Raw genomic sequence first — 57,671 nt, 5'->3', positions numbered from 1 at the left:
TTGTATCAGCCACATAATAATATAATTCATTACCACCAATATTTGGAATACTGGCATATGGAACTAGAATAGATGGTATATCCAACTGACTCAGATCAGTAATGACAGCGGACGCACTTGGCGTTTCATCATTATCTTCCCTGATCATTAAGAAAATTTTATCTTTAGGTCTAGCATCCTCATAGAACGGGATACTCACATGAAAACCTGTACTGCTATATCCTGTTGATGGCGTTAATCTATCACCGTCCAGCTCTTCTATATCTGGCATCACAAGCGTTGGAGCAATGTCTTCTGTAATAAACAGAATATTTGATGAAGGTTTCCTTGAAAAACCCTGCAATTCAGTGAACATATTAACTGCATAGTTCCCATCTTCCTCCTGACTGGGAAAAATCTTTAAGGCAACAAAACCTTTATCATCTGTATTAATATAGTATTTATTATTATTTAGTTCTTGAATAAAAGGAAATATTTCTTCCGTAATTTGTTCCCTATAATACCCAAAAATACGTACTAATTTATCCGTTACCAAGGGAATTTGAAAATAGGGTAATGGATCATTTGTTTTACTCAACGCATATAGATTAACGAAGAGGTTGCCATTAAACTCAGAAGGCTCCTCATTATCTGCTGCCGGAGATAAATCTTTTATCAGCGAATCACCAATAATGATAGGTTCAAATGCTGCATGTGAAAAACCATTTTTATCAATAGAATGAAATGAAATTTCTAATTTAGCATCAGGGTCCGTAGCCTTATCCACTGAAAATTCTATGGTAAAATCACCAGTGTCAGAATTAGCAGTAACAACAAATTTCGCAGTGCAGGTATTTTTCTCAACATCTCTTGAAATACGAGGAATTTTATCAAAATAGGTATTTTTGGGGGTACTGTGCACTATGCCAGTCGTTTCCGTTACTTTATGAGCATCATCACCTGAATAAGTCACTGTGATAACAACTGGGCACGCTTCTAAAACCGTTATTCCTGAAACTATATCTGCTGTAAGTGTCGACATATAAAACCTCATATTAAAGTTAAACACCAATCAGTAACAAACACTTAATTTTCTATCAAAATAATGCGTTTATACAACGATGCTTACTCTCTATTACCTCCTTCCTGTTTGTCACACAAATAAATTATTCACTTTAGCCATTACTGTAATAGCAATGTATTCTTTATCCAAAAGATATCGTAAAATAGGATACGGTGCTTCCTCCTCACATTCAAAAAACTAAGTCAGAAACCATCAGCATATGAGTCCACATATGAAAAAAGCGACTGACCAAGCTGAATAACACTTATTCTAACCTCCATATCTTCCTTGATTCATGTATGAGAATCAATAGTAATAAATACTTAATCTGACTCCTCTCCCACAATACCATCAGCGTAAACACTTACATCAATAACACCATCTACATGGATTGCAACTTCCGGCCCTACAACATAAGCATCCAAGTCCCTTTCTTGAATAATCAAATAATTGATTTTCCCTCGCTGTCCAAGTTCTAAATGACCTTGGTGAGTAAAAATTCCAGCTACAGCTAATGCACGAGAAACCTCGGTGATCGCTCATTAGGGACTGAATCGGTTAAAATAACGAGAAGATGACATAACTACGTTTTCACTATAATTCACAGTGATAGCAACTGGGCATTCTCCTAAAATCGTCATTCCTGAAATTATATCTGCTGTAAGTGTTAACATATTAAACCTAATATTAAAATTAAACACCAATAAGTAACAAACACCTAATTTTCTATCAAAATAATGCGCTTCAACAATAATGCTCACTACCTATTATTTCCTCCCTACTCCTCACATAAAACTACATAAGCCCCTGAGTCTGATATTTTCTTATTCAACAAATGAGCCTGAATACTATTGTCTACATACAACCCGCCCATTGTTATTTTGTTATTAACTAGCCCTGTAGTTGGATTACCTAACAAACCTTTTTTCAGAAGATTTAAATTCAAATCATTAACCAGATAATCAATTGAGCTACCAAGATCACTCTCCTTTATCCTATTTCCTCTTGTACAACGAGGTAAAGGTTTACTCGTGTCAATACGATCCTCCGAGTAAGCGTAACCAATCCCCGGTCCTGTCGAGCTAGAATCAACAATTACAAAGTGATCAATTTTCACATCGGGAATAATATATTTTAAATACCGGCCAGATTTTGGGTGTGTAAACGTCGTAGTTAATGTAGCCGTTCCTGCTTTTTTAACTTGAAAATACTTTCTGTCTACATCAATTATGTTTCTATTACTTGAATCATATACTCCTGTATAACCAGCTATAGTTAATTTTCCAGGCAAATACTCGGGGTTAAACCTCATTTTTGGCCAAGCAAAATTCATTCTTTCTTTTGGAACCGAAGACCCGATCGGTTTTCCATCTGTAGTGTCATAATCCATTATAAAGAAGCCAGTAACATCCTGCTCATTAGCCTTAATTTCCACCGTTTTATTCTTAGAACCAACAGATGAATCATTCACTTTGGCTGTTACCATAACAGCAACAAACCCGCCACTTTTACTATATACCTGATATTGCGCTTTCCCATCAGCATCTGTTTTACCATCACCCACTACCTGAGTAACCAAGTTTTCATCAGCAATAGTAACTCCCTCACTATTTGTTACACTCCAAGCTACCGTAGCACCACTTTTCGCCTGCCCAGAAAAATCTTTTACTGTGGCAGTAAAGGTATAAGTATGCCCCTCGCCTTCTCCTTCTGTTACGTGATCGGGGCTAACAGTAAGAGAAGCAAGCTCATCAGGGCTAATAAAACTGACTTTTTTATCCGCATTCATTGGCGTCTGCTGAGTAGCTGTTTTTGCGGACACTTGTACATCAATCGCTACCACCGTACTGCTTAACGTCGCAGTGACCTGTCCCTGCGAGTTACTCACCGAATCGCTCTGTTTCGTCAGTTTTAATCCGTCAACTTTTGCGTCGGTCTGCCAGTCAATGTCGATCGGTTTATCCACCACCAGATTGCCGTGCCCGTCCTTCACCGTCGCCGTGAAGGTATAACTGTCAATGCCATTGTTGTAGTGCTCTTTGTCTTTATCCACTTCCACCGTCACGCCGGTGACCCGATAACTGTGACTCAGCTCCTCAAAGCTGACCTTTTGATCAGCATCGACCCACGACGGGTTCGCCGCCGTTTTCGCCGATACCTGCACATCCTTCACCGCCACCGTGCTGGTTAAGGTCGCCGTGACCTGCCCCTGCGCGTTACTCACCGAATCGCTCTGTTTCGTCAGTGTTAATCCGTCAACCTTTGCGTCGGTCTGCCAGTCAATGTCGATCGCTTTATCCGCTACCGGCTTGCCATGCCCATCCACCACCGTCGCCGTGAAGGTATAACTATCACTGCCGTTGTTGTAGTGCTCTTTGTCTTTATCCACTTCCACCGTCACGCTGGCGACCCGATAACTGTGACTCAGCTCCTCAAAGCTGACCTTTTGATCAGCATCGACCCACGACGGGTTCGCCGCCGCCTTCGCCGATACCTGCACATCCTTCACCGCCGCCGTGCTGGCTAAGGTCGCCGTCACCTGTCCCAGCGCGTTACTCACCGAATTGCTCTGTTTCGTCAGTGTTAACCCGTCAACTTTTGCGTCAGTCTGCCAGTCAATGTCGACCGGCTTACCCACCACCAGATTGCCGTGCCCGTCCTTCACCGTCGCCGTGAAGGTATAACTGTCACTGCCGTTGTTGTAATGCGCCTTGTCTTTATCATCCGCATCTACCGTCACGCTGGCGACATAATAGCTGGCGCTGTATTCCGTAAAACTGACTTTTCCGTTCGCGTTCTCCGCCGTCTGCTGGGTAGCCGTTTTCGCCGATACCTGCACATCCTTCACCGCCGCCGTGCTGGTTAAGGTCGCCGTCACCTGCCCCTGCGCATTACTCACCGAATCGCTCTGTTTTGTCAGGGTTAACCCGTCAACCGTTGAATTGGTCTGCCAGTCAATGTCGACCGGCTTACCCACCACCAGATTGCCGTGCCCGTCCTTCACCGTCGCCGTGAAGGTATAACTGTCACTGCCGTTGTTGTAATGCGCCTTGTCTTTATCATCCGCATCTACCGTTACGCTAGTGACCCGATAACTGTGGCTCAGCTCCTCAAAGCTGACCTTTTGATCAGCATCTACCCACGACGGGTTCGCCGCCGCCTTCGCCGATATCTGCACATCAGATACCCTCACCGTGCTGGTTAAGGTCGCCGTCACCTGTCCCTGCGCGTTACTCACCGAATCGCTCTGTTTCGTCAGTTTTAACCCGTCAACTTTTGAATCAGTCTGCCAGTCAATATCGACCGGTTTACCCACCACCAGATTGCCGTGTCCGTCCTTCACCGTCGCCGTGAAGGTATAACTGTCCGTGCCGTTGTTGTAGCGCTTCTTGTCTTTATCCACTTCCACCGTCACGCTGGCGACATAATAGCTGGCGCTGTACTCCGTAAAACTGACTTTTCCATTCGCGTTTTCCGCCGTCTGCTGGGTAGCCGTTTTCGCCGATACCTGCACATCCTTCACCGCCACCGTGCTGGTTAAGGTCGCCGTCACCTGCCCCTGCGCGTTACTCACCGAATTGTTCTGTTTTGTCAGGGTTAACCCATCAACTTTTGAATTGGTCTGCCAGTCAATGTCGATCGCTTTATCCGCTACCGGCTTGCCATGCCCATCCACCACCGTCGCCGTGAAGGTATAACTGTCCCTGCCGTTGTTGTAGTGCGCCTTGTCTTGATCCGCATCCACCGTCACGCTGGCGACATAATAGCTGGCGCTGTATTCCGTAAAGCTGACTTTTCCATTCGCGTTCTCCGCCGTCTGCTGGGTAACCGTTTTCGCCGATACCTGCACATCAGATACCGCCACCGTACTGCTTAACGTCGCCGTCACCTGCCCCTGCGCGTTACTCACCGCATTGCTCTGTTTCGTCAGTTTTAGCCCGTCAGTCTTTGGATCTGTCTGCCAGTCAATATCGACCGGCTTACCCACCACCAGATTACCGTGCCCATCCTTCACCGTCGCCGTGAAGGTATAACTGTCACTGCCGTTGTTGTAATGCGCCTTGTCTTTATCCACATCCACCGTCACGCTGGCGACATAATAGCTGGCGCTGTACTCCGTAAAACTGACTTTTCCATTCGCGTTTTCCGCCGTCTGCTGGGTAGCCGTTTTCGCCGACACCTGCACATCAGATACCACCGCCGTGCTGGTTAAGGTCGCGGTAACTTGTCCCTGCGCGTTACTCACCGCATTGCTCTGTTTCGTCAGTTTTAGTCCGTCAACCGTTGGATTGGTCTGCCAGTCAATGTCGACCGGCTTACCCACCACCAGATTACCGTGCCCGTCCTTCACTGTCGCCGTGAAGGTATAGCTGTCAGTGCCGTTGTTGTAGTGTTCCTTGTCTTTATCCGCATCCACCGTCACGCCGGTGACCCGATAACTGTGACTCAGCTCCTCAAAGCTGACCTTTTGATCAGCGTCAACCCACGACGGGTTCGCCGCCGCCTTCGCCGATACCTGCACATCCCTCACCGCCGCCGTGCTGGTTAACGTCGCCGTCACCTGTCCCTGCGCGTTACTCACCGCATTGCTTTGTTTCGTCAGGGTTAACCCATCAGCCTTTGGGTTTGTCTGCCAGTCAATGTCGATTGGCTTATCCGCTACCGGCTTGCCATGCGCATCCACTACCGTCGCCGTGAAGGTATAACTGTCGGTACCGTTGTTATAGCGCTTCTCGTCTTTATCCACTTCCACCGTCACGCCGGTGACCCGATAACTGTGACTCAGCTCCTCAAAGCTGACCTTTTGATCAGCGTCAACCCACGACGGGTTCGCCGCCGCCTTCGCCGATACCTGCACATCCCTCACCGCCGCCGTGCTGGTTAACGTCGCCGTCACCTGTCCCTGCGCGTTACTCACCGCATTGCTTTGTTTCGTCAGGGTTAACCCATCAGCCTTTGGGTTTGTCTGCCAGTCAATGTCGATTGGCTTATCCGCTACCGGCTTGCCATGCGCATCCACTACCGTCGCCGTGAAGGTATAACTGTCGGTACCGTTGTTATAGCGCTTCTCGTCTTTATCCACTTCCACCGTCACGCCGGTGACCCGATAACTGTGACTCAGCTCCTCAAAGCTGACCTTTTGATCAGCGTCAACCCACGACGGGTTCGCCGCCGCCTTCGCCGATACCTGCACATCCCTCACCGCCGCCGTGCTGGTTAACGTCGCCGTCACCTGTCCCTGCGCGTTACTCACCGAGTTGTTCTGTTTCGTCAGGGTTAACCCCTCAACCGTTGGATCTGTCTGCCAGTCAATCTCAATCGGTTTATCCGCTACCGGCTTGCCATGCGCGTCCACCACCGTCGCCATGAAGGTATAACTGTCCTTGCCGTTGTTATAGCGCTTCTTGTCTTTATCCACTTCCACCGTCACGCCGGTGACTTGATAACTGCTACTCAGCTCCTCAAAGCTCACCGGGCTATCGGCCTTGACCCATGATGGGTTCGCCGTCGCTTTCGCCGATACCTGCACATCCTTCACCGCCGCCGTGCTGGTTAACGTCGCCGTCACCTGTCCCTGCGCGTTACTCACCGAATCGCTCTGTTTCGTCAGTTTTAACCCGTCAGCTTTTGAATCGGTCTGCCAGTCAATGTCGACCGGCTTACCCACCACCAGATTGCCGTGCCCGTCCTTCACCGTCGCCGTGAAGGTATAACTGTCACTGCCGTTGTTGTAATGCGCCTTGTCTTTATCATCCGCATCCACCGTCACGCTGGCGACATAATAGCTGGCGCTGTATTCCGTAAAGCTGACTTTTCCATTCGCGTTCTCCGCCGTCTGCTGGGTAACCGTTTTCGCCGATACCTGCACATCAGATACCGCCACCGTACTGCTTAACGTCGCCGTCACCTGCCCCTGCGCGTTACTCACCGCATTGCTCTGTTTCGTCAGTTTTAGCCCGTCAGTCTTTGGATCTGTCTGCCAGTCAATGTCGACCGGTTTACCCACCACCAGATTGCCGTGCCCGTCCTTCACCGTCGCCGTGAAGGTATAACTGTCACTGCCGTTGTTGTAGTGTTCCTTGTCTTTATCCGCATCCACCGTCACGCTGGCGACATAATAGCTGGCGCTGTACTCCGTAAAACTGACTTTTCCATTCGCGTTCTCCGCCGTCTGCTGGGCAGCCGTTTTCGCCGATACCTGCACATCAGATACCGCCACCGTACTGCTTAACGTCGCCGTCACCTGCCCCTGCGCGTTACTTACCGGGCTGCTCTGTTTCGTCAGTTTTAACCCGGCCACCGCTTTATCTGTCTGCCAGTCAATGTCGACCGGTTTACCCACCACCAGATTGCCGTGCCCGTCCTTCACCGTCGCCGTGAAGGTATAACTGTCAGCGCCGTTGTTGTAGCGCACCTTGTCTTTATCATCCGCATCCACCGTCACGCTGGCGACATAATAGCTGGCGCTGTACTCCGTAAAACTGACTTTTCTATTAGCATTCACCGCCGTCTGCTGGGTAGCCGTTTTCGCCGATACCTGTACATCCTTCACCGCCGCCGTGCTGGTTAAGGTTGCCGTGACCTGCCCCTGCGCGTTACTCACCGCATTGCTCTGTTTCGTTAGTTTTAACCCGTCAGTCTTTGGATTGGTCTGCCAGTCAATGTCGATCGGTTTATCCGCTACCGGCTTGCCATGCGCGTCCACCACCATCGCCGTGAAGGTATAAGTGTCACTGCCGTTGTTGTAGCGCACCTGGTCTTTATCCACTTCCACCGTCACGCTAGAGACTCGGTAGCTGTTGCTGGACTCAGTAAAGCTGACTTTTTTATCCGTCGTAACACGTTCGCCATTAATACTGACGCTGACTTGTATATCGGATAATGGTGTTGTACTGGTTAATGTTGCAGTCTGTTGTCCATTTTTATCTGTTGCCTCTGAATCAGGCTTTAATTTCAATCCAGGATCTTTTTTATCCGTATCCCAAATCAATTTAGCATTTTCGATCGGTGTTTTTTTGTCAGCGCCAAGCAGAGTAGCTGTGTAGACATATTTCGCATTGCCATCAGCAATTAAAGGATCGGTTGTATTAACACTCAAAGAAATATTACGTTGTAATACATGGGTTTGTATCTGTACTCCCTGCTGCCCATCTTTACTTGTACCTGTTATGGTATAGTCATTTTTTCCATCAGGCTGATATTCCGGTAACTGAATAGTATAACCATGAGTACTTTCTATGTTTATAATCCCGCCATGCTTCTGGAATAATTCAGGCATTTCCCAGGTAATATCTTTTAATGAAGTATCAGATTGAATTTGTATTGGTTTAATTTCACCACCGTAACCACTAATTTCTAATACAGGAACCAGTAACCTAAAACGTTGTGGTTTTTTCAGATAATTCAAAATAATATTATTATTTCTTTCCACTAAGTCATAACGATTTCCAGCCAAGCTTCGTAGTGAAGAAACATTTTCAGGTGAGAGTTGTTCTGATAACGGAACACCAAATCGGTAGTTCACATTAAACGAAAATATGCCATCACTCTTTCCATCTTTCCCTAATTTATAGTCAACTCCCGCAGTGATCAGTGGAATCGGGGTATAATTTACCCCAATAGTTGCTGCATAGGGATCTTTTTGCCTATTGTCCTTTCCGAATAACGCAACATTATCACCAAAATATTGTTCATATTTTATTTTGGCGCCGAGTGACGGCATTGCAGGTAAATACATGTCGGCAATAAGGTCATAACCATTTGCAGGGCGCTCATAATAATTGGTTAAATCACGAGAGTTATGCCAATCACTCAAGCGAAAATATGCATTAGCAGACATTTTTAGGTAGTTAGTCCACAATTCACCGCCCAGACTAAATCGGCTGTTATTACCGGTTAAATCATTATCGTAAAAAGTGTTCGCCCCATACATCCAATTGTTTATGAATAAACGGGTTCCAATGCCTAAATTCACAGTGTCACGGCTATCTTTATGACGATATCCATATTGGCTATAAACAAGCCAGTGGTCTTTATCATCATAGAAAGGCACGAGTAAGTCTACGGAACTTTCATCCAGGCGCCCATGATGATCAACATTTAAATTAATTTTAGCTGTGCCAAACTGGGATAACCACTTCTGGGTATTACTTGTTATCTGATTATTTAATTTATTGACAATATAATCCTGAGCTAATTTTTTTGGATCTGAATTTAATAACCCTAAAAGTTCAGTGCCACGAGATAAGATTAAAGGAGGGGTATTTTGATTATCATCTTTAGGAGCATTTTCATGTAACTGGGGTATTTTTGGTTTTTCACCGCTATCGTTTTTTCCTATTACGCTTTTCTTTGATAAAAATTTACCGCACCGCCTCTGCTCTGATCGCTTTTTCTCTTTATGAGTAACGTTTTCGTGTAATTTCTTACTAACCTGATTTTGCTTCATGGCGGATTTTGGGTAATCCTGACAATTTTCAACACCAATCAAAGAGTTTCCTAATTCAGGTAACGCAGTATAACTTTTCAGTGGCATAAACGCGGCAAATAAAAAACAGGCCATGAGTACACGCTTATTTACTTTATAACTTATTACGTTACGAAAAATACGATTGATGTTCATCAGTATTACCATAAAGTTTCCGCCGTTATATTCATTTATAGCTACTGAGCACATTAAATGACTTTTTATAGCTTTGTATAATGAAAATAAATTATCAGCCAATAACCATTAGTAATCACTTAGCAAAACCATCGTAAATTCTTACCCAATGCGACATTAAGTACCTACGCAATTTTCAGAAAAAACCCGTTGTGCAAATAGTTCAACGGGTTTTCTGCTTATTGGTGATTATGAGTTAGCACTTAATTATTATGATTTTTCAGGCCGTTGAACTCTAACATTAATCACTCGGCCATCGGGGATATCACATAGTTCACCATCATGGTAATAAACGACTTCCCCGCCATCGCTAATACTCTTAACACGTTTATTTTGAGCAAATATCGGCGCATCTCTATTTTGACGATGATAACATTCAATGGTTATATTTCCACTAGGCATATCTACTGATTCATTAACCCAAATCAGATTTAACCCGTTACTGTCTGCCGGAACAATGGTACCACCATGAATTCCCCATGCCCCATCTTTAGCAAAACCGTCGCAGCCGCTGATGCGATATTTCCCTGTCTCTATCCGCTCGACAGTCATACCCTCCGCTTCACGAGTTAGCTCATAAGTTCCGTCTGGATAAATACTTACTACGGGGCTGGATACTTTGAGATTGCCGTTAGTGTCAGCGATACAGTTATTATTCAGGATGGCAATAGGATTACCGTTATATTGCAATTTATCGCCGCCGATTGTCAATCTGCCGTATCTTTTTTCATTGCAAATATCAAAATCCGATGAGCCGTCACCTGGAACTCCAATGTAGGCGGTTCTTTTTCCCCCCTCAAAAAACTGAAAATATGCGTGTCTACCCGTGTCATATACTATATTAAAAACATCCCCGACCCCCCTTAAATTTGCCGACCCGGCATCAATCCGACCCACCGGAGAAACAGAGAAAACCCGATTGTTATTAATATATGCGGCCAACTCTCCACCGATTGTCAATTTGCTAGATTTTTTTTCATTACAAATATCAAAATCCGGTGACCCGTCACCTGGAAATCCAACGTAGGCCGTTCTTTTTGCTCCCTCAATAAACTGAAAATAGGCATGTTTACCGGTGTCATGTATTACATTAAAAACACCCGCGTTCCCCCTTATATTCGCTGACGCTGCTTCAATTAAACCCGCAGGAGAAACAGAGAAAACCCGTCTACCATTAATATCTATAGAATATCCATAGGTATCTACACTACCACCACGCACAATACCGGCTTTAGCATAATTGTCATACCAATTGTAAAGTGTATACGAGACTATTGTACCCGCCGGTCTTCCACCAGATTCAGAAGCTAACACAACCGCATTACGTTCGTTTGGAATTGTCTCGACTTGTTTAAACCTAGCGTTCCCATTTATATTCGCTGACGCAGCTTCAATCTGACCCGCAGGAGAAACAGAAAAAACCCGTTTGCCATTAATATCTATCGTATATCCGTAGGTATCGACGCTACCGCCACGCACAATCCCCGTTTTAATATAATTGTCATACCAATTGTAAAGTGTAAACCCAACTATCTCATTTGCCGGTCTAGCCCCCTGTAAAGAAACTAACATCGTCGCATTACGTTCAGTGGGAAGCGTTTCAACCTGTTTAAATCTAAAATACTGTGGATAATTCCCCCCGTTGGCCGATACTGCATTTTTCGCCAATTCCACGGTTTCCGATAAGCCGAGGTTTTTCACAAATACGTTTTTATCAGGAATATCTGCGCCATTTTGATTTTTTGCCAATCGGTTATTAGCATTATCATTTACATCAGAAACTAGCTTCTGAGTGACGGCGAGAGTATTACTATTACCTATTTTATCTGTGAGCTGAGTAACACCTTTTTGTGTTAATGAAGCATTTGGTACTTGTATTGCGATTTTTTGCTCTAACGCTTTATTTAATTGGACAATCAGTTTAGCTATATCCCCATCATCCAGAACATCATTGTCAGAATATGTCGCAATAAAATCAGCCACAACAGAGGCTATTGTCGACGACTGACGTAATACCTTGTTGAGTAAATGAGTGGTAATATTTTCCGGGGGAAATCCTGTTTTTAAACTCGGGCTATCTTCATATCCTTCTTGACTGACTACATTGGCATTATTACTAATGGAAAAAGCTTTAAAATCATTCTTGAGTTTCATATATTCTCCTCAAATTAAATAATATCAATTTATAATCAATAAGTTATTTCAATTATATTCTAGCTTAGAATCAGAATAATGAAACATTCTTAAAACTTAGGTTGACAACTATTTTTTATAATTATTCCTTACAATTTCACATCCTAAAAATAACTTATTGTTCGATAACCATCAGTAATCACTTAAAGGAAAGAATAATCAAACTGAACTTTGTACTCGTCGCACCCGGCAGGTACACTAGCCTTCTTTTTGTTTTATGCCAAAAGTGAAGAAAAATAGTGAGTAACATAAAATTAATCGTCGGTCTGGCTAATCCTGGTGCTGAATATGCCCAAACCAGACACAATGCCGGAGCCTGGTATGTTGACCTGCTCGCTCAAAGCCACAATCAGTCACTAAAAGAAGAGAGTAAATTTTTTGGTTACACCGCCCGGATCAATATCTGCGGTCACGATGTTCGTCTGTTAGTTCCGACGACATTTATGAATCTCAGTGGTAAATCTGTCGCTGCCCTCGCCTCTTTCTACCGTATCCAACCGGATGAAATTCTGGTGGCCCATGATGAACTCGATTTACCGCCAGGAGTGGCAAAAATGAAACTGGGTGGCAGTCATGGCGGTCATAATGGCTTGAAAGATATTCAGAATAAATTTGGCAATAATCCTAACTTTCACCGCTTACGTATCGGTATCGGCCATCCCGGCGACAAAAATAAAGTGATTGGCTTTGTGCTAGGCAAACCACCAGCCAGTGAACAAAAGCTGATCGATGACGCAATTGATGAAGCGCTGCGTTGTACTGATATCCTGATGAAACAAGATATGAATAAGGCAATCAATCGTTTACATAGCTTCAAAGCCGGCGCTTAATGACATGGAATCGATAAATCTTGTCTGTAAGATCGTGATAGCCCGCCATTCCGTGTATAATGGCGCCAATTTTTTTGACTCATCAAACAGGCTAACACAGCCTTTTGATTTATAAGTAATTTAAGGTGAAAATCATGGGATTCAAATGCGGTATCGTCGGCCTGCCTAACGTCGGAAAATCAACATTATTCAATGCGCTGACTAAAGCAGGTATCGAAGCAGCAAACTTCCCGTTCTGCACTATTGAACCCAATACTGGTGTCGTCCCTATGCCAGATCCACGGCTTGAACAACTGGCGGAAATTGTGAAACCTCAGCGAATCCTACCGACCACAATGGAATTCGTCGATATCGCGGGTCTGGTAAAAGGCGCGTCAAAAGGTGAAGGTTTGGGCAACCAGTTTCTGACCAACATTCGTGAAACAGAAGCTATCGGCCATGTTGTGCGCTGTTTCGTCAACGACAACATCATTCACGTTTCCGGTCAAGTTGATCCTGCTGCTGATATTGAGATCATCAATACCGAACTGGCCCTTTCCGATCTGGACACCTGCGAACGAGCCATTCATCGTGTCCAGAAAAGAGCCAAAGGCGGCGATAAAGATGCCAAAGCAGAATTGACAGTACTGGAAAAATGTCTGCCTCATCTGGAACAAGCGGGTATGTTGCGGGCGTTGGATCTTAGCACCGAAGAGAAAGCGGCTATCCGTTATCTGAGTTTCCTGACACTGAAACCCACCATGTACATCGCTAACGTCAACGAAGAGGGTTTTGAAAATAACCCACATTTGGATGCTGTTCGTGCGATCGCAGAAAAAGAAGGTTCGGTGGTCGTTCCGGTTTGTGCCGCGGTAGAAGCGGATATCGCGGAGCTGGAAGATGATGAACGCGAAGAGTTTATGGCTGAACTTGGCCTGGAAGAACCCGGTTTAAATCGCGTTATCCGCGCTGGTTATCAGTTACTGAATCTGCAAACTTACTTCACTGCCGGCGTGAAAGAGGTTCGGGCATGGACTATCCCAGTTGGCGCAACCGCGCCACAAGCAGCCGGGAAGATCCATACTGATTTCGAAAAAGGTTTTATCCGTGCACAAACCATCTCTTTTGAAGATTTCATCGCTTACAAAGGTGAACAAGGTGCAAAAGAGGCCGGTAAAATGCGTTCAGAGGGTAAGGATTATGTCGTTAAAGATGGCGATGTGATGAACTTCTTGTTTAACGTCTAATTGACTTTTCATCTCTGACAACATCGCAAGATATCTCTGAGACTGATTAAAACTCTTAAAATCCACGCGGTTGCGTGGATTTTTGTTTTTAATGGAAGCCAGTTTTGGTGTAGAAACAGCTAATCCGAGCCATTTTGTTTTTAATGGTTATAATTACTTTATGTGACTATTTACATGCTTTTCTATTAGGCGTAGTATGTTTTTACTGATGGCTTTCTATACGATAGTTATCCGGTGTGAGTCCGTTTAGTCACTTATCCTATTAAATTACGTTGTTTTGGGTGGTTCTTCTCTATCTAGTCAAAGTTCAAACAAGCCGATGAACAATCATTTTTAATTTACCTAATAAAGGAGTCCAGAAATACTTAAATCTTTATAAAACAATCTTTTAGTTCCTTTAGTACTAACAAAGAGGAAAGACCATGAAAAGTCACAAGAGGTTATCGTTATTCACGCTTCTACTGCTTACTGCCAGCCCGGTAGCGCTTGCGGTGCAAAACAATTGGCCCGGCACCAAAGTAGATCAACCAGCACCTAAAATCAAAGGGATGCCCAAAGCTCTGGAAAGAAATTTGGCTAACTTTGACGATCTTGATTTCCGTGTCTATACAGACCAAAGATGGTGGGATCTACATAAGAGCCATGCCATGAACATTATTGTTCACTACCCTGATGGTCATACTACTAAGGGTATTCGACAGCATCTTGACGATCTGAAGTATATGTGGACATTTGCTCCTGATAACCGAATCACAGAGCACCCGGTACGGTTTGGTACCGCTGATGCGGAATGGACCGCTGTTACGGGATTTACAGATGGAACATTTACGAAACCTATGGTTCTCCCAGATGGTAAGGTTATTAAACCTACAGGTAAGGCGTATCACCTCCCTATGGCGACACTCGGACACTGGAACAAACAAGGGGTTATGGATGAAGAGTATCTCTTCTGGGACGATTCTGTGCTTATGAAACAGATAGGTGTTAGTAATTGATTCAACAACTTCGTACGGACTTGCTTAAGAGCGAGTCCGTAAATGTTGCAATGTTATATGTTTGGGTCTGCCCCAATAGTGGTGGGGAGCATGATAACTTGTATGCGCAATTCTTTACAAAACCGGCTAGTCAGAAAAAACCGCCTATTTCCAATTGCATTATTCCTGTGGTTTTTCCGGCAGTTGCACTCGAACATTAATTACTCGACCATCAGGAATATCGCATAACTCACCATCATGGTAATAAACGGCTTTCCCGTCATCATTAATACGCTTGACTCGCTTATTTTGAGCAAATATTGGCGCATCTCTATTTTGACGATGATAACATTCGATGGTTATATCACCACTAGATGGGTCTACCGATTCACAAACCCAAATCAGATTTAACCCGTTGCTGTCTGCCGGAACAATGGTACCACCATGAATTCCCCACTCTCCATCTTTAGCAAAACCATTGCAGCCGCAGATACGATATTTCCCTGTCTCTATCCGCTCGACCGTCACCCCTTCCGCTTCGCGAGTTAACTGGTAAGTCCCATCTGGATGAATATCTACCACTGGACTAGAGACTTTTAAGTTGCCATTAGTATCCGGCTTGGCATTGCTTGTTGACCAGACTTTGTACCACGGATTCCATTTATTGATGTTACCGTCACCATTGTGCGTTCTATAGTATAATTCGCTCTTCGGCAAGTATGAGGAGTGAATCATCAGCTCATAAGCCTTAAAGGTCCCATACCCTCCTGAAAATCTCATTCCTGGCCCATGTATACCTGGGCCATTTAGTCCTACTGGATAGCCAAAATATGTCGAATTCTGAGGAATGTTATCAAAATTATCGATTGTAGAAGCTGTATTAGTCCCAACAACAACCGGCTTTGTACTAATAACTTCTAAATTGAGATTTTCCACAAATGCTTTCTTATCAGGAATATCTGCGCCATTTTGGTCTTTCGCCAACCGGTTATTAGCATTATCATTTACATCAGAAACGAGCTTCTGCGTTACCGCAAGGGTATTACTATTGCCGGTTTTATCTGTGAGCTGAGTAACACCTTTTTGTGTTAATGAGGCATTTGGTACTTCGGTTGCAATTTTTTGTTCTAACGCGCTATTTAATTGGGCGGCGAGTTTAACGATATCCCCATCATCCAAAACATCATTGCCGGAATATGTTTCGATAAAATTAGCCACAACAGAGGCTATTGTCGACGACTGACGTAATACCTTATTGAGCAAATGAACAGTAATATTATCCGGTGGGAATCCAGTCTTTAAATTTGGACTTTGTTCATATTCTCCTTGACTCACTACATTAGCATTATTACCAATAGAAAAAGATTTAAAATCATTTCTGGGACTCATACATCCTCCAAAATAAAATAATATTATTTTATAAATAACATATTAAACTACTGTAAACCACTCTCAAAAACTCACTTCAATCATAGTCTAGCCTAGAAAAATAATAATGGAACATTCTTACAACTTAAATTGATAACTATTTTTATAATTGATGGCAATGAAAAACAAAACCACCTAAAACCAGACATATATTAAAACCATTTTCATCTAATATATGAAAGTAACTCTTTTCATCCATTTCATCTCGAAAATATTTTTAATAACATTTACTTCACCATAATAAAAACAATAATTATCCACATAATAAACCCATATTATATTATTAGGTATATGCTCTTCACGGTAGAATAGATAAGATGAACATACAACAAAAATATTTTAACCAATAAGTTAATATAATTGAACGTAATCTTTAATTGTAACTATTCATTTTCTTACATTCACATAATAAATGCAAATAATTTTACCTATACTATAAAATAATTTGCTTTATTTAAAAATAACTCATTAGGTGTTTTATACCCCAGTGTCTCACGTTGGCAATTATTTAGTTTATTCATACGAATCTTATTTCCTGTTCTATCACCGATGAAAAATCTGTGCTCTTTGGAAGATACTGACAAATCAATCCATTTGTGTTTTTATTCACTCTGCGTTCCCAAGAAGCATAAGGATGTGCAAAATAAACTTGCGTTCCTATCGTAGGATTTTCACCAGTTCATACCTTTGCTTAGCTTCTAATTCATACCATCATTGAGTATATTAAAGGATTATGAAACATTTCTTATGGACGATATGACATGGTTTCCGTTTATATGGATAAACAAGACAAAACCAAGCAGATAGCTGACTGGAAAATTTGGTATAACGACAAGAACAATGAACTGATGCTTACCAGCTATTTTGCTTCCGGAAAAAAATATACTCTGCCAATGACAAGATGTGCGGTCATCCCCACAAAAGCCACGAAAGGAAATCTTCTAATAATAAATGGTCAATCCATTATCACGGCTATTGAAAGTGCAGAAACCTACGGCAATAGGTTTACCGTCATCTATTATCCCGGAAGTAACAAACCTTATGTCATGAAAACGGATAAGATTGAGATTATTTCCGCAACGAACATCATGAATGAAGCGGTTTTTGACTATTTTATCGCTGTGGCAAAAGCACGTATCAACCATACCAAAGGAAATGACAAGCTCATTGCTGAGAACGTGCTACGCCAAATGGAAAAAATCACTCCCCATCCTGATACGGCGCTACATGCTTATTGTTTTGGTAAAAATCAAACTCGGAAGCCGACTCAACATTTTATTTATCCCTTTGGAGTAAATGAAAGTCAGTTAAAAGCTGTTGAACACGCATTTTCCTCCCAGATCAGCATTATTGAGGGACCACCGGGAACAGGGAAAACGCAAACCATATTAAACATCATTGCCAATATTTTGTTAAATCAAAAGACAGTGGCTATATTGTCCAATAACAACTCTGCGGTAGAGAATGTATATGAAAAATTATCCAAAGTGGGACTAGGTTATCTGGTTGCCAAATTAGGGAGTTCCGATAATAGAAATCTGTTCTTTGAAACCGGGCAATCCTCCCTTACAGAACAAATTGAGCATACCACTGATATTCAGGCTATTAATTCAACACTAAACAAATTAAAATTGCATCTCAAAGCTCAAAATCAGGTAGCACTTCTACAGGCACAGATCGATGAATTATCCATCGAAAAACAATATCTAAAGCAGTGGCAAAATGAAAATTTAACAACAAAGCCAAAAATATTAGAGAAATATAAGTTACCACCACAAAAAACAACCGACCTACTTGCTTATTTAAACTATCTTGCAATGCGGCGTATTTCTTTTGCAAACAGAATTCAGCTCTTACTTAACTTCAGAATAGTACGTACCAAATTTCTAAATGATTGGGAGAAACGTAAGGAGTTCATTTATTCTCTACAATTCTCCTATTATGAAAATATGTTGCATCAAAAAACAAAGCTACTAGATAAGTATAAGCAAGAGCTACGGAACCACAATTTTAAACAATTGTTGAACAATCTAACAGATAGTTCGATGAAGTATCTTAAAAACCATCTACGTCAGCACATTCACCACCAGTCTACTTTCAGTGCACAAGATTATCGTAAAAGATTTAGTGAATTTACACGACGCTTTCCTATTATTAACAGCAGTACGCACTCTATCATTAATTCTATCGCCAGAGGCGCTTTGCTCGACTATGTAATTATGGATGAAGCTTCACAACAGGACATTATTCCAGGTATTCTAGGTCTCGGCTGTGCTAGAAATATCATTATTGTCGGGGATAGAAAACAATTACCACATGTCCCAGTGAAACTCCAAATTACGCCACCAGATGAATTTTACGACTGCGTAAAATATAGCCTTCTGGACTCTTTTATCGGGATTTTTCAGAATAATATCCCCATCAATTTACTCAAAGAGCACTACCGATGCCATCCAAAAATCATTCAATTCTGCAACAAACAGTTTTATGATAATCAACTCATCCCGATGACACATGACAACGGTGAAAAGGCATTATCACTAATTACCACCGCCAAAGGAAATCACACCAGAAACTTATCTAACCTGCGAGAGTTGGAGTCGCTAAATAAAATCGGATGGGAAGCAAACCATGATATAGGCTATATTGCTCCTTATAATAATCAGATCAACCTTTCTCAGGAGCACCTGCCGGAAGGTATGATTAAGGCCACAACACATAAATTCCAAGGGCGAGAGTGTAATGAGATTATTTTCTCCACTGTTTTAGACAAGAAGTGGGATAGCCAAAAGAAAATTTCTTTCGTTGATGATCCGCATCTAATCAATGTGGCTGTATCCCGTGCCAAAAACAAATTTACGCTGGTGACCGGGGATAATGTATTTACCAAGAACAACCAAAGTATTGCTGCTTTGATTCGCTATATCAGATATTATGCAGATACCAAACAACTTCATGATAGCCCTGTCATTTCTGCCTTTGATCTGCTTTATGACGAATATGACAAATCATTAGAAAAACTAAATGCCAAGTTGCGTACAAGTGATTCCAGATTCAAATCGGAACAAATTGTTGCCCAACTGCTACGCGAAACCCTAGCTCAGGAAAGGTTCAATTCAATTAAATATCATCAGCAGATTGACCTGATTCAACTGGTTTCACTGAAAAACAACACATTTATTCCGCATGAATTGGAATTTATGAGAAATAGAGCCAGCTGTGATTTTGTTCTCTACTTCAAAATGGGGAAATCTCCTTTGGGAGTCATTGAGGTGGATGGTTATTATCATGATACTGCTCAACAGTCTGAACGTGACAATGTAAAAAATGCCATTCTGATAAAAGCAGGCATTCCTTTATTAAGATTAAAAACCATCGATAGCGATATTCAATGTAAAATAGCTGCTTTTATAACTGGAATCCTCGACAACTCCTTCATAACAACCGATTGAATGCAAATATTGCTTACTAAGTGGAGAAAACATCCGCAGTATCCAGATACATTTTTGAACTCATCCAAATTTAATTTAAAACCTTCTGTTGATTCAGAAGGTTATTAAAATTATCGATAAAATTGGAGTTGTTTTTATTTATCACCGACTCCCATTAATTAATATAATATCTTAATGTTTTATCATTACCATATATTTCACCAAGATATGCTGATATTAAATATAAGTTCAACAGTGACAACTCGCATAAATAATAAAATCATTCCAAAAAACATAACCGATAATTACCCACACAATAAATCCACATTATATTCTTTATGTAATGCCATTCATCGAGCAATAAAATAAATAAGATGAACTATACAACAACAAAAATTCCAACCAATAAGTTAATATATTTGATCGTAATTTTCACTTGTAATTATTTTCACCTAATAAATATGAATCAAAACAAATCGACAAATAATTAATAATAAAATGCATTATTATAAAATAAAAAATAAATAGCAGAATAGTATAATGTAAGATTATTCAATAAAAACCGCACAAATTTTATTGAAATAGACTTTACATATTACATTTTTACACTATTATTAAAAGATTGTTATTGATATAAAATAAACTATCGTTTCTGAATCTGGAAATTATGTTGAGTAAGAAATAAAAATCAATTACTTATCTAATAAATCCATATAAGGAAAACAACTATGAGAGATATATTCACAAATTTTGATCATAAATTTAAAGATGTTCAAGAGTGGATAGAATACATTAAACACAGAGGAGAAAAATATTCTAAAACACAGCCACATTCAGATAATATTTTTACTCACTTCTCCGAAATTGAGAATCTTTCTGATATACAAAGTCCAGCCAGTGTAGCAACGACAAATGCATACACACTGTTCGCGAAAAAATCAGCTACATCAAATAAATACCCAGTCAGTGTCACTGAGGGGCTGCAAACTATCATCAATTTATGTCGAGTCGCATCAGGCTATGACCCATTGGAACCAGAAAGTGATGGCAATGCTCAGAAATTCATAGCATTCACCGAAGAAATAGAAAAGGTTCCCTTTCTCTCTTTACTATGGGCAGACAAAAGTACGATTACTCAACAAAGCCATGACACAGATGTCTTGATCGATTCTTTTATTAAAGTCTTCCAAGGATTATCTCCTCAAGATAAAATTACCATTAAGATTTATTTGAAAAAGTTGATTGATACCGCTTTATCATATGCCGATCAGAAGGAAAAAAAATCCAATCTAGTACAATATGCTCTGGCTAAAACCCCAAATGGAGTGTCACTTTTACTCTATTCTTTTGTATTGACAATAAAGAAAGTAGATAACAAAGGTACGATTAAATTTACATCTCATTATAATCTTTGCCAGGCAGAATATAATCTCAGCCAGAAAATATGGGAAATGACAAGATCGGTATTGGAGAAAGAAGATAAGATAACCATAGAATATTTAATCGATTGTATGACAACCAAAACGAAAGCATAAAATGACAACTTTCTATAAGCAGATTAATTGATTTATATCAATGACATCATTACCAATATATTCTGGGATTATTCTCATTATAGTTATTCAATAAAATTATTAAGCTCAACAAAAATACAATATATGAAAATATCACATAAACAACCATTTATCCGTGAGGAATAAGTTAAATTACATACCCTTAATATTTGATAGTGAAAAATATCCATTTATGGATATACTTAGTTTGCGAAAAATATATTTAACATTCGTTAACAAAAATTTAAAGTAAAATTACCAAGTTAAAAAAGCAGTAATATTAAGTACATGATTATCGATTTATCTCACTGTTAATAATAGGGTTAAACATTGTTCCCTATTTTCAACAGTACCCTAACATTCAATCCCTAACTTAATAAATCTATTAAGGATAAAAATCATGGAAAATACCTTAAACAATCCTGATTATGCAGTTAAAAAAGCCCAAGAATGGATAGAACATATTGAAAAAGGAGGAACAAGGCTCCTTAACGATTGGGAACGCTCAGGCAATATTATTATGGATTCTCCTGATGCTGGCGATTATTCTGATGTACAGAGTCCGGCTAATGGCGCAGCTACAGGAGATTATATACAGCTTGCAAAAGACTCTTCCACATCATCTAGAAATCCACTCAGCATTGCCGAAGGCTTGCAAACTGTTATTAATATGTGCCGTGCGGTCTCCGGCTATAATCCTTTAGATCCTGAAGGCCAAGGTAATAAAAAGAATTTCTTCTCATTTACATCAGAATTATCCGGCGTTCCATTCCTTTCTTTACTGTCAAGCAGCGTACAAAATGTTATTCAAAAAAGCCATGACGCAGATGTTTTGATCAACTCTTTCCTGGAAAACTTCTTAGGATTATCTAGTCAAGAGAAAGAGCAGATGAAAACCCCGCTGAGACAATTAGCTATCGCAGCATTATCCTATGCAGGTAGAAGACAAACTCAATCCAATTTCGTACAAAGTGTTCTTGCTACATCACCAAGAGGCGGAGTGTCATTCTTCTTATATTGGTCTGAGTTTTCAATCGTCGCTTACGAAGATGATAAAGGTCTTATCGAATTCAAATCTCATTACTTCCTGCCACAAGCAGAATATAACCTAAGATACGAATCATGGGTAAATGTAAGACCCGCGTTCGAGAAAGCACAGAAGGTATCATTAGAAGATTGGATTGACAGTATGACCACTCGAAGAAAGAAAGGAAGTAATGTAAGAGCGCTTTGTATAGAATAATATGGTGAAATAACCCCAAAATGGTGTCTGCAAAAGCGTCGTGGACACCATAAAGTTCATTGAATCCGCGATAAACCACAGTAATTATTTTTCGTTGACCCGGTATCAAGCATAGTATCTCAGTATCAGAATCCCTCACGTTCTTGCACTGGAAGCTGGTCACGTTCTATCAAGAAATCTGCCGTAACACCAAGACCATCAAACCAACTATCCCAAGATTCACCAACCACATCAACCTGTTTCACATCTTCGGGAAAACCACAACTTTGGAAGGTCGGACTACTTACTTGAGAACGGTTACTTTTAAATACCGTTGCTTTCTCCACGAGATTCTCCTTGGTAGAGATTAATATCAGCCTGAGATCAGACTATTTCAGCCAATAATGTATGACAAATATTGCCTAAAGTCTGCATAGCATGTTCCATTTTCTGATCCCAATCAAAAGAGGCATTCAGACGAAAAGCATGATTAAACTGTTCGCTGGTACAAAACATACTGCCCGGAGCAATGCTGATCCCTTCCGCCAGTGCCAGTTGATAAAGCCGCTGCGCACTGAACGGCGGCTCAAATTCCAACCAGAGAAAATAGCCGCCTTTAGGGCAATTTACTTTTACTGACGCAGGCATATAGTCACCAATCGCTCGTAACATCAGGTGTTGACGTTGCTCCAATGTGCGACGAAGGCGGCGTAAGTGGTTGTCATATCCCCCTTCCGCAAGATAATCAGCAATTGCCAATTGCGTCGGCATGCTAGCAGAAACGGTACTCATCATTTGTAGCTGTTGGATTTTCCTGGCATGTTTTCCTGCCGCAACCCAACCTACCCGAAATCCCGGCGCCAGACATTTAGAAAACGAGGAGCAATGCATAAAGTTATTTTCGCTGTCCAACCCTTTCGCCGGTACAGGCCGTTGCTGCTCGAAATAGAGTTCACCATAAACATCATCTTCAATCAGCGCCACCTGATTACGGTTCAGAATATTCACCAGCCGTAATTTACTGTCAGCGGACATCGTTCCCCCTAGCGGGTTCTGAAAGTGAGTCATTAACCAACAAGCTTTTATCGGGTATTTCTGAATCACCTCCTCCAGCGCATCCAAATCAATACCGTTTTGTGGATCAGTTTTGATGGCTACCGCTTTCAAACGCAAACGTTCAATGGCCTGCAAAGCGCCGTAAAAAGCCGGTGATTCAATCACCACCCAATCACCCGGCTCCGTCACCGACTGTAAACTGAAACTCAGTGATTCCATCGCACCAGCGGTAATGACAATTTCATCAGGAGAGACATGAATACCATGCATGGCATAACGGCGCGATATATTACGGCGTAACTTATCATTGCCCGGCGGTAAATTGGCTAAAGCGCTATGTGGCGCTATTCGCCTGGCAGCGGCCGCTAACGCTTTGGAAAGTTTAGGTTGAATCAATAAGGATGGGTCCGGGAATGCTGAACCAAACGGAATAATCGCAGGATCTTTACACGCCTGTAATACATCAAAAATAGAAGCGCTTATTTCCACGCTTTCACTTAAATGTAATCGCTTTCCCCCTTTTGCGGCGGCAAAGGGTTGCAAACGTTTAGCAACGTAATAACCCGATTGAGGACGAGAAACGATCCATCCCTGACTCTCTAATAATTGATAAGATTGAACAACGGTCATCAAACTCAAACCTGATAACTTCACTGACTCTCTCAGCGAAGGTAATCTATCTCCCACCAGCCAGGTACCATCTTCGATATGTTGAAGAATTTGCCTGGCAAATTGTTCATAACGCTTCATCAATTCAGACCTCTCCGCAAACTGTTATAGTTAATATACAGAAAACTGTCACTATTATAGTTATTTTTTTCATGCTTTACTTACCCGTATACATTTCCTGCCTTTATTCAAACTAAAAATAAGAGGTCACCATGTTTGGTTTAAGCGCCTTGGAACTGGCCAGAATTCAATTCGCGTTTACCGTCTCGTTTCACATTATCTTTCCGGCGATTACCATCGGGTTGGCAAGCTTTTTAGCCGTACTGGAAGGATTATGGCTGAAAACGCGGAATACCGATTACAAAGTGCTATATCATTTCTGGTCGAAAATTTTTGCCGTTAACTTCGGAATGGGCGTGGTTTCTGGTCTGGTTATGGCTTACCAATTCGGCACCAACTGGAGTTTTTTCTCTGATTTTGCTGGTTCGATCACCGGCCCGTTACTGACTTACGAAGTACTGACCGCATTCTTTCTTGAAGCGGGCTTTCTCGGCGTGATGTTATTTGGCTGGAATCGTGTAGGTGAAAAATTACATTTCTTCGCCACCCTTATGGTTGCGCTAGGTACTTTGATCTCCACTTTTTGGATACTGGCCTCCAATAGTTGGATGCAAACCCCACAAGGTCACGAAATTGTCAATAATCAGGTCGTCCCCGTCGATTGGCTGGCCGTGATATTTAATCCCTCCTTTCCATATCGCCTGGCTCATATGTCTACTGCGGCCTTCCTCGCCTCGGCATTCTTTGTTGCAGCTTCAGCGGCATGGCATTTATTAAAAGGCAATGACTCGACAGCAATGAAAAAAATGCTATCCATGTCGATGTGGATGATCCTGATTATTGCGCCTTTACAGGCATTGATTGGGGATGCTCACGGTCTTAACACACTCAAGCATCAACCCGCCAAAGTCGCGGCAATGGAAGGCCACTGGGAAAATCTTCCCGGCGAAGCGACTCCGCTGATCCTGTTTGGTATCCCGGATATGGAACGGGAAGAGACGCGTTATGCCGTCGAAATTCCTTATCTCGCCAGTCTGATTCTGACTCACAGTATAGATAAGCAGGTTCCTGCTCTTAAGGAGTTTCCACCGGAAGACAGACCAAACGCGCTTATGGTTTTCTGGTCATTCAGAGTGATGGTCGGCCTCGGTATGTTGATGATAGTTGCTGGCTTTTGGGGGCTTTGGTTGCGCTATAAAAAACGACTTTATCAGTCAAAAGCCTTCCTGCGTTTTATATTCTTGATGGCGCCTTCCGGCCTGATCGCCATTCTTGCCGGTTGGTTTACTACCGAAATCGGCCGTCAACCGTGGGTCGTTTATGGTCTGCTACGCACCAAAGATGCGGTATCCGCACACGGTGAAATCCATATGAGCATCAGTTTGTTGCTTTTCATCGCGGTTTACAGCTCGGTATTTGGTGTGGGTTACGCCTATATGATGAAACTTATCCGCAAAGGTCCCAAAAAGGAGTTAAACAATGGGTATTGATCTACCGTTAATCTGGTTCATCATCATTGTGTTCAGCATCATGATGTACATTGTCATGGATGGTTTTGATCTTGGCATTGGGTTGCTCTATCCCACGATTAAAAGCGATAGGGATCGTGATTTAATGATGAACAGCGTCGCGCCGGTGTGGGATGGCAACGAAACCTGGCTGGTGCTTGGAGGCGCGGGTTTATTCGGTGCTTTCCCTTTGGCTTATGCCGTTATACTTGATGCGTTAACCATCCCCCTGACATTAATGTTATTCGGTCTGATCTTTCGTGGCGTCGCCTTTGAATTTCGTTTCAAAAGCGCGCCTGAGCATCGTCATATCTGGGATAAAGCTTTTATCGGCGGCTCGGTGATGGCGACATTTGTTCAAGGTGTGGTGGTGGGCGCCTTTATTCAAGGATTCCCGGTGGAAAACCGAGCTTATGCCGGCGGCTATTTTGATTGGTTCTCACCCTTCCCCCTATTTTGTGGTTTTGGGCTGGTAGTTGCTTACGCCTTGTTAGGCTGCGGCTGGCTAATTATGAAAACCGAAGGTCACTTACAACAAGAGATGTACCGTATCGCCCGTCCGCTCATTTTTATGATGCTGACAGTTATCGCCATTGTCAGCTTATGGACGCCATTCATTCATCCAACAATCGCTGAACGTTGGTTCAGTCTGCCTAACCTGTTGTTCTTCCTCCCTGTGCCACTATTAGTGGTCTGGGCGGGCTGGAAACTACTACATTCAATCAAACGCCAGACTCATTACACACCGTTTCTATCAGCGCTATTGTTAATTTTCCTGGGCTACAGTGGATTAGGCATCAGTATCTGGCCTAACTTGATCCCACCCGCAATTAGCTATGAAGCTGCGGCGGCGCCACAACAAAGTTTAGGTTTTATGCTGGTCGGCGCTTTACTTATCATCCCAGTGATCCTGGTTTACACCTATTGGAGCTACTACGTTTTTCGAGGGAAAGTTAATCATGAACAAGGCTACCATTAATCAAAACACGCCACGCCCTTCTGTATGGAAACGAATAGGCTGGATGGCAATGATCTGGTTATGCGGTGTGATGGCTCTTTTTGCTGTTTCCACACTATTTCGCCTGTTAATGACAGCAGCCGGTATGAAATTGAAGTAATTATTAACACTATTTAATAAATTGAGCTAAAGTTTTCATCAGTATTGCAGAACGGAATCTTAGCCTGATGAAAACAAGTTCAAATAACACCATCTTCAAAAATCAAAAACTGTTTGTAATCAACTCTATTATAAATTTATTTTTACTTTTTATACTATTGTTGATTAATAAACCGTCGATTCCAGATTTGATTTTACCGTTATTGATAATGTTAAGTATTACAAATGTCTACTTCCTGATAAAAGTGGTACATAACTCTGTTCCTGTTAAAGAATGGCAACATGCAAGATACAAAGCAGAAATTAACGCCCTGAAACAAAAAAATGGCTATTTGGATTTTCTCTGTCAAAGCCATTTCAAACTACAAAATTGTAAGCTGCTACCTGAAAAGCTACAGGAGATTTTTTCCCACCTCAATCGCCTGATCCCTTTCTGTGAAGCCAAAATCATCTTTTACCCATCACAACAAGAATATTCCTTCCGTAATCCTCATCAATGCCCCTATTTTGACGTGCCGCTTATTACGAGATGGAATTTAGATGACAATATTGATAACTATGGAACACTCTGGATAAAAACACACAGAAATAGTGATCTTACTCCCGATGAAAAAAGTCTGGTTCAGGATGTGGTAACTTTAATGACAAATAAACTATTACGGGAAAATCAGCTCCAATGCCAACATCAGAGTGTGCTGGCCGCAGAAAGAGCCGCTATTTCCCGTGAACTCCACGATTCCATTGCTCAATCCCTCTCTTTCCTTAAGATTCAAGTTAATTGCCTATATATCGGCAGTGATAATTTACCCAAGCAAAGTTTAACCTCGCTGAATATGATTAAAGATGAGTTGAATATTGCCTATCGACAGCTAAGAGAATTACTGGCAACTTTCAGGAATGAACAACCTCAATGTAATCTACAAGAATCTTTACAGGACTTGATTAATGAATTTAACCACCGTCTAGGCTTCAACATTGAATTCAATTATCGCCTGACACATCAGCACATTCCTGACAGTTACAGCAAACATTTGATACAAATCATTAGGGAATGTTTAAACAACTGTTATAAGCATGCCGACGCCAATTGGATCAGTGTCCGCATTTACCCTATTGATGACAAAATTATTACAGTTGTTAGTGATAACGGTCAGGGTATCAATTTGGACTCCGCTAATAAAAACAAATTCGGCATGGCTATTATGCAAGATAGAGTTTCTATCCTGGGTGGACAATTACAGATAAAGAATCGTAAACATGGCGGTACAGAGGTAGAAATTCAATTTTCACTGGATTGAAAAAGGCGGATAAATTCCATTATCGACAGCAACGCAATTTGTTGAATGATAATAATTATCATTTTCTCTAATTACTGTTACACTAACTTTGGCTTTATCAGACAATAACCTTCGGTAAATTTTCCAGAGGAATTTTACGTGACTAATAGCACAATTGAAGAAAAAAATATTTACCGTCCTGCACCACCGAGGCTTGTTCAGGTAAAAAATATTTTCGACGTAACACCTAATATGCGCAGCATTACTTTTACCAGCGAGTGTCTGGATAGTTATCCCACTGAATGTGAAGGCGGGCACCTAAAGATATTCTTACCGCTTCCGGGGCAGACCAAACCGGTATTACCGACTTTATCCCCAGAAGGCCCAATATGGCCACCGAGCGGGCTGCGCCCCATTGTCCGTACTTACTCGGTTCGCGCCATCCGCACCGAACAAAAAGAGATCGATATTGAGTTTGCATTACACCACAATGGCGGCCCGGCAGTGGAATTTGCTTATAGCGCTAAAATCGGTGACTGGATCGGTATCACTAACCCCGGCGGCCCAGATCCATTACTACCAAAAGTCAGCCACTACTATATGGCTGGCGACCCAAGTTCCCTGCCTGCTATTGCCGCGCTCTTAGAAACAGTAAAACCAGACGCGACCGGGCAGATCATTATTCGTATCGAAAGTGAGCAAGATATTCAGGAATTAAAAAAACCGGCTGGAATAGCGGTTCACTGGATCACCGGTGATGTTGAAATAACTGACAAAATCGTATCTGAATTCAAATCCTGGTCATTACCAACAGAAGATGTCACTTTCTGGCTTGCCGGTGAAGATAAGCTGGTAAAAGAAATTCGTCGCTATATTCGCCGAGAAAAAGGCTATGAACGCCACCAGCTATATGCCATTCCTTACTGGAGACATGGCTTTGATGAGGAAGGTTATCATGTCCTGCGTCATGAAGTAATGGATAGCGACGATTAAGAACCTTGTATATTTATATTCGCTTGATCCCCTCTCCTACTAAAATTCGTGGGTGAGGGAATCAACGATACGGATATTATCCGCAACATCACTTAAAACGAAGTTTTTAAAATCGAAGAAATGCGATTGACGATAATTCAATTTCTCTTGAGTTTGTAACATTTTGTTACAAATTTTCATTTTTTCGTGAATTAAAAAAATGAAAATTTTCCTTGCTATTTACTGATGATTTAATAATCAATCTGAGCTTCGCTTAAGAGAAGGGAACCTCAGGTTAAATAGGACCGAGTTGCTTTACCCGATCAGATCCTCTGACGATCTCAGTATAACTGAAATCCTTTGGAGCCTTTTTGAGTTGGGTGATCCAGTGCAAGCCCTCTATATCATCAGACAACAAAATGTACTGTCTTTCAGTGGGTATGAATCCCACCCGGAACTAAAGAAGTCTCTCCTGATAGCTGCTTACTTATCAGAGGCGGACCACCTCCTCGAGCAGCACCTTCTCTTCTGTCAGCAAACGGGCATGTTCACCCACGATTTCACGCAGTACCGCCAATTCAGCTTCCAGTCAAGCCACGCGGTCAACTGCTGCGGGGAATAAAATATAAAAATTCATGATGGATGCTTGATGAGATGTAACTTATAAGAGACAATAAGTATAAGTCATTGTGATGAGGGCAGCTGAATGCCTTATACAACACTACGTTATCAGGACGGTAACAAAAAAGTTCCTTATACTGAATGGATAAGAAAACTTAGAAAAAAAGATCCCCGCGCTGCCGCTAAGGTTGACACTCAAGTATCCCGCGCATGTGCCGGAAATTTCGGGGATCACAAATTTGAAAGGGATGGTGTCTGGGCATTACGAATTGATTACGGGCAAGGCTACCGCGTTTATTATTCGATGGAAGCTGGACAAATAATCCTCTTACTCATCGGAGGCAACAAAGGCTCACAACAAACGGATATAGACAAAGCCGTTAATTACCTTAAAGATTTTCATGTGAGGATAAAAAATGACAGATAAAATCAAAATGAAAGTAGCCTGCGAAGCAGGTGACTCTAATATCCCAGCTTCAATCGATCACGATACTGCAATGATTGAAGAGTTGCGCGCCGATCCTGCATACGCTGAAATCTATTTACAGACGGCGTTAGAAGACATTTACGAGCCGGGTGGCGTTGGTGCGTTCCTTATTGCATTACGCCAGATCATTGAGGCTCGTGGCGGCGTTGGTGAGATAGCCAAAAAATCCGGTCTTGCCCGACAGCATATTTACCGCGCGTTATCCGCTAATGGCAACCCGACATTGAGCACTATTACTGAAATAACACGTGCAGCGGGAGTTAGATTAACCCCGGTCCACTATTCCTAATATGGTGCTGGTTTATTAGCGCCGATTTGTGGGGGGTTCATTCCTCAGCCCCACAAATCGGCCTAGTACTACAGCCGTAGATGTTGTGTAATAATACGCCAAGTTTTCACGCCAACATAGCGAAAGATTCGATGCAAATACCGTTGACCCTGTGGACACAGGAGCTGCATACATTACACGCCCGTTTAGCTCCCCTGTTTAAGCGCTCCGAACCACATTACTGGAAAATAAAGTAGCGCCACTAAGGTCATATCACCAGTTTATCCATATCCAGAATTAAACAATAAAGGTAAAGGATTTAAAATAGGCGGAATAATCAAGGATTACGCCGTGAGGCGCTGTTACAAAAGCCCTCAACGGCGTATTTCCACAATTTATTCACAATAAGCCAATAACGTTTTCTGGCACAGTTGAGAACGAACGCAATCCTCTTGATTAAAATGGATAACACTGACGATTTCATCATCTGAAAATCTTTTCAGTGCGTCACGCAATCCTGATACGACTCCAACCGGTAAATCACATTGACTTATATCACCATTTACAATCACAGTAACATTTTCCCCAAGCCGGGTCAGAAACACTTTCATTTGATTAACAGTGACATTCTGGGCTTCATCCAGAATCACAAATGCGTTTTCAAATGTTCTACCCCGCATATAGGCAAAAGGCGCAATTTCCACTTTGCCAATTTCAGGCCGTAAGCAATATTGCAGAAATGATGCTCCCATGCGTTTTAATAAAACGTCATAAACTGGTCGGAAATAGGGCGCAAATTTTTCAGCCATATCTCCGGGCAAAAAACCGAGATCTTCATCCGCCTGTAATACAGGGCGGGTGACGATGATTCTATCAATTTCCTTATTAATCAACGCATCCGCAGCCATTGCGGCACTGATAAACGTCTTACCGCAGCCCGCCTCCCCACTGGCAATAATCAATTTTTTATAGTTTATTGCGCGCATATAACGCCATTGCGTTTCAGTCCGTGGCAAAATTTCCGAAATATCCCGGTTATCACGTGCCATACCAATAGCTTCTACGCCACCGAGTTGTACCAGAGAGGTTACATTATCATCCTGATAACATTGATGATGACGCAAATCCCTTTTCATCATCCGTTTTGCCTCTCGACGTGATTTAATCACTGCTTTCTGTCTACTCATAGCAGTATCACCTTATCGTTGTTTTCACCCATCCGGTGTCATATCACCGATATAATAACTACGTTATTTCAAACAGATAGGCGCCTCCTGTCCGCTTATTCAGCCCCATAGAAAAACAATGGTAGAACCGTCACATATATTAATGACTTTGATACTCCCACAGGTTCGCATATCATCGGAATATCAATCATTAACGTTACTCACCATTATTTCTATCTAGTGAAAACTAACGAATCATTATGACAGTATAATGACAATTTCTAAGTTATGGCAAACAAGCCAGGAACTCTTGATTAAAAATCATCGACAGTATCGCTTATTTATTTTTGCGATAAATTTAATTCATTGAATAATATGACTTAATATTTAAAATGATAAGTATTCATTAATATAAGCTAATTACTTAACATCATAGTAGCCATTATTAATTTGGCTACTATTGTATTGATACATTCAGTTACCATCCGACAAAGAAGTCACTATCTAAAAGCGCTCTTCCCCACCAGATGGCAACAATATTATTATTGATGACAACAGAGTAAATAGTTAATTATCTGTTTTGTTAAGTACCCTTACAGTTTCCAGCCAATCGAAAACCCGCATTTTTTGCTTCAGTTTCTGTTTTAAAATAGACAGTATTCTTCTCCTGAATCACCTTATAACCTGAACAATGAAAGAAATGATAGATTTTGCTGTTGTTATTTCCTTTAATTAATCCTGTAGAGGATGCATCAGGTAATACCCGTTGTCTCTGGATATCTGCCTGACTATTTCTCTGCCCTGTTCTCTGCTCAGTTTTTGGAATGCCTGCGGCGGAGTTTTTATGCCACAATTGCCATTTCTGTTCACCGGTAACAAAAGGGTTATGATGCCCCATAACACTGGCAATTCGATTATCTCTCTCCCGTTCCCATTTACTCGGTGGATATTGACGATCCCAAGCGATAAATAATTGCTGTTGTTGACGGGACATAGAAAGATTGTAACGATCATGCATATAAAAATTGATCCGCGCAACCTGCCCTTTTACTTCATTTCTAGGCTCGAATGTACGAGATTTAAAATCGACTTTACTGGTACAACGACCATAATCATTCGGCATATTTTTCGGTAACATTCCATAACCAAAATTACTACGATCGCCATTAACCTCGCCAATTGATGGGGCCAAATTATGCATATCGGATTCCATTGCCCTGAAAACCGGATCGGAAGAGACACAATTCTTCCTCCCTCCATTTTGCCAACATTGTCGCTGATGACCAAAAACCCAGGCAGGAACAATATGTTCCCATTCAATTCGTTCAGCTCGATTCTGTTGTGACCTGACTTGATAACCACACGAGGAAAGAATTGCGCGTCCACCGCTCTTACCTGTCCATTGCCAATCGCAACCACAATAAAATGTCCCTTCCCCTGACTTAAATTGATCATGGTAAATGCGTTTACGCAATTCAACTTTAGCTTGTTCAAAGGTGGTCGGAGCGGCAAAAGAAGATAAAGGAGCAATTAAGCTGAAACACCCAATATGAATTGCCAAAAAAATAACTTTACGTTTCAATGATAAACCCTACTTATGCAAAAATATCATTCTGATTTTACACTTTTATGTTGCCTCATAATCGACCTATAAGACAAATATTGTTTCTTTGCATTTCATCTTAGCATCTCTTTTAAAAAGAAAGGCTACTCAATGAACAGATTGAGATATCACAAGAGGATAGTCATCCCATTATTGCGGAATGATTAATCGGGTATGATGAGATCGATATATAAACCATATGCTTTAAAAACGAGCGGTTATATCACTCACTACTGGCATGAAAAAATAGGGAATGGCGCTCAACGTCAGCTTCCAATATTGAAGTCCAAATAAAGTACAGGGCCGATACACGGCCCATTCTTACTGCAATTTACTACCAGAATCATTTATTACCAGAAGCGCTGGTACTCTCCATTTCTTCCTGTAACTTCTTTCGTTTCAAGTTCCAGAGTGAATCTTCTGGCATTTGGACCCGAATATCTAAGCGGCAGGAATCGGGAATATCACAAGGCTCTCCATCTTGATAGAAGATCTTGTTGCCATTGTCATCAATAGATTTGAGTCGCCAATTTTGAAATCTCTCCGGTAAATGCGCATGTTGACGATGGAAAGTCTCAATGATAATAGAGCCGTCAGGTTGAACGTGATCATCAACAAAAATCAGTTCGAGATTATTGTTGTCGCGGGGAACGGAAATGCCCCCATTCACCCCCCAACCACCATCAGCGTTATAGCCCAGAATATTTAATACATGATATATGCCGGTTCCCTCTTTTATTACTTCTGCACCTTCGGATTCGTCATTAGTCGAGAATATGCCATCAGGGTAGATTTCTATTATCGGGGAGGCTACCTTGAGGTTTCCATTGGCGTCTGGTTTAGCGTTCTTATCGTCCCAAAACTTACGTGTAACTTGTCTTTTGCTATCGCTATTTATGCTATCTGTACGATATGTACTGCCTTCATGCATGAAAACCAGCCTGTGGCTCCATACACCATCTACGCCTTCACTTGATAAACCATTTACATTACTAAATCTTAACTGAACGCCATACCAATCAGATGGCAGCCCATATTTAGTAAGAAATGGCGAATTAGGCCCATACCCGGCACAACCATCGTATAGATTTTCCGATCCATACAAACGAGCAAAACCCATTGAATGCATTGCATCATTAATTGATACTGCGCCTACATCCCCCGCAGTCAAATTAATATCTCCAGTCAACGCCTTGCCGTTTATTTTCCGGCTATCAGGTACCTTAGTATTAATACTTCCCAGTAATGAATTAACTACTTCCTTAATCAACTTTTGCGTCACTGCCAATGTATCACTATCACCAATTACATCGGTAAGTTGAACAATACCTTTTTGTGTTAGTGAAGCATTGGGAATTCCTGTTATAGCTTTATGTTCTAGAGCTTTATTTAACTGTGCGGTGAGTTTAGCTACATTACCATCATCTAAAACATCCTCACCAGATTGTGTCGCAATAAAATCAGCTACAACCGATGTTATTGTTGACGCTTGACGTAATATCTTATTTAATATGTGATTATCAATGTACTGCCTGTCTGGAAACCCACGCGGTAAATTCGGATTTATTTCATAGTCTTGTTGACTGGGCACATTAGCGCCATTACCAATAGCAAAAGCTTTAAAATCATTTTTACTCATATACCTTCCCCAAATTAAATAATGTTCGCTTATAGTCAAAATGGAAACATAATTTCCCATCAGAAAAACATATTCAGACCTCTTATATTAAACTTCTGAAAATATTCTTTCTGACCTGCCCTCCTTCAACTTTTATCGAAAATAAATTTAAAATCGACAATTAAATCAATTTTACAAATCAGAGTTCATAGTTATATGGACTTTTATACGAACTTCCTTAATCAAAGCACTGATTAAAAACCAGTGCTTTGTTAATATCTAAGGGCTATAAGACTTTAATGATATTATTCTTGCGGCTGTTCAGGCCAATTAATGTCTGGTGCCGATGAAACATCAACCCGACGCAGTAACACCAAATACTTTTTCCAATCTAACAATAGCGCATTTTCCGCTTCCGATGCCATTTCAGTTTCAACCGCATATTGCAATACAGTGATGGCTTCATCGGCTTGCCGACGGAAAATAGCACGTTGTTGTTCTGCCTGTTCAATTTGACTGACTTTTTGAGCTTCAAAGTCCGTTACCCATTTTTCACCATCCCATTGATCAAAATTGGTGGACGGTTGCTCGAATGTTAATATCTCTGGTAATTCACCCAGTGCCGTCACTTCTTCCTGTGCACCCGCTTGCGTGTTGTAAGCTATTTTTCCACGGTGGTCAGGAACAATTTCCCAATAACTTCCGTCCTCACTGCGACGCACAGCCATATCATCAGAATCGGGCAGGTCTGGTGCGTCTAAATAAGAGTGCGCTGACACACCTACACCTTCCGCAACATATTCGAAATCAGAGCCAGAGAATTCTCTCGAATAGGGATTAACATGATAAACTTTTATCCAGCCGGCTTGAATTGCTAATCCGTCTTCACCTAATACAGCGGTTTCAGTATCTAAGATATTTTCTTGTGTCATTATTATTCTGCCTTTACAATATTATTCTGCTTTTACGATATAGTTAAATGCGATATTGCGGGGGCGGGTTTCATAGCCGCTTGTATTGTTAGCAATAGATGTAGCCGTAGCGCTATCAAGTACATCACGCCCCAACGGGAACTGGTATTTATCGAAAGGGCCTTGATAACTAGAAAGAAATCTATCATCAGGAAGACCTTTCGTTAGTTGTATTCTTTTTGTGTTGTCAGTCTGCGCACTTAAAATAACACGACCGCTATCAACACCACGCCCATCATCCCAACCACGAATAAACTCGCCTCTTAAATCAGGTAATCTACCGTCAGGATAAGCTTCTGCTAACTTCGGATATTGTGACCGACTAAAAGCGGAGCCATTACAAGTGAAATAACCGGAAGGTGGATGAGGCAACGGCCAGGGAATAGGCGAGCCAACGGGGGGGCTGGAAATACTTGAAACTTTTTGCTCTAAAGCTTTATCTAAAGCCCTATTAAATCGCACAGTAAGTTTAGCTATATCACCATCATCCAAAACATCCTCACCAGATTGTGTCGCAATAAAATTAGCCACGACAGATGCTATTGTTGAGGATTGACGTAATACCTTATTCAATACATGAGTAGAAACATTCTCGGGAGGAAATCCCGTCTTTAAATTCTGACTTTCTTCATATTTTTCTTGGCTGACTACATTAGCATTATCACTAACAGAAAAGGCTTTAAAATCATTTTTCTGGCTCATATACTCCTCTTAAATTCAATAATATCACTCAGTAATCAATATATTAAATAATCGTACAGATAGCCTCTATCAATTGACGCTAATTATAGTCTAGTTCAGGAAAAGAATAATGAAATTTATTTTATAACTTATAGGGTTAATTATTTTTATATAATTGGCAGTAATAAATCATCCAACACTCCAACACATTGCAATAAAATACATCCAGATTTATTTGCATTTGTCATCTGTTACCTTATCTTTGCCATTTATAACTGCAAATTTTCATGATAATGTTTCCTGCCTTTATTAAAACAGACGAAAAAATAACAATGACAAAAAAGACCACACTACAGCGTGGCCTTAAGCAAGGTAACTCACCAGTAAAAATTATTGTTTTTCAGCAAACAGTAACCTGTAGATTCCTCCACCAATAATTCCACCAATAATCGGCATCACCCAGAAGAACCATAACTGCTCTAAAGCCCAGGTATTCTGGAATATAGCAACAGCTGTGCTTCGTGCTGGATTGACTGATGTGTTGGTAATAGGAATGCTAATCAAATTAATTAAAACCAGCGCCAAGCCGATTGCTAATGGCGCAAAACCCGGAGGTGCTCGTCTATCTGTCACGCCAATAATGACAATTAAGAAAATAGCCGTTAAAACAATTTCGGCCACAATAGCAGATTGTAGTGAAAATCCACCCGGTGAATGCTCACCAAAACCATTTGATGCAAAGCCACTCGCGGTCGCATCAAAACCCGCCTGCCCACTGGCAATAACATATAATACTGCCGCGGCAAGAATACCACCGATAACTTGAGAAATAATGTAAGGAATAATTTCTACTGCCTTGAAACGACCACCAGCCCAAAGACCAATTGTTACAGCGGGGTTAAAATGCCCGCCAGAAATATGCCCAACAGCATATATCATCGTTAATACGGTTAAACCAAATGCCAAAGATACACCGACAAAACCAATCCCTAATTCAGGAAACGCAGCAGAGAATACAACACTACCACATCCCCCAAAAACCAGAACAAAAGTTCCAAGCAATTCAGCCGCTAATTTTCTTAACATGTTTTGTCCTCATCCAGTTATCAAAACGAGTCACCTTGCTGAAATTAACTATAGCCAATAAATTAAAATCATGCTTATTTTTACTATAACCGTATAAGCCACTGATTCTTGTGATATCTTTGCCTGATATTCACTTCAAACCGTGATTTAAAGCAACATCTATCCTGTACAGATCAACTTTTCGGTGAAAAATGGATAACTTAAAATCAATTATCGCCAAAATAAGTTCAATATTCTGTTTTAACAATAGAAAAATCCGATGCAAAATACCTGCACCGGATTATCACGTCAGTATTGAATAACATAATACCTATTAAGCAATGAGTACTATGTGAAAACTGTTTTTCTCACTGCTGAACAAGTCATTCATCTGACTACCAAAACTGAAATATTTGCATATCCGACAATCCCTGAAGCGTTTGAACCTAATAAATGGGTGGAAATATTAGGTCGCCGGGAACCAATAACAATTAAATCTGCTTTAATCTCATCTGCCGTCGATAATACTTTATCCCTCGGTGATCCAAAGGCTACGGAGAAAGAGACTCGCTCTTTTGGCAAGTCTATTTTCTCAGCCACTTTTGCCAATTCCTCTTCTGATCTTGCAATAGATTTCTTGGCAAAAGAGTTGAGCAAATCATATTGGTAACTATAACTAATTGAAAATCTTGATATATCAGGAACGGCATGGAAAAGATGTATATTAGCATCAGATAACTTCGCCAAATACTCTGCATGTGCAATCGCTTTATCGGTCAATTCATCTTCTGAAATATCCACCGGTACTAAAATCGTTTTGTACATATGCACTCCTATATTTATATACCAAACCTAACTACTTCAATGAGTATATACCCGTCATCTTTCAAGTTGCCTCTTTGTTGGCTGCACTCGCTCACCTCGGTCACATAGTTACCTATGCTCCCGGGGATTCACTCCTTTGCCGTCGCGATACATCTTGAAATCCATAGGGTATAAAATATTCCATTATTTGTTGTGAGTTGTTTAACTAAATCAAATAAATTACAGTATAGCTCTATTTTCAATCACTCAGAGTCAAGATGCCACTTATGCAATATTCGATGAATGAAAGGCGTTACAACAAGTCCCAAGGTAATAAAGAACACACTTTCCAAAAATACCCCATACATCGCAATAAAATATTTACCGGATAAGTTATCTAGCAAGCCATCCGAAGATGGCTAGCCAATCTCTCCCATTACGTTTTAATCACCTTACCTAATAACCAAAACAGATGTTGTCGAATATTTAACAACACCAGATGCATTAGATCCTAGCAAATGCGTTGTAATATTGGGCCTTCTAGAGCCAATAACAATAAGATCAGCATTAATTTCTGTCGCTGCCGCTGTTATTTCATCTCTTGGCGACCCAAATGCAATGGAATAGGATAACCTGTCATCAGGAAAATCGATGGTATCAAGCAGCGTTCTCAAATCATCTTCGGCTTTAATTGTCGCTTTATCCTTAATTTCATCATATCCCAACGAATATGCATTAACAATTGCTGATGAAATTGGCAGTACATGAAGAATATGAAGCCTCGCACCTGTTTTTTTCGCCAAAGACAGTGCATGCTTAACAGCTTTACTCGTTAGTTCATCTTCTGAAATATCTACCGGTACTAAAATAGTTTTGTACATACGCACGCTCCTATATTTACATACCAAACCAGACTACTACATTATTTAGTATACTCTATATCCTGTTAATTACTATGAGTTATTCAACTATATAAACACAATGATAAAAATCAAGAAAATCACTTATATTTCATATTGATATAAAGATATTACTAATACCACTCATATAGAATTAACATTTATAAAAGTAAAAACCCATCATTGCCATAATAATGAATCTACTACTGTTTGTCATCAATGTTGATTACATTACCTATTTGCAAAAGAAAAAGTTAACTGATACCTTTTTTCAATATATCATTCTGTATATAACGATAAAGCAAAAATTATAAATTAAAGATTTTTTACAAATTATTTTCCTTTCCTCACTTTTCTCTATAACCAGAGAATTAATGTCGCTTTTAATTTATTCACCTTACATCTTTAGTTTCATACACTTATGATCATTTAATGCATATAATAATATATTTTTCCAAAAAAATATTATGAAATAACGTTGGTCATTTCAACACGTAGCAAAAGTGGAGAGTACAGGGGTAATAACATTAACCCCTGAGACCTACCTCACTGCCGATATAACGCTTTTATTTGCTGAACCGTATTTTCAAATATCTTAGCCTGTTTTTCATCTCCCATTTCTGCAATAACATGTTCCAAATTCAGTACAACTTTTCCTGCATGGGCTTGCCCCATAGTTTTAAGAATAGAAGCCAACAGAACTTTCAAACATGTCACCTCTGTTGCCAAAGTTTCAGTATCGGATGAAGAAATTAAAGCGATTTTATTCATAGTCGTTACTCGTTTACGTATTAATTACGTTATGAAAATAATAATTATATCACATAATTCATCCCCTATTTTTATACATTTTCCAAATAGATCTACGTCAAAAAGCGTTAAATTATTGTTAAAACCATTTATTTTATAAATATTTATTTAGTTATTAATTTCATCATAATCAGAATACACAGAATGTTCCTATTACAAATAAACAGTACTTATCATCGTATAAAATAATTCTCTTTTGTCTTTGGAAGAGATAAGTATAATCTTCACATTCCTGATGAACTTTTATGATAATTTATCTATTCTATTGTTTTATATAATCTTTACTAAAAGTCAAAAAATAGACAATTGAAGTTAACTCTTTTGAAACAAATTCAACACACAAGCAATGTCAATGAAGCTCATGTATGAGCATAGAGCCAGTTGGAGATACTTTTTTGATAAATGTTTTGTTAGTCGATGATCACGAGCTGATCAGGGTTGGTGTAAAGCGTATTCTTGATGACGTAAAAGGGATAACAGTAACAGGAGAAGCTAACTGTGGTGAAGAAGCGATAAAGTGGTGCCGGGCTAATAAAGTAGATATCGTGTTAATGGATATGAACATGCCAGGCATGGGCGGCCTGGAGGCAACAAAAAGAATCCTACGTTATTGTCCCGATGTCCGAGTCATCATGTTGACTATCTATACTGAAAATCCTTTGCCAATGAAGGTGATGCAGGCCGGCGCCAGAGGATATCTCAGTAAGGCTTCCACCCCTCAGGACATGATTAATGCAATCCGCGCGGTTAACGCCGGCCAGCGCTATATCGCTCCCGATATTGCTCAACAAATGGCCCTTAGCCAAATTAGTCCACAGCAAGACAATCCATTAAGTTGTCTGTCTGATCGTGAATTACAGATTATGTTGATGATCACGAAAGGACAAAAAGTGAGTGATATCTCCGAACAACTTAATCTTAGCCCAAAAACCGTCAATAGCTATCGCTACCGAATGTTTAGTAAACTCAATATCAGCGGTGATGTAGAATTAACGCATATGGCAATACGTTATGGGCTATTCGACACAGAGAGTCTATTAAATAGTGACGGAACAATTTGATTCAAAAACATTTTTACAAACAGTAACCAGTCAGCCTGGTGTTTATCGTATGTATGACGCCTCAGGCACGGTTATTTATGTTGGTAAAGCCAAAGATTTAAAAAAAAGGCTTGCCAGTTACTTTCGTGCGCAGGTCGCCAGTCGTAAAACCGAATCTCTGGTTAAAAATATTGTTCAAATAGATGTCACTGTCACGCATACCGAAACAGAAGCACTGCTATTGGAGCATAATTACATTAAGCTCTATCAGCCCCGCTATAACGTTTTACTGCGAGATGACAAATCCTACCCTTACATTTTTCTCAGCGCGGATAAACACCCACGGCTGGCAATGCATCGGGGAGCTAAACATTCTAAAGGTGAATATTTCGGCCCGTTTCCAAATACTCATGCAGTACGAGAATCATTAATCTTACTGCAAAAACTTTTTCCTATCCGACAATGTGAGGATAGTGTCTACCGCAATCGCTCGCGGCCATGCCTGCAATATCAAATTGGCCGCTGCCTTGGGCCTTGCGTTAACGGGCTGGTAAGTGAAGAAGAGTATCAGCAACAAGTTGATTATATTCGTCTGTTCCTTTCAGGCAAAGATCAGCAAGTTTTAACCAGATTAATTAACCGAATGGAACAAGCCAGCCAGCAACTGAAATTTGAAGATGCTGCGAGATACCGTGATCAAATCCAGGCCGTTCGTCAGGTCACTGAAAGACAATTTGTTTCAGGAACAGACGATGACCTGGATGTTATCAGTGTTGCCTTTGAAGCGGGTATGGCTTGTCTACACGTACTGTTTATACGTCAAGGCAAAGTACTGGGCAGCCGGAGTTATTACCCTAAAGTCCCGACAGGGACAAAGCTTGATGAGATTGTACAAACATTCCTTGGCCAATTTTATTTACAGGGCAGCCAGAATCGGACTTTGCCCTCAGAAATTTTGCTGGATTTTACTCTGCCGGAAAAAGATATTTTGTCTGATTCTTTATCTGAAATATCCGGGCGGAAAATTCATATTCAAACCCGCCCTCGTGGAGACAAAGCCCGTTATCTGAAACTTGCTCGCACAAATGCAACCACCGCCCTAACTACCCGCTTATCGCAACAATCAACCATTCATCAAAGATTAGACTCTCTCGCCAAATTGGTTAAGCTGGCAAAAATTCAGAGAATGGAATGTTTTGATATTAGTCACACTATGGGGGAACAAACTGTTGCATCCTGTGTCGTTTTTGATAGCAATGGCCCACTACGTTCTGAATATCGGCGCTATAATATCAGTGGTATCACTCCCGGTGATGATTACGCCGCCATGAATCAAGTATTACGCCGTCGATATGGAAAGGCATTAGATGAGTCAAAAATTCCCGACATTATTTTCATCGATGGAGGTAAAGGGCAATTAGCTCAGGCAATAGATGTCTTTCAATCTCTTGATGTTGGATGGGATAAAACGCGCCCTCAATTGATAGGCGTTGCCAAAGGCAGTGATCGCAAAGCTGGGCTTGAAACACTATTTTTCGCGACGGAGGATAAAGGTGTCGCATTACCGCCGGACTCTCCCGCCCTGCATGTAATTCAACATATTCGTGACGAATCACATAATCATGCAATAACCGGGCACCGCCAGCGCAGAGCTAAAGTTAGAAACACCAGTACACTGGAATCTATTGAAGGAGTCGGCCCCAAACGCCGACAAATGTTACTGAAATATATGGGAGGTTTGCAGCCTTTACGCAACGCAAGTGTCGAAGAGATCGCAAAAGTACCGACTATTTCCTATGCATTAGCAGAAAAAATTTATAATGCATTGAAACACTAAGTACATTGATGCACCATACTTATAAATTCCACTATAGCCAGATAGTTAAGAAGCACTATGCAATTAAATATACCAACATGGCTCACTCTATTCCGTATCGTCCTGATCCCATTTTTTGTCCTGGCATTCTATTTGCCATTCACATGGGCGCCGATGGTTTGTGCCATAATTTTTATTGTCGCTGCGGCGACAGACTGGTTTGACGGTTTTCTCGCCCGCCTTTGGAAACAGACAACTCGCTTTGGCGCATTTCTTGATCCTGTCGCGGACAAAATCATGGTTGCTGCCGCATTAGTCTTAGTTTCCGAGCATTATCACACATGGTGGATAACCCTCCCCGCAGCAACCATGATAGCGCGTGAAATTATCATCTCTTCTCTCAGAGAATGGATGGCTGAATTAGGCAAACGCAGTAGTATTGCCGTTTCCTGGATGGGTAAGTTAAAAACGACAGCGCAGATGGCGGCGTTAGTCGCTTTATTATGGCGCCCTAATTTTGAATTCGAATTGGGCGGATTCATATTACTTTATGTTGCTACGGTGATGACATTTTGGTCAATGTTTCAATATGTAAACGCCGCCAGGTCTGACTTGCGCGAAGCTTGATCGAAATGACGTAAAAACCATCGAACAAACACAGCGTAACAATAATTGTGTTGACTCGATACGTGAAGTAAGTAGAATGCAACGCATCGAACGGCACATGAGATTTACGAAAACAAATAAGTAAATCAGCCAGTTCAAAGCGGCGCGGGAATAGCTCAGTTGGTAGAGCACAACCTTGCCAAGGTTGGGGTCGCGAGTTCGAGTCTCGTTTCCCGCTCCAAGTTACTAGTCAAGATTATGGCAAGTGACTAAAGCAAGTAACTAAAGATAGAAAGGCGCGTTGGCAGAGTGGCCATGCAGCGGATTGCAAATCCGTCAACCTCGGTTCGACTCCGGGACGCGCCTCCAGATTCAGCCCAGGTGGTGAAATCGGTAGACACAAGGGATTTAAAATCCCTCGGCTGTAAGGCTGTGCGGGTTCAAGTCCCGCCCTGGGCACCAAATAAAAACTTGCTGTAAAACAGTGAGTTAGGGAAAAGAAAAGGCCACCGCAAGGTGGCTTTTTTGTTTTGCGCGATGGCCTGAGAATGGTGAAGTGGCGGCAAAATGGCGGCACTGTATAAATCAACACTATCTATTTCAGACAATCTCTTCCCCCTCAAAACATCATCAGAAAAATATTTTTCACATAAAAAAAGCACACCTGAACGAATCATGACATGCTTTTTATGATCATTTATTCATCAAATCTAATCAATAAAGGCATAACGGTTTCTGATCATTAGTAGGATGCAGATATTCATTCACGATACCCTTTCACTATATTTTTTACCTCGGCTGTTCTGGCCATTCAATATCGGAAACCAGAGAAATATTTACTCTATTGAGCATTATCCTGTATTTTTTCCATTCCAACAGAGCAACTTTCTCTGCTTCGGTAGCGATATCTAAATCAACAGCATCTTGCAGTAATGCAATGAATTCATTCGCGTGTCGCAACAAAGTCATACGCTGCCGCTCCGCTTGTTCAATCTGATCTGCTTTTAGAGCGACATTATCAGTGACCCATTGTGTGCCATCCCACTTATCAAAATCAGTGGTAGGTTGCTTAAAGGTCAGAGTTTCAGGTAATTCACCCAATTCAGTGATTTCCTGTTGAGTTAGTGTTAACGTGTCGTAAGCGATTTTTCCGCGATAGTCAGGCACTATTTCCCAACGCTTACCATCCTCACTACGGCAAACAGCCAGGTCATCAGAATCAGGAAAGTCTGGTGCATCTAAATAAGAATTCGCTGACAAACTGACGCCGAGCATAACATATTCAATATCAGCGCTAGTAAATTCTCTTGTTATTTGATTCGCGTGATAAACTTTCATCCAACCGGCTTGAATCGCTAACCCGTCTTCGCCGAATACGGCTGTTTCGTGTTCTAAGGAGTATTTTTGTTCTGCCGTTATGCTGTATGCCGCTGCTCTCACTATATAGTTAAATGCTATGTTGCGAGGCCTTGATACCCCTATAAATGCAGAATTCGCAATCCAGTCTGCCTGAGCTTTATAATATACAGCCCTTACCGAAATATTGTTATTTTGGGGAATATCCCACTGCAATTTTTTACGCTCATTGAGTGAAGGGGTAATAATAAAATGACTGGCCCGATCAGCATTCTGTATCAAATAAGCCCCTTCCTGCCACGACAATATTGAACGGGATGGATCCACATTTCTACCACTATCCCAGCCACGGATAAATTCTCCCCTTAAATCGGGTAATCGACCGTCAGGATAAACTTCTGCTAACTTTGGGTACTGCAATTTATTAAAAAATGCACCGTTACAAACGAGATAGTTGATAGGTGGATAGGGTAACGGCCACGGAATGGGAGAACCCACTGGTATATTAATTTCTTCACGTAACGAACTTATTATTTCCTGAGCAAGCTTTTGTGTAACAGCCAATGTATTACTATTGCCAATCACATTTGTAAGCTGAACAATACCTTTTTGTGTTAATGAAGCATCGGGAACCTTTGTTGTCATTTTTTGTTCCAGCGCTCCATTTAATTGGGCGTTGAGTTTCTCTATATTTCCATCATCCAGAACATCATTGCCAGAGTGTGTGGCAATAAAATTAGCGACTACAGAGGATATTGTGGAAGACTGACGTAATGCCTTATTTAGCATATCAGTAGTAATACCATCTTGTGGAAACCCAGTCTGCAAATTCTGATTTTCTTCATATCTTTCTTGGCTAATCACATTAGCATTATTGCCAATAGAAAAAGCCTTAAAATCATTTTTCTGACTCATGTACTTCCTCCTTAATAAAAATAATATTTTTTATAATCAACATATTTAATTACTATAAAAACAATCCGACTGTAATTTATTAAAATTAAAGTCTAGTTCAGGAAAGAAGAGTAATACAGCATTCCTATTTATTAGGAGATTGACTATTTTTATATCATTAGCAGCAATAAGAAACTCAATATCTTAAAATAGGAAATATATCCAAACCATTTATATTTAATATCTGGAAACTGTTTTTTCCTATTCTTTCTATCTCTTCCTGCAACTCATTCTTTTTTAAATTCCAAACTGAATATTCCTGCATTTGGACACGAACACCTAAACGACTGTGTTGACTCTGTTGACCATATTTCTGCTCGGAAAAACTGTTAATACAATACCTCAATTCTATAACGCATTGCTTAATCATTGGCAGTTCTTAATAACATTTTAGATTACTTCTAATATATTATTACTCTTGCTAACTATTATCACTGTTATTTTATTTTTTAGGAAATCAAAGAAAGCCTCTCGCTTATGTGTATTATTCTACCTAACAAATACCATCATCCAAGGTATTACTTTTTTCTTAATAGTTAATGTACTGTCATTACCGATAATCTATGACAAAATATCACCCGCGCTACGGGCTATAGCTACTACTGCTATATAGGTATCTTATTTCATGGTGTCAGTCAGAGTTAAAAGAATTTTTGTGAGCTAATCAACTCTATCCCCTATCCTTGCAATCACGGAATCATTTGTTCTGAGGTTGCAATTTATTCTCTTCTATTTGCCGTATTGCCTTCTTAACGGTGATATATACCTTTTTTGTTCCACTGGTGAACCATTCGATTCCGAATACTTAGCATTTTGGTTAACGCTGGTATGCCGGCAACCTTTTTTATTGCTATATCCAGTATGCTCATAAAGGTTTTATTTTCTTACTAGCAACAAACAAAATACAATAAACACTTTAAAAATAAAGTTTTGCTTGCTATAAAAATAAAAGCCTCGCTTGTATATTTAAGGCATGAAAACAATGCACGAAAGAATCAAGCAAGCACGGCTTGCAAAAAAACTAACTCAAGCTGAACTAGCAGATATGCTTGGGGTTACGCCACAGTCTGTACAACAGTGGGAATCAAGCACAGAACCAAGAAAATCAAGACTAACAACATTAGCATCTATCCTTGACACTGATGTGAACTGGCTTTTATTTGGCGAAACCCTCAAAAAGGGTGCGAACCAAGCTCCACCTGAGAGCGAATGGACAACTATTACGCAATGGGACAGTAACATGCCACTAGATGGCAATGAGGTAAAGGTACCGTTCTTAAAGGATATTGAATTCGTGCGCAGCAATGGTGGATGTATTGATGCAGATTATAACAGCTTTAAGTTAAGATTTTCTAAAACAACATTAAACAGAATTGGCGCACCAACTGACGGCTCCACAATTGTTTGCTTTCCTGCTAAAGGCGACAGTATGGAGCCAGTTATCCCAGATGGAACAGCAATAGCAGTAGATATCTCTAATAAGAAAATTATTGATGGAAAAGTGTATGCAATTGAACAGGATGGGTTAAAGCGTCTTAAATGTCTTTACAGGCGCCCGAGAGGGAAATTACTTATCAGAAGTTATAACCGTGATGAATACGAAGATGAATTTGCAGATGAAGATCAAGTGAACATCATCGGGAAAATGTTCTGGTATTCCGTTTTAGATTACTAAGGTTATGGAATGGATAATTTTAAGATAAAAATAAAACATCATGTTGACCACGTTAAGAACGCAGGCCAACACTGCACCACCGAAGAAACAACTAAGCAAGCATTAATATTGCCTTTTTTAGATATTCTTGGGTTCAGTCCGTATGACCCTCAAAAAGTTAAAGCCGAGTACGGAGCGGATTTCCCCGGATTAAAAGCAAATGAGCGGGTTGATTATGCTTTATTTTGCCAAGGTGTTCCAGTTATGTTTATCGAGGCAAAAGGATACAGCGAAAAGCTAGATAACCACTGCCCTCAGTTATCCAGATACTTTAATTCCACTCCAGAAGTGACTATTTCAGCAATTACAAATGGATTAGAATGGCGTTTCTTTACTGATTTAAAACAAAAAAACGTAATGGATCCTACCCCATTCTTACGTATCAAAATGGATGAAGTTAGCGATGCAGATGTAAGCCAACTCTATCGATTTAGACACGATAAATTCAAACCGGAAGCACTAAGGACACTTGCAGAGGAAAGTGTTTACTTATCCGCTTTTACTAAAACCATCAGTACTAGCTTGAGAGATGTTGATAGTGAATTTGTGAGATATGTCGCCAATAGATCTAATGTCGAACGCCAACTAAATCAGCGCTTTATTGAATCTATCACCCCGTTGGTAAAACAAGCTGTTGAGAAATCTGTCAGCGCAATGGTGGTTTCCGGTCTTTCAAATAAACATGTTCCGATTGATGGAATTCAAGACGAGATAGAACTCCAAGAAAATTCGAAAGAACCAGATGAAATAGTGGATCTAGATAACCCTAATATTGTCACCACCAAAAACGAATTAGCTTTATATGAAAAAGCAAAATCAATAGTCGGGGATTCTGTTGACTTGCAATACAAAGATACAGAATCTTACTTTGGAATTCTTTATCAAGGAAAATCAAACAGATGGATAATAAGATACTTTGACAAGAAGAATAAACCTTACATCCAGATACCTATTGAACTAACTGATATATTAGCCAACGAAGTTAATAGGGCTGGATTATCTGCTAATCACTCAAAAATATTTATAGAAACTCCAGAAGATATATTGCGGATAACAGGTATTATCCTTGATGCTTTTGAGTTCGTTAAAAACGACGATAACTTTAGAAAGAAAGCACAATAATTATACCAGCCACCACTCGGTGGCTTTTCTACTCTATATCCTCCACTATCATCTAAGAATGTGTAAGCAGTCACATTTCCAACAATCAGTAAAAATAAACCCACCTTAAAAACAAGTATTACTTGTTTTCATAAACCAATACTTGTATACCCCTAGTTATCTTAATATGACTCGCTACCGTCTAGAAGAACATATCTGCAAATCTGAGGAAAACAACGTAACGCTGTCTTTCTAAGCTGCCTGTGCGGCAGTACACATAGAATGGCCACATTATCAGAGGCTGTAGAATTTCTAAGCTGCCTGTGCGGCAGTACACATGCAATGAACTGATAAATAATTTATCAATTTTTTCTAAGCTGCCTGTGCGGCAGTACACCTATATATAACATATACATACGTTGGGGGCGTTTTCTAAGCTGCCTGTGCGGCAGTACACTCAGTTCAGACAACTGTTTAATGGCTGCCTTGTTTCTAAGCTGCCTGTGCGGCAGTACACTCCCAGAGCGAGCGTTTGCATTACGCATCGATTTTCTAAGCTGCCTGTGCGGCAGTACACTGTTGCATATTAACCCCAATCTACTGAATGTTAAAGAATAATCATTATAAAAAAATAAAAAACCCTTTTTTACGGGGTAAATAATATTTACTTAAAAATCAATAAATTAAAATTTTCCGTTAAAAAAGGGTCAAAATTTCTTCCATTCAAGTAGAACAGCCTCTCTTCTATATTCTAGCTATAAAAGAGTATTTTTATTCAACCATTATGCTGCTCTCACTATGTAATTAAATGCTATATTGCGGGGGCGGTTCTCTGAGGCCACAGGAACAACACTTGATGCGGCGAACCCAAAACCGTATGCAGTGTATACAGCATCCCGGGTAAAATGATCCACTGATTTAGGATTACCATCTACACCCATTCCAAGAGTTTCACTAGCATAAAAAGCCCCTTTTGTTGCCAGATGATAGTTTGATGCTATTGCCCCAGGAAATGAGCCCTCAATATTTCTGATAGCATCCCCTTGGTGAGTTAAAACTCCACGGCCACTATCAATACCTCGACCATCATCCCATCCACGGATAAATTCGCCTCTTAAATCAGGTAATCTACCATCAGGATAAGCTTCCGCTAACTTCGGATACTGTAATCTATTAAATGCTGAACCATTACAAGTGAAATAACCGAATGGTGGGTGAGGTAACGGCCACGGAATAGGAGAACCGACAGGAATTTCATTGGCTGTTTTAATCCGGTTATCTATCTCTTCACGGGTATATTTATGTAATGAATTTATTACTTCCTGAACAAGCTTTTGTGTAACCGCCAATGTATCGCTATTTCCAACCACATTTGTAAGCTGGACAATACCTTTTTGAGTTAATGAGGCGCTGGGAATGTCCGCTGTAATTTTCTGTTCTAACGCTTTATTTAATTGAACGGTGAGTTTGGCTATATTTCCATCATCCAGAACATCATTGCCAGATCCTGCTGCAATAAAATCAGCCACGACAGATGATACCGTTGATGCCTGACGTAATACCTTATTTAACAAGTGAGTGGGAACATTATCTGGTGAAAATCCAGTCTGCAAACTCTGATTTATCTCATATTTATCTTGACTGACTACATTCGCATTATCACTAATAGAAAAAGCCTTAAAATCATTCTTGTGACTCATACACCTTCCTTAAATTAAATAATGTTATTTCACAATCAACACATTAAATTATTATAAAAACACCCCATTACAACTCACACCAATTAAAGTCTAGTTCAGAAAAAAAGTAATGCACTGTTCTTATTACTTATAAGGTTAACTATTTTTGTATAATTGACTACAATAAGCAACTCAATGTCCCATACTGAATATTTGGGTATCTGAATACGAACATCCAAACAGCAATATTCAGCATTAAAAACCGCATCAAGAAGTTTATCTATTAATACTAATTTCAACATCACTATTGATGCTTTTAACTGCTGATAATTTAAAAATATTCCCAATTTTAATTAATATGGTTTGAGTAGAAACGATACCAAACTTATTATCTTTCCAACGGTGAATAATTCCTGCCACTTAGTGCCGTTAACTTATAGGCATCACAACGGAAAGACCAATATCAGATAGCGGTGGATTCCACTAAAATAATTTTTAACCCGTATAGCGATCAAGAAAATCTACAATTCCCCGGATATACGTCTCATTGCCAACCCAGTAATTCCCCTGTTTTTTCTGCGAGATGGTTTGATTCGATTTACGCTGTTTGCACTTAACAGTGACTTTTTTTGGGACTCATTTCAAAAGGTTGAGTGGCTAAAAACCTGCCAGAGATAACATGCAGCATAGAAATTATATGATAGATGGCCTGTATTTTGTGAGCACCAATCCACATATTCTACGTTTGCCAAACTAATCTATTTGGCTGAATTTGACATTTTTAATATAATCCACCTGAAAAATGATACAACTAGCCAATACAAAGTATTAACAGAAAAATGAACAAAATATCACCACAAAAAGAAGAGCTAAACCATTTAAAGGCATGTTTACTCAGTGAAGTTATCTGTTCACGAACATCATTTTCATGGCCCAAAGCAGTCCATCGAGCCCTTAAATGTCCAGATCGCAGGTTCTATTTCTGGTGGAGAATTGCTAATTATTTATACAGGACAAATAAAGCCAAGAAAATCTCTATTCATATAAATAGAAATCTAAGGAATAAATATGGATGTGATTTAGGATTAGGGTCCTATATAGGTAAGAATTTGCGTATATCTCATTATGTTGGCATTGTTATTTCTCGCACATGCATTATCGGTGATAACTTTCATATTTTACAAAATACAACCATTGGCGTTCTTAATGAAGATTTTGAAGGAAAAATAAGGATAGGCAATAATGTAAAAATAGGCGCAAACTCTTGTATTATAAGTGATAAGATAACAATTGGGGATAATGTCTACATCGGTGCAATGTCATTTGTTAATAAAGATATCCCTGCTAATTGCATTGTATATACTCCTAAATCTCGAAATGAGATAAAGATAAAAAAAGTAAAAAACAATTAACCAAATGTTACACCTTAAAATAAAGATGGAATTACAATATGTTTTTTAAATACAAATATCTCTTAAAATTGGGCTTGCTCTGTAAGCAGAATATAACAAAATCAATATACAGAAATATAGCCAGCAAAAGAATGAAACACAACATGAACTTTTGGCCTCACATAAAGATTTCAAGAAACATTAATGGTAAAATCAACTCAGTTTCGTTCAATAATAAAAATATAAGCATCAATGAATTCCCCAAAGAATCAGAAAAACCATTAATCATTATTGCATCTGGACCGTCAGTATCTACTATCAAAACAGATTTTTTTGATGATACTAAATTTGATATTATGGGTGTTAACGGTTCATATGAATTATCACCAAAGGTGAAATTCAAATATCATGTTATAATTGACAGAACATTCATTCTAAATAGGAAGAACATTGTTTTAAATATATTAAAAGACAATGAATTAATACTCTTCACAACAATGGATTGCCTCAACGACATCTTAATTGATTACGGTTATCTTGAATTGAAATGTAAGGTAATTATCATTGAGAATATTGATCAACCCGTTTATAAAGAGGAAAAAGAACTTTCTGAAATAAAGAGTGATGAAATAATAATACAAAATGGTGTGGCATTCTCATTGAACTTAAATCTCGGATTCTATAACGGAACAACAGTTGCCTATTCCGCTCTACAAATAGCGTTATTTTTGGACTATAAAAAAATATATTTCGCAGGTTTAGATATGAATAATTTTTCAAAACCAAGATTTTATGAAACTCAAAATGACAAACTCGATACCAAATTAAATAATAATTTACACGATTTCATCATTCCTTGTTTCAACCTAGCTCATGAAATAGCAATAAGCAAAGGAGTGGAGATTTATAATCTATCGAAAAATAGCGCTATAAATTCATTCGAAAAGTTGGATTATAGGGAAATTTAAGTAATTAAATTTATGATAAAGCTTGCGTAGCTTCATGTAAAATGCGAAAAGCCTCAATTAAAACTCAAGCTCATTTATACTCTACCTCATCCTTGAGGTAGAGTATTTACCAATCTCAATATGAAGCCAATATTTTCAGTCTTATCACTCGATAGAAATTCCTTGCTTTTATAACTCTAAACTACACCTAGAACTTTAAGAATTTAAACTGCCTGTACGGCAGTGCACACCAGTATCTCATCTGACCAGTTTTCGGGTTTGTTTCTAAGCTGCCTGTACGGCAGTACACAAACCGACACCAGATGAAGAACATATTGATACTTTCTAAGCTGCCTGTACGGCAGTACACTTTCTCTTTGGCTTCCCGTGCACTGCCGTACATTTCTAAGCTGCCTGTACGGCAGTACACTTGAGTAAAGGCAGTGGCGGAACGTTAGAGCGATTTCTAAGCTGCCTGTACGGCAGTACACTGTTACATATTAACCCCAACCTACTGAATGTTAAAGTGTAATCATTATAAAAAATAAAAAAACCTTTTTTACGGGGAAAACAATATTTGTTTAAAAATCAATGAATTAAAATTGGTTACTAAAAAAGGGTCAAAAATTAGGTCAAGAGAGGCTCAAGTTTTTAAGTTACCACTGACGCAACTTTCTTAGCTAACGATTACGTTTCAATAAATCTTCTACCTTATCTCATTCATCACTCAGCGGAATCGATTTCTTCCCATCCGGTGATACAAGGTAATAACGGCTGTAAGATCTGAATTTTACCTTATACAGATGCTCCTCTGTAATAATATATCCTTCATATCAGCCTGACTTTTCAATATCAAATCCATCGTTATATATGATGACATGAGATATTTTCCTGCCAGGGAAAATCCCTATAAAACATTGATAACCGTTCACCAATAACTGTTATCGAAAAAATAAGTATTACCGACTATCATTGACCATTCAGAAAAAATATCATGATTAAATAATTTCTCTAAAAAATAATATTTAAAAATATATTTTCATTTATTTAAAATTTTTCGGTTAAAGAATAAATAATTTAATTATTAGTATATTTTTTCTTTAAAAACAAATTGTTTCTCTATGCCATAGAATAAATCTATTTTAAGTGAAATTATTACTCAAATTATTTAGATAATCTCTTAAGTAATCAGCAAGGATTTACTATGCGAAATATAAAAAGTAAACTGAGCAGTATCACTTTAACCTTAAGTTAAATTAAGAATAAAAATAGAGTCATTTAAAAACATAAATTATATTTGATAATATTAGAATATGAATAACAATACCTCCACCAAGATAAAACATACTTTGAAACGATGCCAAGTCATCTTACTAAAAACTCACTCATTCGGAAGCTACCGCAAGAGAAATAACCACCCTCTTCTACACCTTATCAATATTGATCACTTAGGGTCGCAAAGTATTATAAACCTATCATCAGCTATACAGGCATTAATCATGAAAGAAATTAATGGAACATATGTTTCACCACAAATAATAAACACAATGGAAGCAAGCAATGAACCGTGGGGAATCAAAGATAAAAATTCACGTTTTATTTATGGTAACCTGGCCTTAAAATCTGTTCAAAACATTCCAATGTCATTTAATTATGAAGGCTTTTTTGATGACGAACTTCCCTGGAGTGGATCGGAGTTTGCAAAAGAATTTATTGATCATGATAAAATTGTAATGACAGAAGGAAAGAGAGTTTGTTCGCTCGAAACCTATACATATGGAAAAGAAAAAATCTTATCGTCTTACTTCCAAGAGAAATTACCACTGTATAACGATGCAAAAGAGTGCATAGGTATCTTTTTTCATGGATGGAAAGCCAAAGATTTTTCATTAATTAATCTATATCAATATTATAATGATCTACCCACATCTATTATATTCCAACCACCAACAGATACTTTTACCCAACGTGAATGGGATATTATTTTCTTCTTTTTGCAAAAATACACCAGGAAACAGATTGGAAAAATATTAAATATTGCTTATCGTACAGTTGAATCCCATATGACCAATATATATTACAAGATAGGTGTCAACTCCAGTCAGCAACTGGAAGAATATTGTCTCATCAATAATTTTAAACGCTATGTACCGGAAAGGTTTTTACTATCTTAATAACACTATTTCTTATCTTTAGTCATAAAAAACATGATTACATAGTTTATCTCTGCCAGTATGATGTAATCCCATTATCAATAGATAATGATATTATCTAAAATTATACTGGCAGCATTTTCATATATAAAAACATTAGTTACACAAACACTTAACGCTTATTTTATTTCTAAGATAAATAATCATTTTCTGTTATATTCCATCACATTTAAAGATTACCTATTAAATGAAAATAAATTTCATTAACAGAAATAATCGGCCTTTTCTCTCTATAATAAAACACTGTTATTTTAAACACCATAAGTAAATCATTTAAATAATTACTTGAATAGTTAAATAAGATTCTAAAATAGCGCTACACCTTATACCACTCATAATTCCATGTATAACAACGGGTTGGATAAGGCTATGTGTAGCAGAATTATGAAACGCTATTTAAATGGTATTATACCAACTAAAAAATACAATCAAAACAATACCGTTGTTGGACTAATTTACCTGTACAAGAAAGTAATAATCTCCCGGGAAAAGTGATTATCCCCCCCCTCCCGATTCTCTACCAATATCGACATTTTTCTAAAAATAACGATATTTTGAGATTTTCAACTGATAGATTACCCCCATCTATTGTAGAAAATGCCGTTAATTATATTAAGAAGATTCACCCCAAATAACATCTACAATGACATATACAATTAAACTATTCTCGTAATGAAAATATCCATGATAATTATTTTCTGGAAAAGTCTGTCATTGCGGGTAATAAAGTATTAAACTGACAGTATGATTCAAACATATCACAAATTAAACACAAATCAGGTAAAAAGGAATAATAAGATGAGTAATCACATAACTATATCATCTCAAATTATTAACACACTGACCTCAAGCAATGATCCTTGGGGAATCAAAGATAAAAACTCATGCTTTATCTACGGCAATATGGCATTAAAATCTCTCCAAAATTTTCCAAATTCATTTGAATTTGAGGGGTTTTATGAAAATGAACTTCCTTGGGATAGTGCTAAATTTGCGGAAGAATTTATTAATCATGACAAAAAAGTAATAGAAAAACAGCAGAGAATATGCTCAATCGAAACCCACGTATTTGGCAGAGAGCAAGTTTCATCATCTTACTTTTTCGAAAAATTACCTTTTTACCATAAAGATGGAGATTGCATTGGAGTCATATTTCATGGCTGGGAAGCGCAAAATTATTCATTATCCTATTTACATCAATACCATGATAAACTACCCGCTTCAATTATGCTCCAGCCACCAACCGATCTTTTTACTCAACGTGAATGGGATATCATTTTCCTCTTTTTACAGAAAAATACCAGAAAACAGATTGGACAAATACTAAACCTAGCTTATCGCACTGTTGAATCTTATATGACTCGGATATACCGTAAGATAGGTATTAATTCTGGCCAACAACTAGAAGAGTATTGCCGAACCAATGATTTTAATCACTATATACCGGAAAAATTTTTATTGTCTTAGATTACGTATTTATTCCCGTTTTTTACATGCTGTTCTTATCTATTATTAATGGAGAAAATAGCCAGCTCTGTTGGGATATTTTTATTTAAAAATATGATAGTTATACTCAATAATTTTTAAAAGTTATATATGAACCCAACAGGGCTACCCCTTCCTTATTACCATTCAGTGAACAAATACATAGGATAGATATTCATAATGATGGTTTATAAAAGAGAAAGAATTCTATTTTATTTATACAAATGCTGAACCTACTAGAGACAATAAATTACCTAAAAACTTTAATATTATTGAGTATACAGAAAAATAATTATCTACATTAGTTAATCATTTCTTACGCCAAAGAAATCGCTCACAATCAAGCTAATATGGATTTTATTACCAGCTTCCTTGCGGACAAATAATTTATTTATTACATGTTAATACTAATTTTCATTATTAATAGCTATAATTTCGTATACAATAGAATAAAATATTACCGTTGAGTGTATTTACTTAGCAAGATAAATAATTTTATATAAAATAGTCTTCTATATTATATTTATTCATTCTTAAATCCTCTTTATAAAACAGTTACACATCTAATTAATAAGCATGTATTTTTTGACGAGCAAGTTATCACCCTCTATTGTATGAACCTAACTGGATAACTATATTCAATCAACTTACTGAATTTAAATTTATATCTCAGCAATATTTGTCACTATTTTCATTAGTGAGTTAAATGGATTATAAATTCAAATCTTAAAAATTAAATTTTATGTCCAAAAGAAGAGGAGTGATATTATAAGTAGAAAAATAATTGTTTCACCTCAAATAATTAATACGTTAGAGCAAAATAATGAGCCGTGGTGAATAAAGGAAAGATATAAATTTTTTATTTATATTAATCAAGTATGTAAACATGTTCAAAATATTCCAAATTATTTCCTGATTACCATCGAATCTCAGCTAGCTTGAGTAAATACTCAGGTATAGGTGCTGCCCGGATACATGAATAAATAAGCTGTTCGAATGTTTTTTTAAGGTTAAAGCGCCAATTGAACCTGAAACAGAATTCGGCAAGATAACGAGGTAAATACTTTTTGCTAATCGAATGATATGTTCCGCGTATCGAATTTTTTACATTACTTATCATTGTGTTAACCCACTGAAAATAAGGAAGCTTAACACT

At 39.5% G+C, this 57,671-nt stretch carries 44 protein-coding genes, 3 tRNA genes, 2 pseudogenes and 2 CRISPR repeat arrays (1 of these 51 running past the window's edge); of the genes and pseudogenes, 25 read left to right on the top strand and 24 right to left on the bottom strand.

Features of this window, described 5'->3' with window-relative positions; all coding sequences use genetic code 11:
• The 5 genes from EAE92_RS15730 to EAE92_RS15715 form a co-directional block, all read right to left on the bottom strand.
• Window positions 1-1,021: the 5' portion of a hypothetical protein gene (locus EAE92_RS15730; RefSeq protein ID WP_214068752.1), read on the bottom strand. 485 nt of this gene lie to the left of the window's left edge; the window shows 1,021 of its 1,506 coding nt (coding positions 1-1,021); it begins with the start codon at window positions 1,019-1,021; its stop codon lies off the left edge, out of view.
• Between the two features lie 344 nt (window positions 1,022-1,365).
• Window positions 1,366-1,488, bottom strand: a complete 123-nt coding sequence (locus tag EAE92_RS25025; protein ID WP_281422783.1) for a hypothetical protein — start codon at window positions 1,486-1,488, stop codon at window positions 1,366-1,368.
• A 96-nt stretch (window positions 1,489-1,584) separates the two neighbouring features.
• Window positions 1,585-1,803, bottom strand: a complete 219-nt coding sequence (locus EAE92_RS15725) for a hypothetical protein (RefSeq protein WP_214068751.1) — start codon at window positions 1,801-1,803, stop codon at window positions 1,585-1,587.
• A gap of 17 nt (window positions 1,804-1,820) precedes the next feature.
• Window positions 1,821-9,665: an Ig-like domain-containing protein gene (locus EAE92_RS15720; RefSeq protein ID WP_214068750.1), complete on the bottom strand. Its 7,845-nt coding sequence runs from the start codon at window positions 9,663-9,665 to the stop codon at window positions 1,821-1,823.
• A gap of 249 nt (window positions 9,666-9,914) precedes the next feature.
• Complete coding sequence (locus EAE92_RS15715) at window positions 9,915-11,858, bottom strand: phage tail protein (protein WP_214068749.1); 1,944 nt, start codon at window positions 11,856-11,858, stop codon at window positions 9,915-9,917.
• 278 nt (window positions 11,859-12,136) lie between these two features.
• Here EAE92_RS15715 and pth point away from each other — a divergent pair, with 278 nt between their 5' ends.
• The 3 genes from pth (at window position 12,137) to EAE92_RS15700 (ending at window position 14,948) form a co-directional block, all read left to right on the top strand.
• A complete protein-coding gene (pth, locus tag EAE92_RS15710; protein ID WP_214068748.1) occupies window positions 12,137-12,727 on the top strand; it encodes an aminoacyl-tRNA hydrolase in 591 nt (196 codons plus the stop codon).
• Window positions 12,728-12,861: 134 nt separating this feature from the next.
• The gene (gene ychF / locus EAE92_RS15705; protein WP_214068747.1) at window positions 12,862-13,953 is read left to right on the top strand and encodes a redox-regulated ATPase YchF; all 1,092 of its coding nucleotides are present in this window, start codon (window positions 12,862-12,864) and stop codon (window positions 13,951-13,953) included.
• 422 nt (window positions 13,954-14,375) lie between these two features.
• Entirely contained in the window at window positions 14,376-14,948 is a 573-nt protein-coding gene (locus EAE92_RS15700) for a nuclear transport factor 2 family protein (protein WP_214068746.1), read from the top strand.
• A gap of 159 nt (window positions 14,949-15,107) precedes the next feature.
• Here EAE92_RS15700 and EAE92_RS15695 read toward each other — a convergent pair whose 3' ends face one another.
• Window positions 15,108-16,316 (bottom strand): phage tail protein, encoded by a 1,209-nt coding sequence (locus tag EAE92_RS15695; RefSeq protein WP_214068745.1) that lies wholly within the window; start codon window positions 16,314-16,316, stop codon window positions 15,108-15,110.
• A 467-nt stretch (window positions 16,317-16,783) separates the two neighbouring features.
• Window positions 16,784-17,010 (bottom strand): annotated as a pseudogene (locus EAE92_RS24680) (transposase); the annotation flags it as partial.
• 106 nt (window positions 17,011-17,116) lie between these two features.
• Here EAE92_RS24680 and EAE92_RS15690 point away from each other — a divergent pair.
• From EAE92_RS15690 to EAE92_RS15680, 3 genes are all read left to right on the top strand, one after another.
• Entirely contained in the window at window positions 17,117-19,807 is a 2,691-nt protein-coding gene (locus tag EAE92_RS15690; RefSeq protein WP_214068744.1) for an AAA domain-containing protein, read from the top strand.
• Between the two features lie 707 nt (window positions 19,808-20,514).
• Window positions 20,515-21,321, top strand: a complete 807-nt coding sequence (locus EAE92_RS15685) for a hypothetical protein (protein WP_214068743.1) — start codon at window positions 20,515-20,517, stop codon at window positions 21,319-21,321.
• 418 nt (window positions 21,322-21,739) lie between these two features.
• Window positions 21,740-22,582, top strand: a complete 843-nt coding sequence (locus EAE92_RS15680) for a hypothetical protein (RefSeq protein ID WP_214068742.1) — start codon at window positions 21,740-21,742, stop codon at window positions 22,580-22,582.
• A gap of 125 nt (window positions 22,583-22,707) precedes the next feature.
• On the opposite strand, the gene EAE92_RS15675 is transcribed toward EAE92_RS15680, so the two are convergent.
• On the bottom strand, window positions 22,708-22,908 hold the full coding sequence (locus EAE92_RS15675) for an AbrB/MazE/SpoVT family DNA-binding domain-containing protein (RefSeq protein WP_046395195.1): 201 nt from the start codon (window positions 22,906-22,908) through the stop codon (window positions 22,708-22,710).
• A 37-nt stretch (window positions 22,909-22,945) separates the two neighbouring features.
• On the bottom strand, window positions 22,946-24,367 hold the full coding sequence (locus EAE92_RS15670; protein WP_214068741.1) for an aminotransferase-like domain-containing protein: 1,422 nt from the start codon (window positions 24,365-24,367) through the stop codon (window positions 22,946-22,948).
• Window positions 24,368-24,498: 131 nt separating this feature from the next.
• On the opposite strand from EAE92_RS15670, the gene EAE92_RS15665 reads away from it, so the two are divergent.
• From EAE92_RS15665 to EAE92_RS15635, 7 genes are all read left to right on the top strand, one after another.
• Window positions 24,499-25,836, top strand: coding sequence for a cytochrome ubiquinol oxidase subunit I (locus EAE92_RS15665; RefSeq protein WP_036814203.1), 1,338 nt, complete (start codon window positions 24,499-24,501; stop codon window positions 25,834-25,836).
• Window positions 25,826-26,833, top strand: a complete 1,008-nt coding sequence (gene cydB, locus EAE92_RS15660; protein ID WP_214068740.1) for a cytochrome d ubiquinol oxidase subunit II — start codon at window positions 25,826-25,828, stop codon at window positions 26,831-26,833. Before EAE92_RS15665 ends, cydB begins: the two co-directional genes overlap by 11 nt.
• On the top strand, window positions 26,814-26,972 hold the full coding sequence (locus tag EAE92_RS15655) for a DUF2474 domain-containing protein (RefSeq protein WP_214068739.1): 159 nt from the start codon (window positions 26,814-26,816) through the stop codon (window positions 26,970-26,972). The genes cydB and EAE92_RS15655 overlap by 20 nt, the downstream gene beginning before the upstream one ends.
• Window positions 26,973-27,180: 208 nt before the next feature.
• Window positions 27,181-28,269, top strand: a complete 1,089-nt coding sequence (locus EAE92_RS15650; protein WP_246545239.1) for a histidine kinase — start codon at window positions 27,181-27,183, stop codon at window positions 28,267-28,269.
• A gap of 138 nt (window positions 28,270-28,407) precedes the next feature.
• Window positions 28,408-29,241, top strand: a complete 834-nt coding sequence (locus tag EAE92_RS15645; RefSeq protein WP_214068737.1) for a siderophore-interacting protein — start codon at window positions 28,408-28,410, stop codon at window positions 29,239-29,241.
• Between the two features lie 685 nt (window positions 29,242-29,926).
• A complete protein-coding gene (locus tag EAE92_RS15640; RefSeq protein WP_036814197.1) occupies window positions 29,927-30,268 on the top strand; it encodes a type II toxin-antitoxin system RelE/ParE family toxin in 342 nt (113 codons plus the stop codon).
• 7 nt (window positions 30,269-30,275) lie between these two features.
• Window positions 30,276-30,617 (top strand): addiction module antidote protein, encoded by a 342-nt coding sequence (locus tag EAE92_RS15635; protein WP_088776107.1) that lies wholly within the window; start codon window positions 30,276-30,278, stop codon window positions 30,615-30,617.
• Between the two features lie 374 nt (window positions 30,618-30,991).
• Here the strand turns inward: EAE92_RS15635 and phoH are convergent, their stop codons facing one another.
• From phoH to EAE92_RS15590, 9 genes are all read right to left on the bottom strand, one after another.
• Window positions 30,992-31,783 (bottom strand): phosphate starvation-inducible protein PhoH, encoded by a 792-nt coding sequence (gene phoH / locus EAE92_RS15630; RefSeq protein WP_214068736.1) that lies wholly within the window; start codon window positions 31,781-31,783, stop codon window positions 30,992-30,994.
• Window positions 31,784-32,345: 562 nt separating this feature from the next.
• On the bottom strand, window positions 32,346-33,344 hold the full coding sequence (locus EAE92_RS15625) for an endonuclease (RefSeq protein ID WP_214068735.1): 999 nt from the start codon (window positions 33,342-33,344) through the stop codon (window positions 32,346-32,348).
• Between the two features lie 364 nt (window positions 33,345-33,708).
• Window positions 33,709-35,004 (bottom strand): phage tail protein, encoded by a 1,296-nt coding sequence (locus EAE92_RS15620; RefSeq protein ID WP_214068734.1) that lies wholly within the window; start codon window positions 35,002-35,004, stop codon window positions 33,709-33,711.
• A 284-nt stretch (window positions 35,005-35,288) separates the two neighbouring features.
• Window positions 35,289-35,915, bottom strand: a complete 627-nt coding sequence (locus EAE92_RS15615; protein WP_214068733.1) for a tail fiber assembly protein — start codon at window positions 35,913-35,915, stop codon at window positions 35,289-35,291.
• A gap of 21 nt (window positions 35,916-35,936) precedes the next feature.
• Window positions 35,937-36,656, bottom strand: coding sequence for a phage tail protein (locus EAE92_RS15610; RefSeq protein WP_214068732.1), 720 nt, complete (start codon window positions 36,654-36,656; stop codon window positions 35,937-35,939).
• Window positions 36,657-37,025: 369 nt separating this feature from the next.
• The gene (aqpZ, locus tag EAE92_RS15605; protein WP_214068731.1) at window positions 37,026-37,721 is read right to left on the bottom strand and encodes an aquaporin Z; all 696 of its coding nucleotides are present in this window, start codon (window positions 37,719-37,721) and stop codon (window positions 37,026-37,028) included.
• A gap of 366 nt (window positions 37,722-38,087) precedes the next feature.
• Window positions 38,088-38,525 (bottom strand): universal stress protein, encoded by a 438-nt coding sequence (locus EAE92_RS15600; protein WP_214068730.1) that lies wholly within the window; start codon window positions 38,523-38,525, stop codon window positions 38,088-38,090.
• Window positions 38,526-38,956: 431 nt separating this feature from the next.
• Window positions 38,957-39,385, bottom strand: coding sequence for a universal stress protein (locus EAE92_RS15595; RefSeq protein ID WP_214068729.1), 429 nt, complete (start codon window positions 39,383-39,385; stop codon window positions 38,957-38,959).
• A gap of 564 nt (window positions 39,386-39,949) precedes the next feature.
• Window positions 39,950-40,174 carry a DUF2594 family protein gene (locus EAE92_RS15590; RefSeq protein WP_214068728.1) on the bottom strand — a complete coding sequence of 75 codons (225 nt, stop codon included), beginning with the start codon at window positions 40,172-40,174 and terminating at the stop codon, window positions 39,950-39,952.
• 434 nt (window positions 40,175-40,608) lie between these two features.
• Between EAE92_RS15590 and uvrY the strand changes: the two genes are divergently transcribed.
• The 6 genes from uvrY (at window position 40,609) to EAE92_RS15560 (ending at window position 44,137) form a co-directional block, all read left to right on the top strand.
• Window positions 40,609-41,274, top strand: a complete 666-nt coding sequence (uvrY, locus tag EAE92_RS15585; RefSeq protein ID WP_214068772.1) for a UvrY/SirA/GacA family response regulator transcription factor — start codon at window positions 40,609-40,611, stop codon at window positions 41,272-41,274.
• A complete protein-coding gene (gene uvrC, locus EAE92_RS15580) occupies window positions 41,258-43,090 on the top strand; it encodes an excinuclease ABC subunit UvrC (protein WP_214068727.1) in 1,833 nt (610 codons plus the stop codon). Before uvrY ends, uvrC begins: the two co-directional genes overlap by 17 nt.
• A gap of 57 nt (window positions 43,091-43,147) precedes the next feature.
• Window positions 43,148-43,696 carry a CDP-diacylglycerol--glycerol-3-phosphate 3-phosphatidyltransferase gene (gene pgsA / locus EAE92_RS15575; RefSeq protein WP_214068726.1) on the top strand — a complete coding sequence of 183 codons (549 nt, stop codon included), beginning with the start codon at window positions 43,148-43,150 and terminating at the stop codon, window positions 43,694-43,696.
• Between the two features lie 144 nt (window positions 43,697-43,840).
• Window positions 43,841-43,916: transfer RNA gene (locus tag EAE92_RS15570), tRNA-Gly, on the top strand.
• Window positions 43,917-43,970: 54 nt separating this feature from the next.
• A tRNA-Cys gene (locus EAE92_RS15565) sits at window positions 43,971-44,044 on the top strand.
• A 6-nt stretch (window positions 44,045-44,050) separates the two neighbouring features.
• Window positions 44,051-44,137: transfer RNA gene (locus EAE92_RS15560), tRNA-Leu, on the top strand.
• On the opposite strand, the gene EAE92_RS15555 is transcribed toward EAE92_RS15560, so the two are convergent.
• The 4 genes and pseudogenes from EAE92_RS15555 to EAE92_RS15540 form a co-directional block, all read right to left on the bottom strand.
• Entirely contained in the window at window positions 44,116-44,352 is a 237-nt protein-coding gene (locus EAE92_RS15555) for a hypothetical protein (protein ID WP_214068725.1), read from the bottom strand. The two genes, EAE92_RS15560 and EAE92_RS15555, sit on opposite strands and share 22 nt — an antisense overlap.
• Before the next feature lie 112 nt (window positions 44,353-44,464).
• On the bottom strand, window positions 44,465-45,013 hold the full coding sequence (locus EAE92_RS15550) for a tail fiber assembly protein (protein ID WP_214068771.1): 549 nt from the start codon (window positions 45,011-45,013) through the stop codon (window positions 44,465-44,467).
• Window positions 45,014-45,315: 302 nt separating this feature from the next.
• Window positions 45,316-45,946, bottom strand: a pseudogene (locus EAE92_RS25415) (tail fiber protein); the annotation flags it as partial.
• A gap of 175 nt (window positions 45,947-46,121) precedes the next feature.
• Window positions 46,122-46,355 (bottom strand): hypothetical protein, encoded by a 234-nt coding sequence (locus EAE92_RS15540; RefSeq protein WP_214068724.1) that lies wholly within the window; start codon window positions 46,353-46,355, stop codon window positions 46,122-46,124.
• 612 nt (window positions 46,356-46,967) lie between these two features.
• On the opposite strand from EAE92_RS15540, the gene EAE92_RS15535 reads away from it, so the two are divergent.
• Window positions 46,968-47,660: an XRE family transcriptional regulator gene (locus EAE92_RS15535; protein ID WP_339959390.1), complete on the top strand. Its 693-nt coding sequence runs from the start codon at window positions 46,968-46,970 to the stop codon at window positions 47,658-47,660.
• A 9-nt stretch (window positions 47,661-47,669) separates the two neighbouring features.
• Entirely contained in the window at window positions 47,670-48,821 is a 1,152-nt protein-coding gene (locus EAE92_RS15530) for a type I restriction endonuclease (protein ID WP_214068722.1), read from the top strand.
• 228 nt (window positions 48,822-49,049) lie between these two features.
• Window positions 49,050-49,377: direct repeats of the CRISPR family, unit length 28 nt; unit sequence TTTCTAAGCTGCCTGTGCGGCAGTACAC.
• 205 nt (window positions 49,378-49,582) lie between these two features.
• Here the strand turns inward: EAE92_RS15530 and EAE92_RS15525 are convergent.
• Entirely contained in the window at window positions 49,583-50,500 is a 918-nt protein-coding gene (locus EAE92_RS15525; protein WP_214068721.1) for a phage tail protein, read from the bottom strand.
• Between the two features lie 818 nt (window positions 50,501-51,318).
• On the opposite strand from EAE92_RS15525, the gene EAE92_RS15520 reads away from it, so the two are divergent.
• From EAE92_RS15520 to EAE92_RS15505, 4 genes are all read left to right on the top strand, one after another.
• Window positions 51,319-51,891 (top strand): serine acetyltransferase, encoded by a 573-nt coding sequence (locus EAE92_RS15520; RefSeq protein ID WP_214068720.1) that lies wholly within the window; start codon window positions 51,319-51,321, stop codon window positions 51,889-51,891.
• Window positions 51,892-52,034: 143 nt separating this feature from the next.
• Window positions 52,035-52,838, top strand: a complete 804-nt coding sequence (locus EAE92_RS15515; RefSeq protein ID WP_214068719.1) for a hypothetical protein — start codon at window positions 52,035-52,037, stop codon at window positions 52,836-52,838.
• A gap of 200 nt (window positions 52,839-53,038) precedes the next feature.
• Window positions 53,039-53,308: a CRISPR direct-repeat array (repeat unit 28 nt; unit sequence TTTCTAAGCTGCCTGTACGGCAGTACAC).
• 1,008 nt (window positions 53,309-54,316) lie between these two features.
• Window positions 54,317-54,991, top strand: coding sequence for a LuxR C-terminal-related transcriptional regulator (locus EAE92_RS15510; protein ID WP_214068718.1), 675 nt, complete (start codon window positions 54,317-54,319; stop codon window positions 54,989-54,991).
• Between the two features lie 837 nt (window positions 54,992-55,828).
• Window positions 55,829-56,497: a helix-turn-helix transcriptional regulator gene (locus EAE92_RS15505; protein WP_214068717.1), complete on the top strand. Its 669-nt coding sequence runs from the start codon at window positions 55,829-55,831 to the stop codon at window positions 56,495-56,497.
• 934 nt (window positions 56,498-57,431) lie between these two features.
• Here EAE92_RS15505 and EAE92_RS15500 read toward each other — a convergent pair.
• The coding region (locus tag EAE92_RS15500; RefSeq protein ID WP_214066812.1) for a transposase at window positions 57,432-57,671 on the bottom strand (240 nt) is incomplete at its 5' end.

It is taken from the genome of Photorhabdus hainanensis (assembly GCF_018448965.1).
GTDB classification, from domain to species: domain Bacteria; phylum Pseudomonadota; class Gammaproteobacteria; order Enterobacterales; family Enterobacteriaceae; genus Photorhabdus; species Photorhabdus akhurstii.
This window is presented reverse-complemented; position numbering and strand designations above follow the sequence as displayed.

What these genes read in the sequence shown, in the direction of transcription:
- EAE92_RS15715 (WP_214068749.1), bottom strand. Translation starts at nt 11,858, where the DNA reads ATGAAACTCAAGAATGATTTTAAAGCTTTTTCCATTAGTAATAATGCC.
- EAE92_RS15595 (WP_214068729.1), bottom strand. Translation starts at nt 39,385, where the DNA reads ATGTACAAAACTATTTTAGTACCGGTAGATATTTCAGAAGATGAACTA.
- EAE92_RS15530 (WP_214068722.1), top strand. Translation starts at nt 47,670, where the DNA reads ATGGATAATTTTAAGATAAAAATAAAACATCATGTTGACCACGTTAAG.
- EAE92_RS15700 (WP_214068746.1), top strand. Translation starts at nt 14,376, where the DNA reads ATGAAAAGTCACAAGAGGTTATCGTTATTCACGCTTCTACTGCTTACT.
- EAE92_RS15665 (WP_036814203.1), top strand. Translation starts at nt 24,499, where the DNA reads ATGTTTGGTTTAAGCGCCTTGGAACTGGCCAGAATTCAATTCGCGTTT.
- EAE92_RS15615 (WP_214068733.1), bottom strand. Translation starts at nt 35,915, where the DNA reads ATGACACAAGAAAATATCTTAGATACTGAAACCGCTGTATTAGGTGAA.
- ychF (WP_214068747.1), top strand. Translation starts at nt 12,862, where the DNA reads ATGGGATTCAAATGCGGTATCGTCGGCCTGCCTAACGTCGGAAAATCA.
- EAE92_RS15635 (WP_088776107.1), top strand. Translation starts at nt 30,276, where the DNA reads ATGAAAGTAGCCTGCGAAGCAGGTGACTCTAATATCCCAGCTTCAATC.
- EAE92_RS15505 (WP_214068717.1), top strand. Translation starts at nt 55,829, where the DNA reads ATGAGTAATCACATAACTATATCATCTCAAATTATTAACACACTGACC.
- EAE92_RS15535 (WP_339959390.1), top strand. Translation starts at nt 46,968, where the DNA reads ATGCACGAAAGAATCAAGCAAGCACGGCTTGCAAAAAAACTAACTCAA.
- EAE92_RS15680 (WP_214068742.1), top strand. Translation starts at nt 21,740, where the DNA reads ATGGAAAATACCTTAAACAATCCTGATTATGCAGTTAAAAAAGCCCAA.
- EAE92_RS15610 (WP_214068732.1), bottom strand. Translation starts at nt 36,656, where the DNA reads ATGAGCCAGAAAAATGATTTTAAAGCCTTTTCTGTTAGTGATAATGCT.
- phoH (WP_214068736.1), bottom strand. Translation starts at nt 31,783, where the DNA reads ATGAGTAGACAGAAAGCAGTGATTAAATCACGTCGAGAGGCAAAACGG.
- EAE92_RS15540 (WP_214068724.1), bottom strand. Translation starts at nt 46,355, where the DNA reads ATGATTAAGCAATGCGTTATAGAATTGAGGTATTGTATTAACAGTTTT.
- EAE92_RS15640 (WP_036814197.1), top strand. Translation starts at nt 29,927, where the DNA reads ATGCCTTATACAACACTACGTTATCAGGACGGTAACAAAAAAGTTCCT.
- EAE92_RS15720 (WP_214068750.1), bottom strand. Translation starts at nt 9,665, where the DNA reads ATGAACATCAATCGTATTTTTCGTAACGTAATAAGTTATAAAGTAAAT.
- EAE92_RS15620 (WP_214068734.1), bottom strand. Translation starts at nt 35,004, where the DNA reads ATGAGTAAAAATGATTTTAAAGCTTTTGCTATTGGTAATGGCGCTAAT.
- EAE92_RS15555 (WP_214068725.1), bottom strand. Translation starts at nt 44,352, where the DNA reads ATGATTCGTTCAGGTGTGCTTTTTTTATGTGAAAAATATTTTTCTGAT.
- EAE92_RS15690 (WP_214068744.1), top strand. Translation starts at nt 17,117, where the DNA reads ATGGTTTCCGTTTATATGGATAAACAAGACAAAACCAAGCAGATAGCT.
- EAE92_RS15550 (WP_214068771.1), bottom strand. Translation starts at nt 45,013, where the DNA reads ATGAAAGTTTATCACGCGAATCAAATAACAAGAGAATTTACTAGCGCT.
- EAE92_RS15590 (WP_214068728.1), bottom strand. Translation starts at nt 40,174, where the DNA reads ATGAATAAAATCGCTTTAATTTCTTCATCCGATACTGAAACTTTGGCA.
- pgsA (WP_214068726.1), top strand. Translation starts at nt 43,148, where the DNA reads ATGCAATTAAATATACCAACATGGCTCACTCTATTCCGTATCGTCCTG.
- cydB (WP_214068740.1), top strand. Translation starts at nt 25,826, where the DNA reads ATGGGTATTGATCTACCGTTAATCTGGTTCATCATCATTGTGTTCAGC.
- EAE92_RS15655 (WP_214068739.1), top strand. Translation starts at nt 26,814, where the DNA reads ATGAACAAGGCTACCATTAATCAAAACACGCCACGCCCTTCTGTATGG.
- aqpZ (WP_214068731.1), bottom strand. Translation starts at nt 37,721, where the DNA reads ATGTTAAGAAAATTAGCGGCTGAATTGCTTGGAACTTTTGTTCTGGTT.
- EAE92_RS15650 (WP_246545239.1), top strand. Translation starts at nt 27,181, where the DNA reads ATGTTAAGTATTACAAATGTCTACTTCCTGATAAAAGTGGTACATAAC.
- EAE92_RS15515 (WP_214068719.1), top strand. Translation starts at nt 52,035, where the DNA reads ATGAACTTTTGGCCTCACATAAAGATTTCAAGAAACATTAATGGTAAA.
- EAE92_RS15510 (WP_214068718.1), top strand. Translation starts at nt 54,317, where the DNA reads ATGAAAGAAATTAATGGAACATATGTTTCACCACAAATAATAAACACA.
- EAE92_RS15695 (WP_214068745.1), bottom strand. Translation starts at nt 16,316, where the DNA reads ATGAGTCCCAGAAATGATTTTAAATCTTTTTCTATTGGTAATAATGCT.
- EAE92_RS15670 (WP_214068741.1), bottom strand. Translation starts at nt 24,367, where the DNA reads ATGAAGCGTTATGAACAATTTGCCAGGCAAATTCTTCAACATATCGAA.
- EAE92_RS15685 (WP_214068743.1), top strand. Translation starts at nt 20,515, where the DNA reads ATGAGAGATATATTCACAAATTTTGATCATAAATTTAAAGATGTTCAA.
- EAE92_RS15600 (WP_214068730.1), bottom strand. Translation starts at nt 38,525, where the DNA reads ATGTACAAAACGATTTTAGTACCGGTGGATATTTCAGAAGATGAATTG.
- EAE92_RS15525 (WP_214068721.1), bottom strand. Translation starts at nt 50,500, where the DNA reads ATGAGTCACAAGAATGATTTTAAGGCTTTTTCTATTAGTGATAATGCG.
- EAE92_RS15520 (WP_214068720.1), top strand. Translation starts at nt 51,319, where the DNA reads ATGAACAAAATATCACCACAAAAAGAAGAGCTAAACCATTTAAAGGCA.